Raw genomic sequence first — 52,921 nt, 5'->3', positions numbered from 1 at the left:
GAAGTAAAGGTTTATGTTTTGCATTGGCCTCAGAGGGATCGTAATTTCCCTCGAGTTCGCCTTGTTCAGGATCAGTAAATTGCCCGGGATCCATGACATAAAACTTTAATTCCTTTACTAAAAATTCAGGATCTAGGTTTCCATACAATGTATCAAAATCCTCATTTTTTTCTTTTTCTTTTTCTAAGTTTTTCTTCAAAATTGTGAGGATTTCATTTTCAACAAAAAGGATACTGTCTTTTGTTTTATCACCTTCTGTTTCATCTTCTTCATTGGCGGGTAAATCTTTTTCTTCATCTTTATTTTTTTTGTTATCTTCCTTTTTTTTATAGTGAGAAAAACGCATATGATTAGGATTGAGATGTCCTGTTATCGGTGAAATATTTAAAGTGATTTTTCCATTCACCATCAAAATCTCATTAAAATCTCCTAAAGCTGTTTTCATTATTTCATTAGTCACAACACTATCATCAATTGGAAATTGAAAGGGATTATAGAGAATTTTTTCAATGTCTTCAGCTTTGACAAAAGACTTTATGGACTCATTTTCTTCAAGTAGATTTCTGGCCTGTTGATAGAGAGTTAACATACTCATCGCAAAGTGTAGACCTGATCTGGCATTTAGTCTTGCTTGAGTTTTGTGTATGATGTTGTCAGCTTTAATGAAATTAAGTTCAGCGAAAAAAGTAAAGTTGACCAACAAAAATGTTAAAATAGTGATTGAAGATAAGACGATGGGAATTGCAACACCTTTTTTGCTCACTGAAAACCTCCCTCAGAATCAAAAGAGGAATCTTTATTTGAGTTTGTTTGGTTTTTCTTTTTTGCTTTTTCAAGTTTTGATTCTCTTTCTTTTTGATCTTTTTGAGCATCAAATAATGGCCAGTTCGTCATGAATATTCGTTCAGTTTTTGTTTCAAAATTGTCTAGACTCACAGTGGACATTTCAAGTCTTATAGCTCTTAACATTTTATTTTTTCGGGTTATTTGTTTAAGATTATCAACAAACTTTCTTCTTTTTTCATCCCAAAAAGTGATCTTGAAATCCCTAATATGTCTTAACATTACATTTTGCTTTACTTCTTCCCATTGGAGTTCTTCGCGATAAGGGTTATCGGCCACGTATTGTCTTACCAGTTCAAAAGGAGCGTCTTCTCGTGGTTTGTAGCGTGGAAGTAAATCATCAATATTTCCTTCAGGTTTATATTCTCTGAGAGAATACTTAACCCATGCGAAATGTGATTGTTTTTGATCGGCAACTTTTCTTTTATTTCCGGACATAAAAAAAGAAATCTCTTGAGGATTTTCTGAATAAATTTCAGGAACTAACCCTCCTGTCGTCGTTAACTGTGGAAAAGTATCTGTTGGCACATAATCTTTAACATTATCTGAGTCATCTTCATCTTCATCACTTTTTCTTTTCTTTATAACAGGCACGGAATAGTAGAGGGGAGTGTAAATTTGTGAAAAATCTAATCGTATTCTTTCCATGGCCGCTTCTATTGAGAGAAAATCTTCATCTTCAATGATAAATGTATCAGCATTTTTTGTACTTGCATCTACGACAATATAGACACTAATAAGTAGGCCCGACATGATAAGTAGAGCAATCAGTACTTCTATTAAAGAAGTACCATGATTAAATTTTGAGTTTAACTTGTGCCTTTTCATCATAAACCCAGGTTGTAAGATCTTGAAAGTATCCTGTATTTTTATTTGTCACTGTTATTTTTAATTGCCAAAGTTGCTTTTTTAAGTTTTCTACAATTGGCTTTTCTAATCTTTGTAGTGCTTGCTTTGTGGCATTTTCTTCTGCACTTTCTTTTTCTTCAGCTCCAAGCAACATGGAAATAACTGGTTTTACATCGAACTCTTTCCATTCAATGACATATTCATAATCAGGAAAATCATCGAAAACTTTAGCGGCCTCGGGGGCGAGTGTTATAGATGTTGAAAATTTGGGGGGATCAAGCATTGTTTCGTTAAGTGCTTTTAGACATAACTCTTTAAGTATCAGGTCTTCACGAATAGTATTAGAGGAAAGTACGTTTGCACTATGGCGTGAACTAAATGCGGCAATAAAAAAAGCAAAGATAGCAGTCGCTACGAGAACTTCGAGTAAGGTGAAACCTTTATTGCTTAATTTGATTGCCATTTTTTCACCAAATCGATGGCCATACTTTCATGGATTTCATATATCTCACGAGCATCTACATCTTCCTCACTAATTGTTTTATATTCCCTTTTAAAATCATTTGTAAAAGCGGGTATCTCTAGTGAAATCACCTCATCCTCTGAACCAAAGATAACTATTGCGCCGTCTTTTTCACCATTGGGATAAATATAGATCGCAGGATCGAAGTCAGTAACAAATTCATCTTGAATTGATGTTCCAACCCCTATGATTCTTAAAGTTTCAGGGATTTCAAAATTTTCTTTTTGAAATTCAACCAGGGGGCGAAACTTTGAGTTCACTTCCTTTTGTCTTTTGTTTTCTATTTCTTTTCGATCTTCATCACTTAGATCATAGAGACTTTTAAGTTGAATTGATTTTACTGGAATGACAAAATTATCATCTGGGCCAAACTCAAGGGCAAATTGTTGAGGCTGTGTATTTAAATAAAAGTGTAATCTTACAATTACATTCCTGAGGGCCGCTTGATCTTGCGCGTACCGAATGGCACGCTCAACAGTTCTTAAGGTATCTTCTGCATGTTCTCTGGAAAAATTTAAACTTGAAATTGTTAAGGCCGTTATAAGCGAAACAATTGTTACAACGACCAAAATTTCTAAAAGCGAAAAACCTTTATGCCCCGATGAAATATGTTTTTTCGAAAAAATCATACTACTCACCAAGGCCAATCACTTATTTTTTTGTTTCTTTGAGATATATATCAGCGTCCTTGTCTTCTCCACCTTCGGTTTGATCTTGCCCATAACTATAGATGTTGAAAGTCTTGCCATCAGATTCGTACTGATACTCACCACCCCATGGATCTTCTGGAATAGACTCAACTTCTAGATATCCACCTGGTTTATATTTTTTACAATCTCTTCCTACTGAAGGTTTAGAAATAAGTGCATCTAAACCTTGTTCGGTAGATGGATAAAAATAACAATTTCTATAAAATTCTTTCAGTCGATCAGAGAGATTATTCATCTGAATTTTTGCGGCCTTTGCCTGTCCTTCATAGAGATAGTCTAATACTCTACCACCAACAAAAGTACCAATAATTGCAATTAAGGTAATAACAATGAGGATTTCAATGAGTGAAAAGCCTTTTGCACTACTGGCGGCCTTTGGAAAAATTCGGTTAAAGTTTCGCATATTTACTCCTGTCTTATTAACTACAATCACTAATGTATATCATATTGGCAATTTCGTCACGTCTGGTAAATGTAAAATGGGTGCAATTTTGTTGTTATTTAATTTTACCCTATTCTAATGAAAACCTATCGCATATTGTTTAGTTCCATAATAGGCATAACGACAGATAAAACAATAAAACCAACTGCTGCACCTAAACCAATCATCATGATTGGTTCGATTATAGATGTCAGCCCATCTAGTTTATTATTTACCTGATCATTGTAGTTTTCAGCAATGATTGTTAACATTTCTTCAACTTCACCAGACTGTTCACCAAGTTTCATCATATGAGTGACCATTGTTGGAAACAACTGGCCTTCTGCCAGAGCAGTACTCATCAAACCACCTTGAGAAACATTGTCTCTGGCACTATCAACAAGTTCTTGCATATGAATATTGCCCACCAAGTTTTTTACAATCCTTAAGGCGGCCATAATGGGAACGCCCGAGTTAAGTAGGGTTGAAAGAGTCGAACAGAATCTGCTGATATTAATCATGATGGTTAAGTCTTTTACGATTGGCATAATAAGCAGTACATGATGCCAATTTCTCTTTCCCTTCTGTGAATTGATGTACTTTCTAAATAAGAAGATACTTGAAAGGATGGCCAGTATGATCAATAACCAATATTGTCTCAGCACATCAGAAATCCAAATACAAACTTCAGTCATCCACGGAAGATTTATTTTGCGACTCGTAAATAGTTTTGTAATTTGGGGCATGATAAAAAGAAATATTCCAAGCATGATAATTCCTGTAAAACTAAAAATGATGATAGGGTAGGTCATAGCTCCTTTGATCTTATTTTTAAGTTTCACTTGGGACTCTGTAAATTCAGCAAGTCTAATGAGAACAATATCAAGTGTCCCTGAAGATTCACCGGCCTCAACCATGTTGACAAAGACGTGGTCAAATACTTTAGGATAATCGGCCATCGCTTTTGCAAGAGAACTACCTTCGTTAACTTTCTTCTTGATATCTGAAAGTGCCAAACGCAAATGTGGATTTTCTGTTTGGTCCACTAGGGCCTGGAGAGATTCAACAATCTGAATTCTGGCCTTGATAAGTGTGGCCAACTGTCTTGTCATCATCGAGAGATCAGCAACTGAAACGCCACTACCAAATGAAAAAGTTGACTTCTCTTTCATTCGGTCACTTTTTTGCTCTTTAATGTTTAAGAGCATAAATCCTTGGGCCTTAAGGATTAATTTTGCTTGTGCTGTAGAATCAGCATTAATGTTTGCGACAACTTCTTTACCTAATTTATTGATTGCAGTGTATTTATATATTGCCATAGTTGTTCCTAGTGATTTAATTCCTCTTCATCGTTAATAGCACGAACAACTTCTTCAATACTTGTCACTCCTTGAAGTATTTTTTCCAATGCATTCTGCCTAAGAGTTTTCATACCACTTCGTTGAGCTGTTTTTTTAATAAGGTTGGAGTCAGCTTTTTTCAATATTAGAGGACGAATTTCATCTGTGATCATGAGAAGTTCAGCGACATTTGTTCTGCCTGCATAACCTCTAAAGTTACATTTTGAGCAGCCTTTAGCTTTATAAATCACTTTATCTTTTGGCAGGGTAGAAATTTCTAAAAGTGCCAGTTCTTCCTTCGTAGGGTGATAGGGCTCTTTGCAATCATTGCAAAGTGTCTGAATAAGCCTTTGTGCTAAAACTCCTATGAGTGATGAGGCTATAAGAAAAGGTTGAACTCCCATATCAATAAGTCTGTTGGGAGCAGAGGCCGAGTCATTGGTGTGTAATGTCGAAAGAACAAAATGACCAGTTAACGACGCTTGAATGGCCATCTCTGCAGTTTCAAAGTCTCTCGTTTCCCCAACCATAATAATGTCGGGGTTCTGCCTCAAAATTGACCTTAGTGCTTTGGCAAAGGTTAGATCAATTTTGTGATTGACTTGAATTTGTGAAATCCCCGGGATTTCATATTCAACAGGGTCTTCAACTGTGATGATCATTTTATCTGGAGTATTCACTCGATCTAGCATTGCAAAAAGTGTTGTTGTTTTACCATGCCCTGTTGGCCCAGTTACGTAAACCACACCGTGCTTTCTTTTTGATAAATCGTCTAGATTGTCTAGTACATCTCCCTGAAAACCGAGCTTTTCTAACTGGAGAATTGTATTACTTTTTTCGAGAATACGCATAACGATTCTCTCACCATTTTGAATCGGGACAGTAGAGAGACGTATGTCGATATCTTTTCCAGCAATTTTGAGTTTTATTCTACCATCTTGAGGTAAGCGCTTTTCTGCAATATCAAGTTTGGCCATAACTTTAACTCTTGAACTAACTGCTGCATGGGTTTTTAGGGGTTGTCTTAAAACTTCCTGCATAACACCGTTAATTCTGAATCGATAAACAGTTTCTTTCTCATAGGGTTCAATGTGAATATCTGAGGCCTTCTCTTTGACGGCCCTGAAGATAATAGAGTTTACAAATCTAATAACCGGAGCTTCATCTGCTCCAGAATCAAGGATGTCAATTGTTGTGTCAAGGTCCATTCCCTCATCAAATTCATCTTCTAAGGAGTGAACAATATCTTTGTTGGCCTTTTCGTAAACTTTGTTTATGGCCGCGTTTATTTTTTCCAAGGGAGAAGTGATGATTTTTATTTCTTTACGAAATAATTCTCCCATATCATTGATAACATTAAAATTAAACGGATCAGTGAGGGCAATAGTTACATCAAAATCAGTTTCAATGATTGGGATTACTTCTTGAGAACGAGCATAATTTATTGGAATTTCCATAATAATATTTGGATCAATATTATCAATATCAAAGTCATCAATATAGGGGATATTCATCTGTATACAGACAACTCTCGTTATATCAGAGGCCTTTATGTATTCTTTCCCTAAGAGAATTTCACCGACAAGTCCACCTTGCTCTTTTTGTGTTTCAAGTGCTTCGTTAAGTTGCTTTTCTGTTAAATTGGTGTGCTTTATAAGTAATTCACCAATTTTAATCTTCTTTTTTACTGGTCTTGTATCTAAAGCATCACTCACACTATTTACTCCGTTTAGGGGCTGCCTTTTTCTCTGGTACATCTTGTACTATTTCTTTTTTATTTTCTACCTCAACTGAAGTAGGATCAATCGATTCATCTTGATAATCTTGGACATCATCTTTGTCATAAAGTGGTCCCTCACTTTGTTTTTGAACTTTTTCATATATTCCTTTAATTGTTGTTCCAAAAGGATCATTCTCACCATGAACTTGTTCTAGATGTCCTGCTCTTCTAAGGAGGACATCTTTCACATTCTCGGACATATTTTTTTGGTAGTTTGAAAGTATAGTAGGGGTGAGGAAAAAGATCATATTTACCTTTTCAACATCTTTTTTCTTATTTTTAAATAACCAACCAAGAATTGGGATATCTCCAAGCAGCGGAACCTTTGCAACTGTTTCATTTATTCTATCTCGCATTAGTCCACCCATCGCAATTGTATCTTTATCTCTAACGTTTACTGTGGTTACAGTTTTTCTTGTTTTAATTGCAACCCCACTATTTTGAAGTGACTGCGGTAGCTCAACGTTAGAAAAGTCTCGAATATCTTGGTCGATTTTCATTTTGATATATCTCGAGGCCTTATTGATTTGAGGTGTAATTTTCAATGTTAATTTTACATCTTGAGTATCTGTTGAAACTTGTGTTTGGTTATTAGCAATTGTCGTTTTCGGAATTGGAATTTCATCCCCAACAGAAAACGTAGCTTCCTCATTATCAATGGCCATGATTTGTGGAGTGGCCAATACGTTTGTATTTGAGTTTGAAGCAATCGCTTTAATCAGTCCGTTTACAGAATTAACGCTTACATCCGTATTCCCAAGCTTTAAAGTTCGTGTTTTGCCAGCACCTAATCCCACGAAGAACTGTCCTAAAGAAAGTGAACTTTGCGTAAGTAATCCTATGATATCCCCCTGACTATCTCCAACTCCCCAGAATTTAGCTCCTGATCCATAGGCACCAAGTAGACTCACTCCAAATGAGTTTGTGTTTCTAACAGTGGTTTCCATAATAATGGCCTCGACATATACCTGATCTCTTGGAACATCGAGTTTGTGGATAACTGATTTAATGGTTAAATAATCAGTTGGCGCAGCAGTAATAACTAATGCATTGTTTTTCTCATCAGCAGTGATTTTAACCTGATTGTTAAAAAGAGCAGTTTCATCTTCATCAGCAGATCTTTTAGCAAATCGTGATGTTGTTTTTTTCTTCACTTGCCCAGTGACAAGCTTATTCAGAGTTTCTGCCAACGTTTTAGCATCACCATGATTTAAATAATATACATGTATTTGACCTGAAGTAGAGGATGCTTGTTTTGTATCAAGTTTTTGGATAAGTTCTCTTAATCTTTTAGCTCCATCTGCGTTGGCCATTGCAATAATGGAGTTCGTACGAGGTTCAGCAATAATTTTTGAAATATCTTCTGATTCAGATGATGATCTTTTTGATCGAGTTCTTCTACTACGCGATGAATTTCCACTTTGAAGAATTTTATCTAGAAGAGTGGCGATTTCTTGGGCCGAAGAATGTTTTACCTTGATAATTTGCAATGTTTCTTCGTAACCAGGAACGTCAACAAAGCGGATCAGTCTCATAAGTCTATTAATATTATGTCCTGTATCTTGAATGATGATTGTATTTGTTTGTTTAATTTCCAAAACTCGACCTTGTCTAGACATAAAGGGTCTAAAGGCCCTTGTCACTTGTGTCGCATCAACGTTTTTTAGAGGAATAACTCTCATGACGTAATTGTCAGTATTGGGAACGTAGGGCCCTGTATACATTTTAGTTGTAGTGTATCTAACATCTCTGTCAGAAATAATTTTATAAAAGGCACCTGTTTTAACAATAGAATAGTTTTTCATGTTAAGAGCAGTTAGGTAGGCCTTCCAAGCATCTCCAACTGTAATGGGAGCAGGGGCCATGATGGAAACTTTTCCTTTCAAATCTGTATCGAGGATAAGGTTAAGTCCTGTCAGTTTTTGCATATCTTTTGTTAAATCCATGAGAGAGACGTCAGTGTATTCAAATTTTTCAATCATCTCAGGGCCAAAAGCTGTCTCTGGATTGAGGTTAACTAGGCGATTATCTTTTTTTGCCTTAGGAAGTTTGATATCTCCTAATCCTGAATCATGTCCGAAGGGATCATCGTTTGTAACTGAATCTTCGGCTTCAGATTCAACTTCTACTTCAGCTTTTGAATGAGAAGAATTATTAGCTAGTTTTGTCTTCGAGCGAAACTGTTTAAATTGTGCTAGCGCCGGTAACTGACAGAATAGGGCCAGAGCTAAAACTACCTGCAACTTGAAAATGGTTTGTTTGTTTACCATGGTTATTTCCTTATTCAAAAACATACTCTAATTGACTTGAGTTTCCGTCTCTTTCAATTGTAAGTTGTAACTGTTGTAAATCAGCAAATTGTCCGAAGAGCGTCATAATTTCGTTCATATTTTTAATGGGTCTACCATCAATATGAGTAATCTTGTCATCATCTTGAATATTTAATTGTGCGAACACTCCATCAGGAACGACATCAACAATTTTAAATTCCATGGTTCCATCAGCTTTAGGTATTGGAATTGCTCTGGCCTGGGTTAGAATTTCTTGCATATTAGAAAAGGCAGTTCTTTTCAGAGAGCTAGGTATAATAAGCTTGTTCCCTTCGCTTCGAATTCCTTGTTTCTTTAGATTATTAAGAATTTTATTTCCTTCGCTTTTACTAATTATGTCGCCAATTTCACCCGCTGAACGACTTTTTTTGAACATATCTTTTTGAGAGCTGCTAATATACTCACACTTTCCAGTTTGTAAATTGTTGAAAATGATTTTTTCTGGAGTGATTAATCCAACTTTTGCCATATTTTGTATCTTGTCACCTTGACGAATTCTTAACAATTCTTTTCCACTTTTAACTGAAACAGCTGCAATAGATTTTACTGAGTCTTGTAAGACAATTGCAGATTCAAATTTGATTTGAAGTGATGTTTTCTCATTCGATTGATGACAAATTTTATTTTCATCAATCACAACTTTAGGTTTATCTGTTTTTGGTCGGATAACTTCAACTTTGGCCTTAAATGGATTTGTGTTGCTTACTTGTTGGATTTGTTTTTGATCAAGACCTGAAGCACTATTCATCGATACCATTGAGTTAATTGGAGCTTCAGGAGTATAGTGGATAAATGCACCTATAATATTTCCCAAAGTAATAGAGGAGAAGATGATAATTGAGCCCTTAAATATTTTATGAAATTTTGGTCTATTTTCAGTTGCAAATATCTCATCAATATAACCTTCCCACTTTATTTTTTTTATTTTTTGAATGAAGGAGTTTGAGTTTAATTTACTAAGATCAATGCTTTTAAACTGACTAGTGGATATTTTTTTATTTTTTAAATTCTTTAGTTGATTTAAAAGACGAGTCATAAAACTTGTCTTAATTGAAGGTGGAACACCAGGGATTTCAAAGTCTTCCAAAAGCTCAGTTTCGTCTTCTGAGCTATGATGAATGATGTGAGTCTCATCATCATCAATAGTGAAGACATCTGAACTGTCAGCATCGATTTCACTTTGAAGGTCATCAAACTCGTTTTTCTTCGTAGATTTTCTTTTAAAGAGTTTGCTTAAAAATTTTTTCATGCCAGGGCCAGATCCTTTTTTTAGGGTATCCTAAACTAGCTTTTTCAATGTTTTTGCAAAAACTTGCAAGAGTTTTGTAAACTTTCTCGCAATATGCCTATTATAGTTTAAGTATACATTAATGGGACGGCGCAAACAAAAGAGGAATAGTCTTCTTACCTCTATTTTTTGTTAACTTGAACAATTTGTTGTATTAAAATGATCGAATATATTTTTTATAAAAAAGGATGGAGTATGTCACAACAGGAAGGTAAACAATTAAACTCGGTAGTCGGTAGTTTCTTTTATGGTGAGATAGAAGAAGCAGCAACATTTCCTTTTCCGTCTTTTACACAGGATCAAAAGGAGATGGCCAAGGAAATGGTGAGTGCGATTGCAAAGTTTTCTGAGGATCAGATCGATAGTGAAAAGATGGATCATGAGTCGCAGATTCCTGTTGAGATCATTCAAGGTCTAGCAGAGCTTGGGCTTTGTGGGTTGGCCGTTCCGGAACAATATAATGGAATGGAATTAGATTATTCCCTCTACTCGAGAGTCTTTGCAGAAGTCGCTAGAGCAGATGCTTCTGTTGCCACAACTCTAGGAGCTCATCAGTCAATTGGATATCGGGCCCTGTTAAATGAAGGAAATGAAGAGCAAAAAGCGAAGTGGTTACCTCTTCTTGCTACGGGAGAAAAAATTGCAGCTTTTTGCTTAACGGAACCAAGTTCAGGCTCAGATGCCTACTCAATTAAAACCAAAGCTGTGGATAATGGAGATGGAACCTTCACCATAACTGGCCAGAAGCTTTGGATCACAAATGGTGGAATGGCAGATTTTTATTCTGTATTTTGTAAGACAGACCACGAAATAGAGGGAAAGAGTGTCGAAAAAATTTCTTGTTTTATCGTCGAAAAAGAAATGGAAGGTGTTTCTTTTGGTGAAAAAGAAGTCAAAATGGGAATTAAGGCCTCTGAAACCAGAGCTGTTTATTTTGATAAAGTAAAAGTTCCTGCTGGAAATATGATCGGAGGCCCTGGTAAGGGATTTAAAATCGCTATGAACGTTTTAAATAGCGGCAGGCTATCATTAGGAGCAGGTTGTGTTTCAGGTATGCAAGAAATTCTAAAACTGGCCACTGGCCAAGCTGAAGAAAGAAAACAATTTGGAAAATCTATTAATCAGTTTGGTCTTATCCAAGACAAACTGGCACAGATGGCCTTTAAAACTTATGCAACTGAATGTGTCGTCTATATGACTACTGGAAACATGTGTAAGGGTCTCAATGATTATTATCTGGAAACAGCGGTTTGCAAAATTTATGGTTCTGAAAATTTATGGGACGTTGTAGACATGGGAATGCAAATCGCCGCTGGAATTGGTTATATGTGTGAATATCCCTACGAGCGAATGATGAGGGATGCAAGAATACAGCTCATTTTCGAAGGGACAAATGAAATTCTAAGATGCTTTTTAGCTCTTTCTGGAGTGAGAGGACCATCTGAGAGACTAAAAGAGCTTGGTAAAATTTCTGATGTTTCAAACGCTCTAAAAGATCCTATCAAATCTTTAGGTGTTCTAACTGATTTTGCAAAGGGTAGACTTTCTAAAATGTTTGCTAATAAAGTTCTCTCTCAATACCACCCAGATTTGGAAGAGTATGCTGATCAGTTTTCATCGATGCTCAGTGGCTTTGCTATTCAAGTGGAAAACACACTTATCAAATATGGTAAGAAAATTATAGATCATGAACTCCCTCAAGGAAGGATGGCCAATATGGCCATCGAACTCTATGTGATGATTTCAGTGATCTCTCGGACCACTACAATTCTTAACAGTGATAGTATTGAGAAAGAGAGAAAAGACTATGTGCTTAATCTCGCTAAACTGGCCCTAGATGATTCAAAGAAAAAATTTATTGGAGAGCTTAAAGGCATGACAAATAATAAAGATAAAACCATAATTAAAGTTACTGAACAGCTGACTAAAAATGGTGGCTATGGACTGGATATTATCGATTATTAGTTTAGTTACAAGGAGAGGAAATATTTTTTTCCTCTTCTTTCTCTTGTCGTGTTCTTCAAAGTTAGTTGTTGAAAATGTTGATCAAAATAGTCAAAAAGAAGAAACTAAAAATACACAAAAAATAAATTTCGAACCAGGGCCAACTTCTAAAAAGGACATATTCTTTGAAGATGTTACTGAAAAGATGGGGTTAGCAAATATTACTGGTCACAGATTTAATATTATAGATTTCAATGGCGATGGATATAATGACATCGTACTTATTAGTTCACATTATTCAATTCCAGAATTTTATGAGTACTGGCCATTATTAAAAAAATTTAAAAAATCAAATCTTTCTAGATTACCCACAAACGAAAGAGCAAATTCATTACTCTTTTTTGACTACAATAATGACAATATTCTAGATTTGTTGCTCATTACTCTAAATCAGAAAAATGTATGGGAAGATCTCCCTTTGAGGTTATTCAAAGGTATATTAAAGGGCAAACAACTTTTTTTTGAAAAAAGTGATGTTGCGTTTCCTAAACTCGATGTACCTGTGGCCAGTGTTGCCGTTGTTGACTATGACTTAGATGGAGACTTGGATCTCTACTTGGCCAATTGGTATAATTATAAAAGACAATTTCCCATTCCTGTTCCTGATAAATTTCTTGTCAATGAAAATGGCAAATTTGTAGACAAACCGGCCTTGCTTGTTGGAGAGCCACAAAAACTTGAGTTCGAAAACTATCTCGATATAACGCCCTCTTTTGGTGTAAGTACTTGCGATTTTAATAATGATGGCCATGCAGATATTCTCGTTTCATCAAGCAGTGGACATGCAAATAAATTATGGATGAATACAACAGGAGATGCTCTTGAAAGACATTTTCTCAATGTCGCGAGTGAGTCCAAAATAGATCAAGATCAAAATGGAATATTTGACACTCGAGGCGGGGGGAATACTTTCTATATGAATTGTTATGATTATAATAATGATGGTATTTTTGATATTTCTGTTGGAGAAGTTTCTCATTCATATGAGAGTGAATCAAGGGATCGTTCCTCTATTCTAACTGGAATTGAAAGTTCCAATGTACCTAAGTTTCTTAGAAGTGAGTACTTTGATGACAAAGGTAAGTTGAATTGGACTCAGTCTGACAAACGATCTGTCTGGACTGATTTAAATGCAGATTCAAAGGGAGATTTAATTGTTGATAATACTAGTTTCCCTCCAGATACAAGACTAGTTACGTTTATACAAGAAACTTCAAGCTCCTTTGAAGATAAATCAGAAGAATTTGGGATAAATATCGTCAACCCAAGTGGTACAGTTGTATTTGATTTTAATGGTGATGGGATGCTTGATATTCTTACAGGACAAACTAATATTCGCGATGACTCCATAAAGGAGAGGATATACCTTTTTGAAAATAAATTGCCCAAAAACTTTAAACAGGTCTTCAGTATCGAGCTTACTTCTCCTCGAATTGGAGCAAAAATTATCTTTCAAACCACGAAGGGAAAAAGAACTCGCTGGATACAACCTCATGCCGGAAACTTTGTCTCTCAGTCGCAAATGCAAGAAATATTCTACTTACATGATGATGAAAAACTAATACATATTGAAGTAGCTTGGCCTATTTTGAAGAATGGAAAAAAATCTCAACTTGTTAATAAATATGTCCCGAAAAAAAATAAGAAAAAAATCAGAAATTTAAAACTTTTTCCTTCAGGAAAGCTAGTCGAAATAAAAAAATAATATTGATAATTTCAACTCTGCGGATCGATTATTCTTTTCGTCAAGTCTCTTGTCTCTAAAAGAAATATAAATCGCTAGGTCGTTTATTCCTGTGAATACACCAGTCTAGAACACATGAGTGATAGAGGTTTAAGGTTAATATTTAGTTTGTATTCTTTAAATAATGAAGAAATTTCCTGAACCAATTCCTCTTTGACTATTTTGAAATTATTCTTTTGAACCAGGAAAATTTCTGGATGAGAAAGAAGTGAGAGAATCATTGCTCTGTATTGCATTGCAAATTTTTTATCACTGTGATCGGTCTTTTCACTACGTTGAATTTTTTTAAGTCCCTCAATGACCTCTGAAATGTCAGAAAATTCAATTATCCGTGATGAAAGAAGATCTAATGAATCTATAAAATTATGCCTAAGCTTTTTAGAAGTTTTGAGTGCATTCGATGCGACCAGGGGGGTAAATACTTCAATTAATAATTTAGTATATGGATTTTTTTCTAAGGAGATTAGATTTTCATCCTCTGTGATTGAGAATTTGTAGGAAAGGCCAACCAAAATTCTTGTAATATCAACTTCAGAAAGTTTTTGTTCAGTTTTAAGTTTCATCAACTCAAGGACGTAATCATCCAAAATTTCAGGAATAGAACCATACTCTTTATCAGTCTCTTGTAAAATGAACTTTCTATTTAAAGTAGAAATATTTGAATAGAATAATAAAGAAGTTAAATACGAAACTTTGCCGGATAACCTTGAGATTTTCTCGAATGGTGAAAAAAGAAGATTTGATTTATATAAATCCATAAAATAAAACTGATCAATTTCTAATTTTACGGGAATAGATTTTTGTTTTCTATATATTTTTCCTTCCTGGATGATTTTTTCAGAAATAATATTTGCTAGAGTAAGATCAACTTGCGTTTTATTTATTACTTCAAATTTTACTCGAATCGATGGAGGAAGTTCTGAGTTCCTAGATTTTAAGTAAGTCAAAATGGGATCAGCATTTGATTCTAAATGTGTATTTATATATTTTAAGGCATTTGATTCATTAATTTTTAAAGGGTGCATTTTTTGAAAAATTGACACAAACTCTTTATACATTCTTCTGGAACTTTTTATTTCACACAGCGCTATTTTGGGATCCATTTGTCCAAAAGATGAGGATATCAAAAATAGATAAATTGCTAGAATTTTGAATAATCTACTCACGTCTTCCATGTCCGTTACTATAATACAAAGTAGTCATTAGAACCTAAAAAATGTAAAAAGGAAGGCCCCCACTGAAAAATGACGAATTTATTTACATTCTCTTTTTAACTATTTGAAATCACTTCAAATCTTAGAACATCCGATTTGAAGCATGAGCTTTTGAGTAAAGACCTTAGAAGAGCAAAATAAATGATAAAGTGGAGAATTCCTCTCTAGTCCATAGATGATTTCTTCACTCATATGATCTTCCAAATCTGTTTTGCTCAATTGAATGAGAAAAACTAAATACCTAGATGCTGAATCTAAATAATAGGCCAAACTTTTATTTTTTGTATTTAGGTACCCCTGTCTTACAGCTAAAAGGTTGTATAAGGGACTTAGTAAACCCATTGTTTCATTTTTGCCCATATCTCTTAATGCGGTTGATTTCATATAGATTATTGTGTCAAAAGCTTGTGGTCCCAATATTTCAATGAAATTTGGCAAACTTGAAATACTTTTTGTAATGATTTCATTACGTTCACTTTCCTTTAAAATTTTTAAATAATTGTACATCTGAAAAGTATTGTTGAATTCTCCAACCTTAGGGTCAATTCCAATAAAGTTTAAAAACTCACTCAGTTTTCTTTTCTTATTCCAAATTATAAGTTGCTCTGAAACATATTTCCATCGAATCCGTTCCAATTTTCTATTTTCCATAGATAAAAGGGAAGGGTCTCTTTTTATTTCATTAATATAAATACTGGCCAGACGCTTTTGATATTCTACATATTCAGGATAAAGTAAATCCTGGATCATATGATTGATTTGATGAAAAGGAATGCTTTGTAATCCGACCGTTTCGACAACTTTTTTGATAGGTTTTGTGTCTTCTCCAATCCAATGAGGAGCTGTTAAATACGAGTTACCTTCACTTATTAATTTTAATGATTCCAAAAGGGGAGGACTATTATTTTTAAAATTTTTACTAAAAAATTCATCATCACTTTCAAAGACAGTGCGATAATATTTTTTTCTTTGTTCGATAGAGATTTTATTTTTTGCCTGTATTTGTATATGATTAATGAGCAATTCTGAATATTGAGGCAATTCCTCTGGTGTAAAATATCTCTCTCTAAAGTCTTCAAAATTTATTCCAAGTGCCCTGTACAATGAGAGTCGCTCTTGTGAAAAAAGACCACCTTTTAAACTATATAAAAACTCACTTTTGTTAAGATTAAAATGATGGGCCAAATGAACATTAAGGGGAATTTTTATTCCCTTCTTCGCTTGAAGACGATGAGATTTAAGCAATAATTTTTTGCATTTATTAAAATCGTTACTATAAGCATTCTGAAAAATTAATGCAGTAACAATGAAGAGTAAAAAATTCATTTGATATCCATTTATTAAATTGTTTTCATTGGTGGTAATTTAGACTGATCTTTTAACCAGAACTTTCCGTGAAACTCAGGGCCTTTTTCATTGGTTATAATGAAACCCTCTTCATCGTTAGGAGGGTCTTGGTAGAATTCAATTTTTGCACCTTGAAGATAATAAGCACAAAAAGGTGAAAAATGAATATTTATATTCACTTTTTCTCCAAGTTCTGATGTAGGATTGACTATAAAATCATCTTCCATCTCAAAGTGTGGGCCTATAAAATATTCAAATCCTTCACAACCTTTACCACTAATCTCTATCCTGAGTATCTTACTTTGCAATTGCAGATCATTTTCAATAAGAAGATTTAACTCGCTTAAAGCTTCATCGGAGATGACAATTTGTGGTGTTTTAATTTTTGATCTATCTATATTCATAGTTTAGTATACCTTTTGGGATTATTTTTTTTATCAATATCAAGGACAATCATGAAACTCAACTTGAAATACGATCTCATTATAGATTCACCGTGGACTCACCGTGTAAAGGTCAAAATTCATGGACAAAAACCTGAAAATATTAATAATTTAACTTTTTTTATGCCTTCATGGTCACCTGGATCTTATCTTATGAGGGAGTATTCCCGCCATGTTGCAAGACCTATTTTCACAAGCGATAACGGAGAATTTCTCTATTTTGAACAAGTCGAAAAAGGTAAATGGTTACTTGATTTTGAACGGTCTCTTTTAAACAAAAAATGTGAGAATTTTACATTTGAATACGAAGTTTACTGCAATGAACTGAGTGTGAGAACATCTCATGTCAACATTGAACATGCTTTTATTCAGGGGCCAAGCGTCTTTATGGGAGTTGAAAATGCTTATATTGAATCTCCAAAAATTGAGATACACTTTCCTGAAATCTGGTCGAAAATATCCACAGGCCTTAAGGACGTTTCAGATCAAAGGGATAGATTTATCTATGAGGCCAAAGATTATGATCAACTTATAGATAGTCCGATTGAAATTGGCTGCCAAGAAACCGATGGATTTAGATTTCTTGATAAAGATTTTGAATTGGCCTATTGGGGACAGATTCTCAAACACAATAGAGATATCAAAAGTGATATTAATACGATCGTGAAAACTGTCTCTCATATGTTTAATAACGAATTACCTTTTGAAAAATATACCTTCATATGCCATTTTGTCCCGGATAATGCAGGAGGTTTAGAACATCAAAATTCCACGAGTTTAATCTTCGACTCATTGAGTTTTGATGATGATAGTCGTTACCAACGTTGGCTATCGCTTGTGGCCCATGAATATTTTCATACTTGGAATGTAAAATGTATCAGACCAAAAGAGTTGGGCCCATTTAACTATACCAATGAGAATTATACATCAATGCTTTGGTTGGTCGAAGGACTCACAAGTTTTATAGATGATTTATGTGTATTGAGAAGTGGGCTGTGTGATCTTGAATCATACTTAGCTGAATTGAAAAATACTTTGAATCGCTATTTTTCTATTCCTGGTAGATATTTAGAATCCCTTGAAGGAAGTTCCTTTAACGCATGGATAAAACTTTATCGAAATGATGAAAATACCAACAATTCTACTATCAGTTACTATCTTAAAGGCTCGATTGTTTTTTTTATCGCTAATATTTTTCTTCATCGCTTTAAAAGAGATATTAGAGACCTAACCTTGGCACTATGGGAGGATTATAAAAAGCATCCAGAAAGGGGAATCCTCAAAGTGGAGTTTTTTGAAATTTTTGAATCCCTAACAAGCAAAAATGAAAGAGATGAATTTGAGATGATGGTTTCAACAACTCAGGATATAGATATTGAGAGCTACTTATCAGAAATTGATCTTGAAGTAGAATATATTCAAGATGATCATTCATGGTTAGGTATAACTACAGAGACCAAAGGAAATAATATTCATGTAAGTTCTGTTGTTTTAGATGGGCCTGCATATAAATCAGGTTTAAATGCAGGAGATGAAATCATTGCCATTGATTCTATGAGGGTAACTGATCAGAATTTCAAAAAAATATCGAAGCAATTACAAGTAGATAAATCATATCAAATTAGTGTTTCACGAATCGGATGTATGAAGGTGTTGGATGTAACAATTGGAAGATCTCCAAGAAAAATCAACTCCATTAGGCCAAGAGAAAATGCAAAGGCCCTTAAGGTTCTCATGGCCCAATAGTTTTTATGAAAGACTTGGCGACAACGATTTTATGTTGGCCTATAACTTCTTCACTAAGAGTAAAATGTCCTAGGACTTGATCTACAAGACCGAATTGAAAGTTATTGACCCAAATTTTAGAAAGAGTAATCTCTCCCTCAAAACTGTCAAAGTGGGGAGAGATGGCCTTAAAGCATGCTTCCTTGGCCACCCAAAGCTGTAAATGATTTAGGGATAGATCATCTTTTTTATGTGAATAAAACTTTAAAGCACCTTCTTTTACTTTGCGAGTTTTTAACTCTATATCTATACCAACAGATTGATACTCGTTTCTTGAAGCGCAAAGCGCTGCCCCTATATTTTGAGTATGAGATAAAGAAACAACGATATTTGGGTACTGTTTTAGATAGTGATGGTTTATGATTTCTAATTTATCAAAATGATGCTCTATTTTTTTATTTAAATGGTCTTCAATACTAAATAAAAGAGCTTTTCGAGATGCGTAAAATTGAAGCGATCGATTTAAAGAGGAATATACAGGATGGCAATAGTCGGGTAAATCATGCATTTGTACAAAAAAACTTGAATTCATAGCACAAACTTATTGCCTAATTGTAAGCTTTTTGCAATAAATAAAGGGCATTTTTATAGAGGTATAACTATGTTTCCTGGTGATATGCAGGCCATTATGGCAAAAATATTGTTTTTCATTTTTGCATTTATTATGCTCTGCTTTTCACGTGCTCATTCAGCTCAAGCACAATATTCTACAGTACAAGTTCAGCAGCAACAGGTTCAAACTGTGCAACAGCTCCAGTAGGAGCTAGTTAAAACACAACCACATATTTTTTATACAGTCTATTCATTACAAGTTTTAAAGGGAGAAACTTATGAAGGCCACAAATCCAAGAAATGTAGCTAAGGTAATAGCAAATGGTAGAAAGCCAAAAAGAATTGAAAGACCAGTTGATGGTGAAGGCCATTACTTGCCTGTAAGCTCTTATTTTGGTGAAAATTTGTTTGATTTCAGGACAGCACCATCTATTCCTGAATCAGTAAGAAAAGAAATTTTATCTGTTTCTAAATCAGGTAATAAAAAAATTTCACGCGAACATGCAGAAATTGTTGCCTCGGCCGTTACTGATTGGGCCGTTTCAAGAGGGGCAACCCACTTCTGCCATTGGTTTCAACCATTGACAGGATCAACTGCTGAAAAACATGATGCCTTCCTCTCTTTTGCTCCTGATGGAAGACCAATTGAAAAACTAAGTGCCTCACAACTTTTACAAGGTGAACCTGATGCAAGTTCATTTCCAAATGGAGGCTCTCGTACAACATTTGAGGCCAGAGGATATACATCATGGGATATTACTTCTCCCATATTTCTTAAAAAATCCCTTAATGCTGTAACTCTGTGTATACCGACAGCTTTTGTGTCTTATTATGGTGATGCACTTGATATTAAAACTCCTCTTTTAAGGAGTATTACAAAGTTGGATAAAGCTGCCACTGAGTATATGAATTTAACGGGGCATGATACAAAATTTGTAGACGTAACTTGTGGATGTGAACAGGAATATTTTCTCATTGATAAGGCCTTCTTCGCTTCTCGATCTGATCTTGTCATGACCGGACGAACATTATTTGGACAACTTACTTCTAAAAACCAACAACTCTCAGATCATTATTTTGGTGCCATTCCTGAGAGAGTACTTGCATTTATGTGTGAATTAGAATTAGAAATGCACAGACTTGGAATTCCGGCCAAAACAAGACATAACGAAGTTGCTCCCGGACAATTTGAAATTGCTCCAATATTCACAGATGCAAACCGAGCTGCTGATCAGAATATGATCACAATGGCCCTCATTAAAGAGACGGCTGAAAAACATAATTTTCATGCTCTACTTCATGAGAAACCATTTGCAGGAATTAATGGTTCAGGTAAACATATAAACTGGTCAATGGGAACAGATGATGGACTTAATTTACTGGAACCTTCAAAGGAACCACATCAAAATCCTCGTTTCTTAACCACTGTTTCAATTATCATTGAGGCCGTAAAAAGGCATGCCAAAGCAATTAGAATGTCTATTGCTTCACAAGGAAATGATCATAGACTTGGCGCAAATGAAGCACCTCCGAGCATCATTTCAGTCTTTTTAGGTGAAACTCTAGATAAAATCTATCGTTCTATCTTAGAAGGTGCTACCTATGTACACAACACTCAAAATACTCTAGATCTTGGTGCTACACAACTTGCTCATCTCCTTAAAGATAATACTGATAGAAATAGAACTTCTCCCTTTGCTTTCACTGGTAACAAATTTGAAGTGAGGGCCTGTGGATCTTCAGCTGCTACAGGATTTCCAATGTCCGTGTTAAATGCAGCTGTCGCAGAAGTCTTTGAAGAATCAAATGAGATAATTAAATCGGAAATTTCTGCAGGTAAAAGCATCGATGAGGCCCTTACATCAGTTACTAAAAAGTGGCTTAAAAATTCATACGATGTAGTATTTAATGGAGATGGATATTCAAAAGATTGGCTAGTCGAGGCAGAAAAAAGAGGTTTACCAAATTTAAGAACCACTCCTGATGCCTTAAAAATTCTCTCAGACATAAATGAAACAAAATTTCTGACAGAAAGTGGAATCTTCAACCAAACAGAACTCACAACTCGTCACAATGTTTTGGTTGAAAACTACAATATGCTTAGATGTATTGAGTTTGAAACACTTCTAAATCTCATAAGACAACATATTGTGCCTTCAACCATTCATTATAAAACTGAATTAGCTACGGCCATAAAGGGACATAAAGAAGTTGGAATAGATAGCGCTATTGAGTTTGAGATGATTAAGAAATTGAATTTTACCTTGAATTCACTCATGACTTGTGTAAATAGTATGGAAAATGGTTTGAAGGGGCTAACTGAAAATGAAGAAGAAAATTCTTTTAAAATTGCAAATGAACTCATGCCTGTGAGTGAAGAGTTAGCTAAATTTTGTAATCAACTTGAAGAAATTTTACCAAACCATCTTTGGAATCTGCCAAAATACTACGATATGCTCTTTATTAGATAAATCTTATGGCCTCTCATTTGAGAGGCCTTTTTTTATGCTGCGCTTTTTTCTTTTGTATATGTAAAGTATCTTTGCAACGCTTTTTTTAATTCTTCTTTAGTTAATGGCTTCGTTAAACTTGCATTCATTTGCAAATCTTTACATTCTTCATCAAAACCATTTTTCCAATTGGCCGATAACCCAATAATGTATGTATGAGCGATCTTTTTATCTTGGTGAGTACGAATTTTTTTAGTAGTCGCAGGCCCATCAAGAACAGGCATGAACTTATCCATCAAAATAATATCAAACTCATTTTTTTCCAGATTTTCAATGGCCTCTAAACCATTATTTACAATTTTTGGACTTATAGAGAGATTCTCTAGATATTGACGTATGACTTTGCAATTAATTGGATTATCTTCAACAACTAAAACTTTTAACATTTTTAAGTCATCTAATGAAAGTTCAATATTCACATCATCTTGCAAATTATTTTGCGAACTAGAGATACTCACTGGAATACTAAAACTAAAACAAGCTCCACCTTCTTCATTATTTTTTACTTCCATTTGACCATTCATTAGTTCGATTATTTGTTTTGAAATGGCCAGACCTAAACCTGTTCCACCATAATTATTAATGATGGAATTATCTTCTTGTACATATGGTTTAAAAAGTGTTTTGATTTTAGATTCATCTATCCCTTTCCCTGAATCCTTGATTTCAAAATAAAGACGATCTCCTTCTTCAGAAAATTCATGCTTAAAATTAATAATTACTTTACCAATTGTAGTGAATTTGATTGCATTACTAATCAAATTATTAAGAACTTGGGTTAATCTAGTGTAATCAATGTTTACCCAAAATTCTTCATTGAGATCACTAATTAATTCGAACTTTAGATTTTTATTGTCGGCCAGAATTTTTTGATTCAAATAAATATTTTGAATTAAATTTCTAAGCTCTATTCGATTTATACTGAGCTCAATCTTATTTTTTTGAAGCTTTGAAAAATCTAAAATGTCATTCACAATATCAAGTAAAATGTTTGAAGAGAAATCAATCAGTTCTAAATGATCTTTTTGAATTTCATCAAGGTAAGTATCTTTTAAAAAACTAACTCCTCCAATAATTGCATTCAGTGGAGTTCTTAGTTCATGAGTAAGATTAGCAAAAAACAAATCTTTGCTTTTTTGTAATTCAACAATTTCAGTAGTTTTTGCAGCAACCTCTTCTTGAAGCTTTTTATTAAAAAGCATCACTAAGAGAAATAGAATCAATAGAATAAAGGCCAATATTCCTATGATTTTAAATCGATTTAAAAAAGAGGCATTTTTATTAATCAAATACTGATCAAACAGAATATTTTGAACATTTTTGTGTTTCAATTTATATTTATGAACATATATATTTGAAATTTTCTCAAGTCTTCCTGGATGAGTATATCCAATAGGGGTAATATCCTGTCTTATAACTTTTGCTGTTTCTTTTGCTTCAAAAAGTAATTGCTCTATATCCAAGTTTTGATCATATTTCTCTTTTATTAACTTACATATCTCCTCAGGGTTACTAAGCGCGTAATACCATCCTTTTATTGAAGCTCTTCTAAAGGCCTCTGCTCTTTGAGGATGTTGTTCAATTTCTCTAGTTGTTGTAAACAATGTGTCTCCATACAAATCAATTCCGTAATTTGACGGACTAATCATATAAATTGGGAAATTTATTTTATTAAAATAAAAAGGCTGTGCAGTTGTATAAATACTAATTGCATCTACAGTTTTATTGATTAAATCTTCATTTTTATAAGAATGAGATACATGATAGAAGTCATTATCATGCAGACCAACAGAATCAAACATTGCATGTAATACAGCGTCGTCAACATCTTTTTGATACATTATTCTCTTTCCTTTGAGCTCCAAAGGCCCAAAGATTTTATCTTCATATCTTGTCGCTAGAACGAGTGGTGAATGCTGAAATATGGAACTTAATATAATGACTGGCCTGTCTTTCAGATAATCAAGAACAATACTCGAATCACTTATTCCATATTTACCCGTACCTTCAAGAGTTTTTTCTACAGTTGTCCATTCCATATTTTTCTCATGAAATGTAACATCTAATCCTTCGCTTTTAAAAAAACCTTTTTCAAGTGCGGCGTAATATCCCGCAAATTGAAAGGAATGCTTCCATTTTAAATAAAGATCGACTTTTTCTATCGAAAAAATTTCTTTCACAGAAAAAAGAAAAACTAAAAACAATATTGGTCTCATCATTTGTCTTTTCGACAGTTTATGAAATTTTTTTAATCTAAAAAGTGATCAAATTTTTTACACTTTGGCACAATTTGCCACAGCTCTTTTTTTAAAAACAAAAGATGAATTAAAAAGTATTGGGGCCGAAAGGGAGCATAGAGGTAAACATGAGTTTTATATACAAATCATTTCTTTTTATTAGTTTTATTCGACATTTGAAAACCCCTGGATTGAAAATTCTACTGGGCGGAAAAACTCCAAATCTTTTGTTATTTCAAGAATTAGCTAGAATAGGTGGGGTGAGAGCTCTCAAAATGTCTAGACTTGGGCCTGTTTATAAAGGACAAAGAATTCAGAATTTTGAAAAAAGTGATTATACATTGATGAGAAAATCTCTTACACTGTTTGGCCCAAAAGAAAGCTATATGATCATAGGTGAGGGACAGGACTTCCACTGCCAATCAGATATTTACATAGGTCAAAAAAGATATGCTGCAAATATCAATCAATTGCGTTCCATTGTCCTTGATTTACAAGATCAAGCTGAGTCATTAGGTAAGCAAATAAAAAGAATTATAGTAAAACACGTACATCCTTCTTTAGAAATTATCGGAAAAACAGGCGTTGTCTTACATCCACTAACAAATGCAGATATAGATTTGAAAGAAAGGCTTGAACTGATTGTAGGAAAACCTGTTGAAGTTCAGGCCCTTACTCCTTCTTTAATAAAGTATTCACGCTAGAATCAAAAATATAACGAATTGATTCAAGATCAGTACTCATTTCACTTGAAAGAAGCATACTAAATGTGTCAAGAATGACAATTGCATTTTGTCCTGCATCTTTTCTCTCTACTTTACGAATTCTCTCAATAATTCCACGGTTAACCGTATTTATTTCTTGATATCGCTTACTCAGCTGGTCTAAGTTAATCGAGTCTATTTCTCCATTAATATATTTCTCAAGAAAATAAAATCCAAGGATTCTTACAATGGTTTCTTCCTCATTTGAAAAAGGAAGATGAAACATGGCCATTGGTGAGAGAAACTCTAAATGTGGACATCCGGAAGATGCCATTAATAATCCAAAAATTGACTGCAAACCAACTTGAACATCTGTTTTTGCTGTATATGCCCGTTGTGGAGTGTCACAAACAATAAAACATTTATCGTGTGAGATTTTATTTTTGAACTTTCTTTCAACGAGAAAAAGATTCTTCGCAATTGGACATTCAGGAGTTTGGGTTTTATTTAATGGACAGTTGCTACATTTGCAAAAATCAAGTTCAGTATATTGTTTTAAATCTTCTGGAGTATCTGAGAGATTAACAATTTTACGTTTTATTTTATCAATTTCAAAAACATGGTTAATTTGAGAATTGTCCGGGAAGACAAAACTGTATTTAATCGTAGTAATACTCATAAAAAATATCCTAGAAATGAGTTAACTTCTTAATTCTAAGTTATTTTCAGATAAATTTGTATACTTTTTGAAAGTTAAGAAAATAACTGACAAAGAGAAGACGAGTAAAAAAATGGAGATGGCCGACAAATTTATTTCTTCTTTTAAGAGTAGAATAGAAAATATGAGGGCCGAGGGAATTTTTAAGTTATTGGCAATTGCTAAAAACGTGTGACTTACTTTTACTGCACCCTTATTCCAGAAATAAAAACCAAGTCCAGTTGGAACAATACCAAGATATATCAAATAAATAACTTGAGTACTGCTCAAATCCATATTGAGTAATATTTTAGATTTCATCAATAAAAAGGGAAGAGTTGCTATTGCAGAAATAAAATAAATGACACTATAAACCTGATGCTGTTTTACACCTTTTGGAATTTTTTTAGACAATTTGTATTTGTAATAAGTTTGACCAAAAGCAAAGCAAATATTTGACAACTGTATTAGTATAATTCCCTTTAACTTGCCAGGCACTCTAATATCTATAAGAATTGAGGAACTGAGGATGTTTAGAGCAACAATCATCAAAAGAAATACAGAGAATTTTTTCTCAAAGAATTCTCCTAGGACATAGACAAATAGTGGTGTGAAGATTGTCATGAGTGCCAATTGGGATACTTGCAAATATTGGAAAGAGTTAATATAAAAAATATACATCAATCCATATTGTATAACTCCAATAAAAATGATTTCTCTTGATAAATATTTGAAGAATTTTATTTTAAAAAATGGTAAAAAAACTAAACTTCCAATGAACAGTCTAACAAAAGCAAGAAAAAAAGGATCAAGACCTGTTAATTTCCCTTTAATGATGACAAAAGAAAAACCCCAAATTATTGAAACCAAAAAAAGTTCAAACATTTTTAATCCCCTTGAAATACTCAAATAGATTTGGAAAATTTAAACAAGGGCCTGGATTTTGAGATAAAATTTTCTTTGATGGATTAGGATGATTTTCAGAAGTTTTTAACTTAGGAAGATGATAAAATCTTCTAAGACCATTGTAAAATTCATCTTTAGTCATGTTATCCTCTGATACTAAATTTTTAATCGATTTAGAGCTTGCATAGTTTTTTATTAAATATTCGATATATATAATGATATCTTGGGTATGAATTAAATTTATCAAGAAATTTGAATTTGTGATTTCAGAAGTATTTTTAAAAAAATGTATTGGATTTCTTAATTCATCAACTATTCCTGAGGGCCTGATTATTTTTAAATATTGAAAATGATTTTTTAATTTTCCTTCACATATCAAAAGCTCCTGACCATTTTTTGATGTTGGATAAGGAATAGTTGCTTCATTGCATAGTCCCTGCTTGTCCCCATAAACTGAGGTCGAGGAAAAAAAGATCAATTTTTGTGTGGCCGGAAAATACTTTATAAGTGAATCAATAATGGCCCTGTAACTTTTAGTTGAAGGAGGTATGAGAAAAATTAAAACTCCATCACTTAATATTTTTTTTAAATGAATAATATCTTTTGGCAATCGACAACTCTCTATTGGGTAAGATCCGTTGTCTTTTAGTATCTCTGTTTTGGTAGCAAATATTTTATATCCGGCCCCATGGAGATGTTGTCCCAGCAACGATCCGACATGTCCATGTCCAATAATTCCTATGTTATACATAATTTGTTTACCTCTTTTCAGGACGGCCAAGACTATCTAAATAGACTGAACTTGGCATCCAATTTGAGCAATTATTGGTAAGAATCTAAAAAAAATGTAAAATGTATGAGTGGTGTTTACGTTGAAATCAAATTTGTATAGTATTACGTGTCAAAAATAAGGAGTGACTAGATAATGTTTCGGGCCATTTTGGTGATTTCACTATTCATTGGTTGTCTTCCAATTTATTTAGAAATTGATAATGTGTTCAGTTTAAGCAAATTAGATAAAGGCTTTATCACCTATACTCTAGACAAAGATGCTCAGGCCAAATATCACTTTACTAAAACTCAACCCAAGAGTTGGGTTTCACTCAATGAAATTTCTCCAAACGCCTATTATGCAATTCAGATTAATGAAGACTGGAACTTTTTTGAGCATCATGGAGTAGATCTAACTCAAGTTGGTTCTGCATTATACGACTACTTTCAAGGTGCAAAATTGCGTGGAGCAAGTACAATTTCTCAACAATTTATTAAAAACTATCTCCTTACTTCAAAAAGAAATATTTTACGAAAAATAAGAGAATTTTATCTCACACTTATTATGGAACAAAATCTCTCTAAAGAAAGAATATTGGAACTATACTTGAATACAATTGAATATGGGCCAGGATTATATGGGATTTTAAATGCGTCAAAATTTTATTTCAAAAAATTACCAAAAGATCTTTTACCTGAAGAAGGTGCCTTTTTAGCTCTGATTCTTCCAAATCCTGCAGTGTTTAGTAGATCATTCTATGAAAAAAAAATAAGTCAAGGTGCCAAAAAAGAAATTCAAAATGTACTCCACAAGATGGCCATCATGAAGTATATCACAAAACAAGAGAAATTTCTTGCAAGCACTAGACAACTGTCATTTGAAGATCAAGAGGATGCAGATCATATTACTGAATCTCTCTCTTCTCCTGTTCGCGGTACAACAAAAGCTCAAGAAATTGAATTTTATAATAATGATGATGACTACATTGTGGAAACTATAGATGACTAAGAAGAAAGATTTAATTGTTGGCCAGCTCGATATTATTGAACGTGTTTTTACAGAGGCCAAGTCTTATGAATCCCTTGATGACCTTGAGAAAATTGTTGAAAAGGGAATGACTTTTTCAAATCTTCCAGTTCAACCTCTTTATATGACTATTAAATCAAATACTCCTGAAATTGTGAGCAAAGTGTTAAGTAAACTTTCCAGTGACCAAAGAAAGGTCTTTTTAGATTTGGATTTATGGAAAAAAGATGAAGTTGATGTAAATTCTTTTCAGTATTGGCTTCAAACTTATTCCCTTGTCGATGATGAAGATGTGCGTTCTGAATTTGTTAAAAGTGAAGAATTTTTTCTCTTTCTTAAATCTCGTTTCAATATTTGGACTTTTGATACTGAGGACCCCCAATATCCAGACCATGACTATTATTTTCTAACAGATGACACTCAGCTTCTATTTGAATATGATGAAGAGTTTGACTTTGTTGATGAAGTAAAAATGTTCCTGCGCCAACTCTATTCGGACTTGGGAGTTGAAAATGCTTATGCTCTGATATTTAAGTATGTGAATGAACCATATCTATCATTGCAAGAAGAAGCTTACGTACATAAAAAAGAATTTTTAAGAGATTATGGGCTTGTTGATTATTTTGATTCCTTAGAAGTTGAGGCCACCTACCAAAATGAATCACTGATTAAGCATTTTATTACTAAAAAAGAAAATGCCAAGATCAACCTAAATAGACTTTCACTTGGACAATCTCTTCCTCGCTCGACAATTATTCCTTACCAACAAGAACTTGGAAGTGTTCGAGCAGAACTTGCAAAAATTCAAGATGAAAATCGACTAGACTATTTGCATTTCAATTTTATTAGATTAGTCAACTCAACTCTATCATCAAACGATGCTCTTAAAGATGGTGCCGTTGCAGCAAACAGAATCGGTAAAATAACATGTAGTTTTTTAACTCTTGGGCTTGATTATATCCTTTCAAACCATAGCGATAAAGATTTTTTAGTCTTTAATAAATTTGATTTCACCGAAGTCTATAAAATTGGAAAATCACTAATTCAACTTGTACTTAAAGATATTAAAAAAGAATTAAATAAGACAAAATTTGAAACTAAATTTGAGTCTTTTTTAGGAAAAAACTGGTGTGAATATTTAGATTTTTCTTTTGATAAACCTCCTAAACTCTCTCTCGGAGATGAGTCAAAAGAACAAACAAAAGCGATTGATCATCTGGTTATTTACCATAAGTGGGTTTCTAAAAAAGATACATTTTGCCAAATGCTTCCATTTATACAAAAATTTTTTGAAACATATGAAGAACTCATCAATTCAGGAAGAATACAAGACGAATATTACCTCAATTACAACCTACAAGACATTGATTTTGAAGCACTCATTTTAAGTTCATTTGCAAACTACACATTGGGTACTTCAGTTGTAAATAATGAACCCAAACTGGCCGTCACAATTGAAGAATTTAAAAAGTTTGCAAGCATTTTCGTAGATATTGAGGGAAGAGTGAAAAAGAATGAAGTACTTCTCGAAAAAATATCTTCTTTTGTGGCCTCTTATGGACTTGAAAATATTTCAGGGATTGAAAAATATATCCGCATGATTTTGATTGAACATCTTGAAGGTTATGACTTTAATAATCTCTCTCTTGAAGACTATGCACATGTCGGAGGGCCAATTATTTTAAATACCCATTAGTTAAAACTAGAATCAAAAAGGTGGGAGAGCCTTCGAATAAAACTTCCATCTTTTTCGAGCAATTTTTCAATCAGTTCAAATTTTGAGATGTCTTTTTTATCATTCTGTTCTTGAATGAGAAATTTTAAGTTAGAATTTTCATTAAGATTATGTATTTTATTTGAGAAAAAACAATCCAGAGCAACTAATCTTTCAAGTTCGTTTTCTAGGAAATTAAAATATTCAAAGTCCCTTATTTCTTGATTTTTTCCTTTATTTTTTAATTCTCGCATTCTTCTTTTCTTGTATTCAACATCAGAAGATACTAAGTCTAAAACTGATTCAAATCCCCTTAGATTTTTTCGGATTCCCGTAATGTCTCGTCCATTTTTTTTCATATGTTCAACTTTTGTTGTTCTTTGATTTTAAGTAAAATATTGTGATAGAAATATTCTTCTTTTGATGTATCAGACAATTTTGTTTGCTCTCTTTGAATTTCTTTCAATTGTTCTATTTTTTCGTAAAAATTAATATTTATTAGACGTCGTTGCAAAATCTGAATTTTATTTTGTAACATACTTTCCCTAGGTGTTAATCTTTTTGCTGTCTGAAGAAAATGAGTTGGAAGATCATTTTCAGACGCCACTATCGGAAATGTTTCATGATTTTCAATGAGTTTTGTTATTATATAAAAAGGATAGGGGAACTTAGGGTGTAGATTAAGATATTTAAATACTGTCGCCAAATTGTTAATCAACTCCATAAGTTGTTCAAGATTAATAGATGAAGCATCAACATAGCATGGCCTTTGTGAAACATTCACAGAAGAAAGATTTTCTTCTATAGCAATAATATCTAAGGATTCAAATTTTACCTTTAAATAGTGGAAAGTATTCATCCTTATTAACCTCATGAGTTTAAAAAGTACCATATTAACGTCTTGATAACCACAAGAAGCAAGATATAATAATGGTAGCTTTAGTTTAATCAGGAGAAGATTATTCAATATCCGAGCATTATACTCCCAAAAGAACTATCTTACTTATTAGGATTGAATATTAACAATCTCCCCAATATTAATAATTTTATTACAGAATATCTTTATTACAACCCGGGATTTAGTGGACTATTCTTACGGGTTACAAAAGATATTGACAGTCATCCTAATATTGAAAAAATTATTAAATCAATTGGTTTTAGTGGGCTTAGGGAAAGAATGATGGCCTGTTATCTTACTTATGCCAGTAATAATAAATATCCCGACCATACAAATTTATCAATTGTTCGAGGAATAGAAAAAAATCTTGAAAAATTTCAGAATTTCTCAGTAGATGGCCACCATCGTGATTATCTACTTCTTTTTTATTTTGAAATGGCCAGGTATAAAAGTGAAAAAAACCATATATACAGTGGAATATTACCAGAAGTGATAGATATTTTAAAATTAATGAAAGTGAGAACTCCCTACATTGATTGGATATATATAATAATTGATCATTTCGTAGAATATTATGGATTTAATAAATTAAAAGATAAAATTAATGACGGGATAAAATTTAATGAATTGTGGGGAGATCTTACAGATCGAAATAGAGATGAAATTATTCGAAATCTCCTCTCATATGGTTTTTCTATATCTGATACTGACTTTTTTTGTTCTTTGGAGATTTAAATGGAAATCGATGTTAAAAATCCTATATGGGAACTTCTCAATAATTTGGCGGATAAGAAGGGAATTACGGAAATAATTATAAATGGCCCACGTTATATTTTCGTGGAAAGAAACGGTAAGTTCACAAGGTTAGAAACAAGTATTAATTCAAAAGCAATTGATGAGTTTTCACAGTCCGTGGCCCATCTAAATCAAAAAGTTTTAAATGCAGATTATCCCTTGTTAGATGGTTTTCTACCAGATGGTAGTCGAATAAATATTGTTCTAGGATCCCTTACAAGAGGAATAACGGCCATCACGATAAGAAAACATATTAGTGTGTTAAGAAGTTTTGATGATAATCCTCAAGTATTTGAACTAGGGCCAAAATGGGTAACATTTATCAAGTCACTAATTAGCTCAAAAATGAATATTATGATATCTGGAGGGACAAGTTCGGGAAAGACTACCTTTCTAAACTTGATTCTGAGAGAAGTATCTCAACATGAACGAATTGTTTGTATTGAAGATACTTTTGAATTAACTCTCAACTACCCCAACTGCGTAAAAATGGAAACCAAAGGTGCCAATATTAATTCCTCTCAGAGTGTTTCAATGAGAGATTTAGTTAAAAACTCATTAAGGATGAGACCTGATCGTATTGTAATAGGGGAAACACGAGGGCCAGAACTGTTTGATCTTTTTCAAGCAATGAATACTGGACATGAAGGATGTTTAAGTACCATCCATGCAAATTCAACTGCAGATTGTTTCACACGAATTGAAACTCTTTTAATGATGGCCGGTCTCAACATTCCAATCGTGGCCATTAGAAGACAAATCGCATCGGCACTTGATTTTATCATTCATTTAAAAAGTGAAAAAGGAACAGGACGAGTTCTTGCAGAAATTAGAGAAATAACTGGTGTTCAAGGAGATGTCATTACTTCACAGTTGATTTGTGAAAGAGGTGATGAGAAATTATTTCACACGGGTGTGATCCCTCAAAGAATGCCAAAAATATGTGAGAATTCGGATCTAGAATTAGATTTTTTTAACACCCCCTTGAGAGAGGTTTCTTGAAAGAGAAATTTTCCATATTTATATCATACCTTACTTCCTACTAAATATTTGAGCAGTATTATCTAACGTATTGAAAATATAGCATTTTTTTATCATGGGCAGATGTCTTCTTTCAAGACACTATTGGTAAAATATACAATTCAAATTTCGTGAAAAGAATTTAAGAATATGATTAGCTTAAGGATTTTATTATGCGAAAATATTTATGTATTTTATTAACTCTCTTGAAGATTATATTGAATTTCTTATAAAGAAAAAATGGCCTATTTAAAAAGAAATAACCTCTTTAAATCGTGGAATGCATCTCATAGATCAAATGCTATCAAATTCAGGTATGAACTTAAAAGTTTCAGAAGTTGTTACAGATATGGCAAAAAAATTACTTTTATATGAAAGTAAGAAATTATTTCGAGAGCTTGAGATCCCCAAAAGAGGAATGATTAAGTTAACTCCTTTTTCTTCAAAAGAGGTAATTAATATTGCACAGAGGGAACTTATAAGGTCATGTCAAAAATATTTTAGAAAATCAAAGGATTTGAATTTAACTCCAGTTAGTTTATTAAAGTAAGAGGATTATTTTCAGTAAAATAAATTCAATCAGATACATTATTCTCAGGTCGTTACAAAATTATCTCAAAAGCGCCAACTACAGGACACAGTTCTTTGTAAAACTGAAATTTCGCTTCAGTAATAACTATCTAATTTTTAATAGATTTTAAATTTGTTTATCTTGGAAACTGATCAATTCATTAGAATGTATGAATTGGGGAATTCGGGGTAAAAACAAGATTAAATTACTCAGTATATAGCGTTTTTATTCCGAAGAAATAGAGGGCCAATTATATTAGAGGGGTCGTGTGTGAAACTACTAACTTGGGCAATATTGATTGTAGTTCTTACTTCTTGTGTACCACAAAGTGGTGGTTCTAAGAAATCTCAAATTCAAGACAAAACTCAACAAAACTATGCCGGAAATAAGCTATTAGACACTGAACAGGATGTTTTCGATAATTTCAAGGATCAAAATAACGGACAGATGAGCTTAAATCGTTGGGTCGATACAGAACAAATCGATGCTTCAAAGGTTCTTTTTGATCTATACCCTCAATCAGGAATGTCTTGTCGTGAATGGCTTGAGAGTCAACCAGAGGTCAATGAACTAAAATCAGCTAAAGTTAAAATAAGCATTTCGGGCAATTCAACAGAGTATGTCTTGAATAACTCTTGTCCATACAAAATTGATTTTATGGGTAAGGAATCTTGCCAGGATCTTCCTATTGATTTTAAAAACCCTGTTGCGACACCGGTCGCAAATTGTGTTGATCAAGAATATTCAGCTTTCAAACTAGAATTTGAAATTAAAGAAGTCAATGATCAATCTGTTGAACAAAAAAATGCGACTGTTGTTCCTGATTGGATTTTAGCGTACTTTAAAAATATTACCAGTAAATATGCGAGTTTAGGTATTAATGTGGATGATTATGCTTATCGCCTAGCACAGGGATATGGGGACAATGAAGGTTATAAAGAATCTCACTTCCTTCAAGAAATGCAGAGTTTGCAGGGCGATGAGCAGAAAAATATAGATGTAGGTTCCACAAGTCAGTTATTTCAAACTCAAAATGTGAATAGCAATTCAACTACTCAATTAGAGCAAAGAGTAATCGTGTGGGGACATTGTTCAGGATCAATACCAGATAATACACTGATTCAAAGAGGCGATGATGGTGTGCTTGACAGCACAGCTGTGCCCAATACAGTTGACTGGCAGTTTTCACAAGATAACACATCTAGAAAGTGTGAGTACAAGTGTAAATCTGGTTATGTTTATCAATCAATGAGTAAAACATGTACTGTCTATGTTGAACCACCTGCTCCTCAAAAAAATATTGAACCACTTAAAGAAATCCAAAATGAGTTAAGCAATGAAATGAAATCAGTTGCCATGTTTTCAGTAAATGCGGCATGTATTAATCCTCCCTCTGGCGAAAGAGGGGCCAATAATTGGGACTCCCATGATTCAACAGATGAACTTGATTTATCCCAGGATACGAATTGGCAACACTTCAGCGTTGATGCGGCCGATAATAAATGTGAGTTTCACTGTGGTATGAACAGAGGATGGGACGTAGCAACCTCTTCTTGTGAAATATGTTCGAATGGAAAAAATGAGCAGAGCGATATTTGTAATGTAGACAACTCAAATCTAGAAATTTCAGATACCACATTGGGACTAGTCTCTAATAAACTTTATACGAATAGTGGTTATGAATGTGTTGAAAACACAAGATCAACCAAAATTGATTGGTACTGTACAAAAATTATTACAGATCAGACATCAGACTTCTCTGTCAATGATATATCGATAACTCAAAACTGGTATGATGGTAAGGGATATTGGTATGAAGGAGAAAAACCAATTATCACAATCGATTTTCCAGAAGATAAATTAGGTTTCATTGATCCAGATGGAGATCGTGTTGAAGGTAGATGTTATATTCCTGGAGGATATAAGTTTGTTCAATTGGTTCCAGGAGAACAGAAAATATTAGATAATCTCGCAAAATCATTTGAAATACAATGTAATGAATATCTTCCAGGTAAAGCGCATGCTGTCTATATTTATTCGGATGGTTCGACCAGTGATTGGTACAATGAAGCAAATTATTTGATTGTTCACAATAAAACAATTGATTTTAGCTACAGAAAAATAGATCAGGTTGAGGGAAATATTGAATTTTCTACTGATACAGCAATAAATGGTGGTGATTCTGTGGATTACAAATACACCGCTAAAAATGTGAGTGTATGTTGGATAGATGTCCACTTTCCTTGTCAAAAAGAGGCCTCAGATAATGATGGTTTTTATTCAGCTTGTGAAACCTATAACAGTTCTCCAGTTGGTTCTACTCAGTATAATGAGTATTATGGAGAGAGTTACGGAATCGGCAGTACCAATTATCCACGTTTTGTAGAGGGATTTGGAAAAGCACCAGGTCCTCTCAACTCAAGTATCAGTAAAAGTGGATCAATTAAGATAAAATCTCCTTTTGGAGTAAATGCCTCTATGCAGTTAAAATGCTTAGGTGAAGGACACACGGGAGGGGTAAGTATCTCTAATGAAAACGGTAGCACTGAAACTTATCCTAAAAAGGATTCAGCAGGGAAATTTATTGAGGATATAAACCAAAATGATATTCAGAAATATTATTCTTTCAGAAATAATGGAGGAATAAGAGGAATGGAAGCAAGTTATTCAGATGGAAAACATCCTTTTTATCAAGGTGGCAGTACTTTTAATACTAAAAGAATTGGTAAACCTGAACTTGTGGAATTCTCAGCATCATTTGGGGCGAATGGAGAAGAAGGTCTACAAATAAACGTAAAAGATAATAAAGTCGATTCTGTAAATGTTAATTTGGTCGGTTTTTATCAGGTTAAGCATTCAAAAAGTTGTAAGCTAGAGGCCATTTATCAAAATAATTCTGGCCAAGATATAACTGTTGTATTGAAAAATTTCGAAAATAATCAAGATAACAATAAGGCAGAGGACAAATCTGATTACAGAAAATTGTTTCAACAAAACTTAAACTTTACGCAGGGATTTTCTATACCATCAAGTTATAATTTAACCCAAACATACTTCGAAGAAAACTTTAGAGTTAGTTTAAAATGTCGTAATGAAGTTTATGACTTCCAAGAGTTAAAAGTGCTTACTCATAATGGGGCGTCAACAATAGCATATTCGACTTATGAAAATCCACCAGAAACAACAATTGAAAACGAACCTGATCCAGTTAGTTTTCCGCAATCCCAACCCCAAGATACACCAGATGGTGAAACTGAAGATGTTGAAGAAGTCGTTCAAAATACTATGATTAAATGCACTAAATATAATATTAGTGGACAATTTAATACAACAAACGTCCAAGATATTTCATTCACGATTACTGAGGCGGCAACAAATAGTCCAGGAAGTGGGGCCAGTGATGCAATTGATAAGTGTATTAAGGCCATATCAAATGTCACTTGTGTGAGTGGTTATGAATACAAGAATGTAAATTGTCTCACTCCCGTTGATTCGTCAGCTCCAACGATTCCTGAACCAATAAGTATTTCCAAAGGAGAAAAATTATCAGATTTGTCTCTAAATGCAACAGACGGTACTTATTGTAAGACAAAAATTGGTAAAGATAATGGGATACTTTTATTACAATACAGAAGAGGGAGCAATGGGCAAGTCAAAACGTTAAGAGCTTTAACCCCTACAACAGGTTCAAGTGCAACGACGTCTTGGACTTTAGATAATAATGGATATATAAAGGCCAGAACGAATGGAGTTGAAACATATTCTGAAGGTATATTTGATTCAGGATCCCTTGAAATTGCAAGTGATCTGACATGTCATTTGAAATTCAAAAAGGGAGAAGAGACATTACTAGATAAAGTCCAACAATAGTTTACTTTGTGTATGCTGTTTGAACGCGAGTTTTGCGCAATCTCAGATGCTTTAGCCCTGAGTCAAGCAAAACGCCCTTCGGTGAGAATTTACGACTTCATTGATTTAGATTTTTTTGCGTGTTTTTCTTCTACTGGTATTCTTTGATTTTCTATATATTTTCTAACAATATCAATAGGCGCTCCACCAACAGAAACAACACAATAACTTGGACTCCAAAAATGATCTCCCCATAATTTATTTTTTACAGAAGACCAAAATTCTTTCCTCATAAAATAAGATGTTTTTCCCTTAATTTTTCCAACAAAATTGGATATTGCCCATTTGGGATGGATATTGACCATTACGTGGATATGGTCATCTTCGCCATTAAATTCGATTAGTTCACAACTCATCTGTTCGCAAGTCTCTTTTATTAATTCTTCGCACCTGTTTAACATATCATTATTAAAAATCTTTTTTCTATATTTTGGAATTAAGACTAGATGAACATAATTCTTAAAAACACATTTTCTTCCAGTTCTCCATGGGTAATCGCTCATTTTAACCTCTATTTTATAAGTTAGATTAGACATTTATAATACATTGTGATATATCATATCAAGTAGAAAAATTGGGAGAATGTATTGTTAAGCGGTATTAAATTTCACATACAACCCACAAAGGTACAAAAAGACATTTTGTGTTCTTGGATGGGGGGCGCAAAATTTGTTTGGAATGCAAAATGCGATGAGGACCGCTACCTTAGGAAATTTGCGAGAAAACATCTCTCAATTGGTACCTATCCAAAACCTGATCAACAATATTCACAGTACAAAGACGATGTTTTATCACCTTTTTTAAAAGATGTTCCCTCACAGATACTTAGAAACTCAGTTTCAAATTGGTATGCTTCATATCAACAGTTTTTTAAAATCCCCGAAAGAGGAAGACCTAAGCGAAAAAAACATGGTAGAGGAATGACGATTCACTTAACTCGTGAACTATTTAGAGTTGATAACACATCAGAGGGGCTAAAATTATTTATCGGAACTCAGAGGAATAACATAGGTTATTTGGCGGTGAATTGGCACGATAAAAAGTGGCTCCAGTACGGCCTTCCAAATTCCCTTAGAATTAAAAAACTTCCATCAGGAGAATTTACAGTTTCCTTTTGTTATGGAAAAGAAGAAAAGAAAAACGCTGAGAAGTCAGATAGAAAAGAGTGGCTTGAGTATATCCAAAAAAATAAAACACAAGACGAGTTAGAGTCTGAAATTGTTGGGATAGATCGTGGTGTTAAAATCGCCGTTGCTACGGACGAAAAGGACCTTCATTTTAAAGACCATGCTCTTAGTGGTTTAAAAAGATATCAAAATCGAATTAAACGTCAGCAAGAAATGTTTGCAAGACAAAAACAAAAAGATTCAAAGCGTCGTCAAAAGAGAAAATTAAAAATAGCAAAACTTCATAAAAAAGTGGCGAACATTCGAGAAAACTCAATTCATCACATCACAAGAGAACTTGTGGATTTGGAGGATAAAAAAATTTATATTCTCGAAGCACTTCTGACTAAAAATCAAACCAAAAGTGCAAAAGGTACAAAAAAGAAACCAGGAAAGAGGGTTAAGCAAAAATCAGGTTTAAATCGAGAAATTTTAAACGTTGCCTGGCATAAAATCGAAACCCAGTTAAAATACAAGGGCCGAAGAAAAGGAAAAGTTGTTTTCAAAATAAATCCAGCATATACATCACAAGAGTGTGCCAACTGCGGCCACACTCACTCGGACAACAGATTGTCCCAGAGCGAATTCAAGTGTGTATCGTGCGGTCATATGGATAACGCTGACAGAAATGCAGCAAAAGTCATCAAAAAAAGAGCAGTAAAATTGTTACTTAACTCTGGAACGGAGTTGTCTGACAAAGGTGTTTTGCGCCCAAAATCAGATAGTGGACGAGGAGCCAAAATAAGACCGGATGCGGGGAAACCTAAAAGGGCACAGGTGTCGAGTCGTCAAAAAAGAAAACGAGTTGCGGCTTAGGTCGCTAACGAGTTGGAAGCTCGCTTGCTTTAGCTGCGAGTAGTTCACTTGATATTTCTGATTGCTATTGTCTATGAATTCGTAAGGGAGAATGATTCATCTTCTACAAGAGAGATAAAGCTTTCTTAAGCAGGAGACGCTCTGATTGAGTTTTTGTGATATTGCAGCTTAATTTTTCAAATAATTTACTTTTATTGTATTCTTCTTCGTTTCGAGAGTGAGTTCTTTCAATTGGCCAGTTATCATGTTCAAGCATGGACAAATATTTTGGGTAGGCCCTTGTATTTTGAATGAGTACATCTTTTGTGTGTCCAATGGCCGAAGGCCCAAGAGGAATCAGAATCTCTGAGCGATTTGGGTAATGTCCCATATAGGTTCTTGATAACTGTTGATTTAAATAAAGTTGATATCTTTTTGAATGTTTATGCACATAATGGCCAAAGCTAATGAGCTCATAGCTAAGCTCTCTCAACGTATTGTGACAGGCCAGTTGCATTTCTACTAATTGCTCAGCTGGAAATTCTTTACCCTCACCAAATGCGTTTTTCCCCTTAGTCTGCCAGGGTACATTGAAAAAAGGGTAGAGTGTGACGCTGTCTGGTTTCAGTTCCCAGTTTCGGCCCATTGTGTGGATGAGTGACTCTGGAGTTTGATAGGGGAGACCATATATAAAATCTAGATTGATATGTTTGACATTATGTTCTCTAAGTAGATCTAGGGCCTCTTTTATTTGCTGAAATTTTTGAGGACGATTAACGTTTGTAAGCACTAATTGATTAAAATCTTGCACTCCCATGGACACATTCTGAACATTGTAGTCCATTAGAAAATGAGAAAGATCATGATCAATAAAGCGAGGATCTAGTTCCATGTGGATTTGGGTATCCTGATACAATCCTAATTTAATCAATGAATTCATGAGTATCTTAAGTTCAGTTGGATTTAGAAAATTTGGAGTCCCTCCTCCTAAAAAAAGATTCTTAAGCTGAGGTCTACCCAAATTTGAATAAAAAAGAGTTTCACGCTCAATAGAAGATAAAAAATGTTCAACCAAAAGATGATCTTTGGTTACATTAATATTACAGCCACAAAAAGTACAAAGTGTCTCGCAAAATGGAATGTGAAGATAGAGATCAAACTCATTTTCAAGTTTAATCTCATTTTCTATTGATTTTAACCACAGATGTGAATCAGCTTGATTATTCCACTGACTCACAAGGGGGTAATTCGAAAATCTTCCGACGATAGAGAGTGACTCTATAAGCTCTTTTTTTATATCCATGTCTTAATAATGAAAGTTATTATGTATATACTCAACAGCTTTTTTTACATTTTCTTTTGGAGTATGTTGAAGAACTCCATGTCCTAAACCACAAATCCACTTTGAAAAATTCACGTTTTCTTTCTGAAGTTGATTCCAGGTATCATCTAGTTTTTTCTGAATATGTATCCAATCTCTGTGAAGAGTCACAGGATCAATATTTCCCTGTATATAATAGCGATCACCAAGTTCATTCAACGCTTGAGAGAGATTTACTCGCCAATCAATTCCTAGTACATCAATGTTCTTATCTTCAATAGCATTTAAGTAGTCTAAATGAGTATGCTTAGAATAATAAACTATTTTCTTGTCAGGATGGAGTTTTTTGAATTGTTGAGATACATTTTTTATTGTTGGAAGAGCAAACTCTTTAAATTGTGATAAATCTAGTTCTCCTACAGCTGTATCAAATAAACAGATTGCATCTGCCCCGCCTTGTGCTTGTAAAGACATTTCCTGAACGAGTTCAGGGATGAGAACTTCCATGAAAGACTGAAATCTTCCATCGTCAAATCCTATTTTTGAACTCACAAGGTTTCCTGAATGTGACCCTTCAACAGCGTAAGTATAAAGGGTAAAGGGAGCACCCACAAAACCAAGCAGTGTTTTATTTTGTGGGAGTCTATTTCTCAATAACTCACAAGCTGTTTTTTGAAATTTATAAAATATTCCTGAATTTTCAGTAACTTCAATTTTTTTCAAATCTTCCATTGTTTGAAGATGCGTTGACAGCCTTGGTGGGCCTTGTAAATAGTTGAGACCTAGATTTAATTGTTCTAATGGAAAGAGTAAATCTGAAAACAAAATGGCAGCATCAAAATCGAACTCATCAATTGGGCCCATTGTCACTTCACAAGCAAGTTCTGGATTTTTACACATCGTCATAAAATCTGAATTTTTTTTAATGTTCTGGTAGTGATCATGATAGCGTCCGGCCTGTCTCATAAACCACACAGGTATTTGAGTTTTTCCATTTGCATTTTTTAATCTCTCTTCAAATAATCCCATTACTCATCCTCTTTTATAATTAATTTATATCCAATACTTCTTACACTTTGAATTTCAAGATTTTTATGTTCATCTGTCTCACACCATTTTCGCAATTTAACAATATAATTATCAACTGTACGATTTGATGGATAACTATCGTTAATAGACCAAATGTTTTCGATGATTTCTTCACGAGACAAGACATTTCCTTTTTCTTTATAAAGTAGTTGTAAAATAGCACACTCTTTTTGTGAAAGAGGTATAATTTCACCATGGGCATCTTGAACTTCATATTTCTTGAACCAAATTTTTAAGGGCCCAAAAATGAGCTCTTTTGGCAATTCATAGGCCTGAGCTTGCTGGCCTAAAATTTTATTGAGCCTAAGTACTAACTCTTTTAAGGCAAAAGGTTTCGTAATGTAATCTTCAGCTCCAATTTCAAGCCCTTCAACTTTAGTTTGAGGATCATTAAGTGCTGATAAAAATAATAACGCAAAATCCTTTCTTTGATTTCTGAATTCTCTTGCAAGATCTAATCCATTCCCATCGGGCAGTCCGATGTCCATCAATACAATATTTGGATCCTCACTTTTAAATAATTCTTTGGCATTTGAAACAGTATCGGCCCAAAAGGTATCGTACTCGAGTGTCTTCAAGTACTCTTTTAATGTTGCTCCTAGATTTGTTTCATCCTCTACAATGAGAACTTTGGTCATCATCATAAACTGGCCCCTGTGGACTTTGGAAAAATGAGTTCAACACAAAAGGGAGAATAATTTTTAATCTTCATATCACCATGCATTTTTGACATGAGTTTATCTATAAGATAGAGCCCAATTCCTGAACCTTTTTTTGAATTATGTTTGTAAAAAAGAGTGCCAATTTGATCTTTTTCACCTTTAAAATCACCACTATCTGTGTAGAAAATTCTGTTGAAGTTATTGTCTGTTTTTAATTCTATTTTACATTTCTTTTCCTGAGAATAGCGTTTAGTATTTTCGAAAAGGTTTCTAAAAATAAGCTCTAATGCAAATTCATCTACATTAAGAAGTAAATTCTTATTGTCTGAATGCACCATTTGAACGTTAATTTCAGGGGCCCATCTTTTATGAAATAATTCAATTAGACTATTAACTTCAACTTTTACAAGGTTGAAATTTCCATCAAGTTCTAATCGTGAGAGTTGTAAGACTTTATCGAGCTGAGTTTCTAAATTTTTAGTATCATCTATCAGACGATTGATAAGCTTTTTAGTTTGCTCCTGGTCTTTTGTATCCTCCAAAACCTCGGCCTGTAGCCTCACACTTGCCAGAGGTGTTTTAAGCTCATGGGTCATGGCCGCAAAAAACTTCTGGATAGACTTATTACGCATTCGGTCCTGTTGAATCAGATAAAAAAGAGCAATCGATATGATTAGGATGGCCGCGAAAAAAACCCCCCCTTCCCATTTTATCATCCAGGTAAAACGATCGTAATTGAAAGTTGATGAGTCGATTTCTGCTAAACGTTTAAGTGCATCTCCCAAAGAAAAGAGTAAATATATCCACCATCCACCCAGGAGGAAGAGAAAAAATGACCAAGCAATGGCCAGAAGTTGAATAGTATCAATTTTTTGCTTGTTTAGCTCCATAATCTCTTTCTGAGATCATCTAAAACCAAATCATTATGAGAGGCACTCATAAATCCAACTTCATATGCGTTAGGAGATAGATAAATTCCCCGAGTTAAGAGTTCTTCAAATAGAGGTGCAAATAACTCCGTGAGGTTAGAGGGAATGTCACTTACTTTTCTAATATTATTTTTTGGCACAATCCAAAACAGAGAACTTTTACTGATGAACTCAAAATGAGAGAACACACCATTTTTATAGTTCTGAAGCCAATCTAAGAATATTTCTTTGAGACGTTGGGTTTTTTCTTCTAAATTCTTGTAAAATTCATCATCAAGTTTTTCAAGAGTCGCAAGCCCCCCAACCATCGCAAGAGGGTTTGCACTTAGAGTTCCGGCCTGGTAAACGGTTCCAATTGGAGCTAGATGAGACATGATCTCTTTTTTCGCAGCGACTGCACCCACTGGAAGTCCTCCTCCAATTACTTTCCCATAAGTAACGATATCTGGTGTTATTCCCGTTGTTTGGGCCATCCCTCCAAAACCTAGTCTGAATCCTGAAATGACTTCATCAAAGATCAACAATGATTTATTTGCTATAGTTATCTCTCTGAGAAATTCTAAAAACTCTACATCTTGAATAAGTAGTCCATTATTGGCCGGAAGTGGCTCAATGATAATGGCGGCAATATCATTGCCGTTTCGTTCGAAACATTCTCTGACACCATCTACATCTCCAAGTTCCAAAATGAGTGTATCTTTCGCAATACTCTCAGGAATTCCAGCAGAGGAGGCCTCTGCACTACCGGCCAATCCTGAGCCTGCCTTAATTAACATCGAGTCAACATGTCCATGATAACAGCCGTTGAATTTTAATATTTTTGATTTATTTGTAACACCTCTAGCGAGTCTAAGGGCCGTCATAACTGCTTCAGTTCCAGAATTAACAAAACGAATTTGATCAATAAAAGGAATTTTTTCAACGATGAGTCCTGCGAGCTTTAATGAATAGGGTTCACACGCTCCATAACTCCATCCGTTTTTTAGAGCATCAACAAGTTTTTCTTCAACTGTTTCGTCTTTATGTCCTAGAATTAAGGGCCCAAAAGACATACAAAAATCGATATAGGAGTTACCTTCAGTATCGAAAATGTAAGCGCCTTGGGCCTTTTCAATAAATCGTGGAGTTGTATGTAAACCTTTAAAGGATCGAACTGGTGAATGAACTCCACCTGGTACAATCATTTTAGAAAGTTCAAATAATTCATTTTGGTCACTTGGTATTTTGTTCATGATTTCTCCAAAGTTTTCAAGATATTGCTTGATCAAACCAATTTTTAAAATGTTCAATACTAGATATGGGTGTCACTTTTTGATTGTGTTTTTTAAAAGTTTCAAAGGTTTTACCTAATCCACAGAAGTGAAGATATTCTTTGATTTCAGGAAACTTATCTGTGTAAATTTCAAACTGTGGGTAACTCGTCCAATAAAAAGCTCGGCATTTTTTTAAATGATTATTATAGTCTTCATCGGTTTCAAGAATTTTTCTTTCATAAACTTCAACAGTCTGTCCAAGATCAGAAATTGATTCAGAATTAGTAAGAACAGACCAGCCGGTATTATCATCAGATCGAGTGAGGATCTGTATAGTTTGTGAATTTGCTAGATTTTTAAGTTCTTCACTTCCAAGACCATCTGCACATCCGTTTGTCCAAAAACCTTTTTTTGCTAAAGATTTCATTGTTTTTGTTCCTGCTCCCCAGATTGATTTATATGGAAAATCTTCTTTGAGTGAATTTATTCCATGTGCAGTCGTTAAAAAAACATGATGATCCTTATTAGTGAATTCAGTAGCAATAGAATCCTTTTTAATCATTTCATCAAAAAGAAAATGGTGAGTAGTGCACAAATCAATTTCTCTTTTTGCAGGCATACCTATGAAGGCCATAGAATTTTTTGGTAGATCATTTTTTTCAAATCTATTTTCGAGATAATTTTCAGATATATTTTGTTTTATTCCATCTCTTTCAATTTCACCCTTCGCAATATGAAGAAATTCACCGCTAATTTTTCTCACATTTATACCTACGGCCAGATGGCAACCACCCCCATAGCTATTAAACAATTTTCTCTCTCTCGAAACACATTCTTCTGTTTCTGTATGGTGAATAAGTTTAAGCTTATTTAAAAGTTCTCCATTATCTTCTCTGGTTGAGAGAATTTCTATCCCTAGGGCCCCTTGTGAAGCAGCAGATGGAAAAGTTGATTGGGGAAGCACCATAAAATTTAGACCATCGAGTAATGGAATAAGTTGTTGTCTTGATTCTTTAGTAATTGCAAGTCTTTCAATTCCGGCCAAGGCCAATACGATAGCATCAAATTCTCCATCTCTGAGTTTTTGAATTCGTGTATTTACGTTTCCTCGAAGCATTTTTGTTTTTATTTTAAGTTTTTCTCCAGCAGGAATATATTCACCAAAAGAGGATTCAATATTTGTAATACGTCTTGGAGAACTTGTTCCGACTATAAATGTCTCTTTGTCTGCAAGTTTATTTATTGCTGACTGAGAAACTAACATAATATCATGAGCATAGCTTCTTTTTGTTACTGCTGCTAATTTTATACCTTCGGGCCGCTCACTTCCTAAGTCCTTATAGGAATGTACAACTAAATCAACTTCTCCGTTTAATAGGGCCATGTCTAATTCTTTTGTAAAAAAGTCTTTTCCGTCTAATTGCCACAATGGTTTTGATGTGTCTTCATCGCCTTGGGTTTTAATGACTTTTAACTCAAACTGCTCACCTGTTAAACGCTCAAGTGCAACTTTAACTTGCCCACACTGAGTGAGTGCGAGCAGACTTCCCCTAGTTCCTATAATATATTTTTTAGACAAGATGCAAATCCTCCCAACCAAACGGATAATGAACCGAGAAACTGTTCAGTCGTTTTGAAACCAGTTTTTCAATTTCTTGTTTGGCCATTCCTATTTTTACTTCCTTCTTTGAATCCAATTGGTTTCCAAATTTAAACACATCTTCAAGCAGATGGACCCCTTGTTCTGGGCCCCGTAGAGTTTCAATGATTGAAGGTGACCCAAGATCAATAAAGGCCTTATTTGGATTCGTAATAATATCCCATCCATCAAAAAACTCATCATAAAAAACTATCTCATCTGCACCAATAGTATTCACAATATAAGGAAAAGATTGATATCGTTCAATATCTCGCCAGTCAACAAATTCAATAGAAAATAGATTGCAAAGTTCTCTTACTTTGATTTCATTCCTTGCACTTAAGTAGATGTGATTTCTTTTTGAAAGTGAAGTTAGAACATCTTTGGCCAATTTACCAGATCCCAGGATAAGAATCGGGCCATTGTAATTTTGCGAGTCAATGATTTTTTTTGTTATTCCTGCATATGATTGCTGACCTATTTCAACAAGATGCTTGGTTCGAATCTCTTTGGCATCTTTGAGAAGTTTTTCAATAATGCTCATTATATGGGTATTTTTTTTGGGTAACTTTTTATAATTGTCATAGGCCTCTTTAACCTGGGAAACAATTTCATTCTCTCCTGTGAGTCGACTTTGAAGGCCACAAATTATTTCTAAAAGGTACTGATATCCTGATTGTCCATTAAATACCTGCATTTCATTACAGATTGTTTTTAGTCCATAAAGAGGCATATTATTTAGTCCAAGAACAACCGTCCTTTGACAAGTTGATAAAGTAAAAACTTCTCCTTCATTTTTCCCCGTATCTAGTCCTGAAGGCAGATTAATGACTTGCAATTTAGTTAACATAAACATCCCTTAGCATTTATATATCAGAACTAGTTCGAAAGATTGTCATAGAAATGTAGATGAGGCAAATTGCGCGTCGAGTTGTTTGTTTTCATTATTTGCGAAAGTAGACATGTAGCAGGAAGTTATGATAGTAGTAAACCACATGGGAAAATTAATCTGTTTGAAAAATCAAAATATTTATACACAGTGCATTTTGGGTGTTTGGAACTTTATAAAGTCTCTTTGCTTAAGAATTGATCATAAAGTAGATGGAGGAATGGGTTTCTTTATTAAGCATTGTGGCAAGACAAAGTTCATGGTTTCGATGTCAAAAAAAGCACAAGTTTTGGGACTTGAGAAATTGTGGGAAAAAGGTCCCAAGGCCTTTTTCTATTTTTTCGTTTTCTATCTTATAAGAGATACAATAATTTATATCGTGATTCCAATTATTTTTGCGCAAGCAACATCAAGTTAATTTCAATGAATGAAGTTGGAATAATTAATTTAATTATCGCTTTCGGTGCACTTGGGCTGCTCCATTATGGTATTGCGCAACTCTCATTTGCCTCTCAATATATTTTTGATCATTTTTTCAAAAAATTAGCGATTAAAATTTCCCACAAACCTCTGTATTCTATGGCCGCTGGGCTGTTAATAACTGCGATGGTTCAAAGCAGTACGACAACAACCTTAATGGCCGTATTTCTACTTAATGCAGGATTGATATCCTTTAGAAGTGGAATGGGAGTTGTGCTTGGTGCAAATATCGGTGGCGCTTTTCTACCATGGATTTTCACTTTTCATACCGATACTTTTAGCTTTTTCTTTATAGCATTGGGTGCATTTCCTTCTTTGATTTCAAGAAATAATCAGCTTAAACAGTTTGGACGACTTTTACTCTCTTTAGGTCTTATTTTTTATGGACTCGGTGTATTAGTAGAAGTCTTGAATATTATTCTAAAAAATTACAACATTAACGACTATTCTTTCTTTTCAGGCAATTTTTTACCTCAACTGATTATTATAATCGTAGGAATTACATTTTCATGTATTCTAAGATCATCATCTACAATGATGGCCATTATCATTACTTTGGCCGAGTTAAAAATATCTGTTCCATTGCATGTTTTGTTTGCATTAATCATAGGAACAAATTTAGGTGGGGGAATAATCACCATATTGAGTTCACATCGAGGAAATTTTAATGCTAGACATCTGGCCTTTGGCCATGGGTTATTCAATCTTGTCGGAGGAATATGGTCGTTTGCCTTATTATATATTTTCCATGATAAGGTTATAGATTTATTTGCAAATTTAGGTATTACAGATAGAGGAGTTATTTCTGCTCTTGCTTACACTATTTTTAATTCTGTAACCGTCATTGTATGTCTTCCTGGCCTAAAACAAATTGAAGGATTATTAAATTATTTGTTTCCTAAAGAAGAAAAGGACTTTTATGACAGTGAAGCTCATCTGGATATGATGGGCAATCCTGAAAAGATGCTCCCTGGAGTGGCCTTAGTTGTTTCAGCAAAAGAAATCATTCGATATCAGTATTTAATGGAACGTTTTTTTAAACTTACTTATGATTATCTTTGTACGAGTGATAAAGATGCAAAAATTTTAGCAAAAATTAAAAACTTCGAGAATATCGCAGACCGAAGACAACGTGAAATGTCCCAATTTGTTTCTGCTTTGATGGAAAAAGAATTATCCTCTTCACAATCTTACGAGGGGCAAGAAGTTATTAAAATCACAACTGAATTAGAGGCCATTTCTGACATTCTTGATAAAATGGCCATTATCAGAACAAAATTGGGTACAAATTTTAATTCTCACCTCTATCCTGAATCAAAAGTAATTTCCCTATTTTTGAAGACTCATATCTTCTATCAAGACAGCCTTGAATTTATAAAGGATAAAGCAATTCAAAGTAATGGGAGAACATATCAGAATCCTAAAAATAGAGAAGATCTTAACAAGTTTTTTGAACGTTCTAAAGGACTCAAAGAAACCGTAGCTAAATTGAAACTAAATGTTATTGAAACAGAAAGACTCTCAAATGAGTCTAAAGTAATGATCATTGATTTATTGGCCGAAATCAGAGGAATTCGAGGTCGATCTATTCAAATACTTTTGGCCTTTAAGTAATCGCTGCTTTTTTGACTATGGATCATCATTTTAGTATGATCGTCCGGTTTTGGAGGTTTTTATGCAATTGATGTTTGATGCTACGGGAATTCTCGAGCGTTCCAGAGGACTTACTTTTGATGATGTTTTATTGGTACCCAGATATTCAGAAATTTCTTCAAGAAAACATCCTGACTTAAAGACCAATATTACAAAAAATTTCTCCATTGATATTCCAATAATCACGGCAAATATGGACACGATTACAGAATCCGAAATGGTATGTTCGATGGCCAAGCTAGGTGGTTTAGGTAGTCTTCACCGTTTTATGTCCGTTGAAGATCAAGTTTCAATGGTTGAAGTCATAAAGGAATTTCAAAAAAAACATAATCTTACCAGTCCTATTGCTGCGTCCATTGGGGTTAAGGAAGAAGGACTCAAAAGGGCCTACGCACTTGTTGAGGCAGGTGTACAGATTATTACACTTGATATTGCTCATGGTGATTCTATTATGATGATTGAAACTTTAGATCAACTAAAGAAAAGTTTTAAATCAATAGACATCATTGCAGGTAATGTCGCAACAGTTGAGGCAGTGAGTCGTTTAATTGACCATGGTGCAGATGCCATTAAAGTTGGAATTGGTCCTGGATCTATGTGTACAACTAGAATCATTACTGGACATGGAGTACCTCAACTTACGGCCATAGCTATGTGTGCTCAAGAGGCCAAAAAATCAGGCATTCCTGTAATCGCAGATGGTGGAATAAAAACATCAGGCGACATTGTCAAAGCTCTTTGCGCTGGAGCAGATAGTGTGATGATAGGTTCGATGATATCAGGAACACTAGAAACTCCTGGTGAAATAAAAGGTGGAATGAAACAATACCGAGGTATGGCATCAAAAGCAGCTCAAGTTTCATGGAGAGGTGAATTACCACAGGGAATGGCACCCGAAGGAGAATCCACTATGATAGCTTGTAAGGGTAGTGTGCAGAATGTCATCCATGAGATCTTGGGTGGTATTCGCTCAGGTATGAGCTATTTAGGTGTCCAAAAGATTAGTGATATGAATAAGGCCGGATTGTTCATTGAGATGTCTGCTTCGGGGATGCATGAGTCTCGTCCTCATGGAGTGAATTAACTTATTTCAAAACTTGGCGCATCAACCAAGTCGTTGCTATAATTTTTAAATAATTGTATTGATTAAAACCAGGATGTCTCGCGTGGAAACAACATCAAGCCAATCTGATATTATAACCACAAAAGGAAAGGCAATGGCCGCAAAATTACCTTTATTTGAAACTGTTCTCTCTTACCCAAAATTAAAAGAGAGAGTTGCTGGTAGAAAAGAGGAAGAAAATAAAGTTAGAAAAATTTTAAAGGAATTGGCCGCTGATTTCCATGAAGGTACTTATAAGAAAGTAATACGAAGTATCGAAATTTCAATGGGATTACTTTATGATGATGTTGATATGGAATCCCCTGAAGGAATTGATTTAAAAAAACTTTCGGAAGAAGCAAATTTTGTAATCGTTCCGAACCACCAGTCTCATGCTGATTATATTGCTCTAAATTTTATTAACTATAGGAAAAATAATTTTGCTTTTCATATCGCAGGGGGAATAAATCTTAATATATTTCCAATTGGAAAAATCTTTCGTCAATCTGGATGTTTTTTCATTCGAAGGAGTTTTGCAAGTGATGTTCTCTATAAAATGACTTTCGAGGCCTACATCTATTATCTACTAAAAGTTGGGTATCCCATTCAGTTTTTCTTTGAAGGAGGCAGAACTCGATCTGGAAAACTGATGGCCCCTAGATATGGCCTATACCAAATGCTTATCACTGCACATGAACAATTAGTAGAAGAAGGACATACGAAAGAGCTTCTTTTTATTCCTGCTTCCATTGCTCATGAATATGTTCCTGAGCAAAAATCCTTATCTAAGGAACTATCTGGAGGAGCAAAAACTAAAGAAAGTACAAGGCAATTATTTAAACTCTATCGTTTATTGTCTTTAAAACTTGGAAGTATACATATAAAAGTTGGCAATCCTATTGGTGTCCCACAGAAAGGCTCCTTGAAAGATAAACTTAGAAAAGTTGCCTTTGATTGTTTCCTCGCAGTAGGGGACAATATGAAAGTCACTCCTACATCCTTAATTTCTCTCATCCTATTAGATGAACCTACTGGTGCATTGCAAATGGTTGATATTAACAAACGAGCTCGAGAAATTTTGGAATACTGTAAAGAATTTAATGTACCCATTTCTAAGACCCTCGTTGAAGATAAATATGAAGGTGCTTTAGAAAGGGCCATCGATCTATTTATATCAAATAAAAAACTCAACGTAATCGGTCACCCAAGTTTAGGACATGTCTTTTATTCTTTTAAAGAAGAATGCAGGTTTGAAACTTTATTTTTTAAAAACACAATCCTTCATCACTTTATTGTTCCCTGGGTAATAAATAATGCATGGTTAAATGTCACCAACGGGAATATAAAAGACACCAATGATATCAGGAAATTTTTTATTCAACAACGTGACCAACTTAGACATGAATTTTATCTACCAAGCATGAAAGACTACTACATTAAGGCCATGAAGATTATTTCTCATTGTGTTGGTAGAAAAATCGAAGACCTAGATAGTTGTATGGGACTTACTACCGAAGAAATGCATAGAGTTAAACAAAAAATTGGAGTATTTGGACGTAGCTTAAGCTACATCATTGAAGGATATTATCTACTCGCCCTCGCAATAAAAAAACTTGAAAAAGAATCTTCCAAAGGCAATTTCAAAGTCGATGAATTGAGACGCTCTATAGAAGATATTTTTGAAATAGAAAAGAAAACAGGGAAATTCGTACGTTTTATTGAAAGTAAAACCCCTCCACTTCTTACTAGTAGTTTAAAATATTATGTCGATGAAGATATTTTAGAGAAAGAACCAGGTCATTATCGTTTAAAAAATGAAAAACTTCTCAATGAAAAAATTGAACTTTTGGCCAATGATCTAGAGGGACAACTAGGTTAATGTCACAAACTGTTTCAAACGCATTATTTAGACGTGAAAAAGAAATCAAAAGAGTACTCATTATCACTCTTTTTTTAAATCTCTTTGTTGCAGGAATTAAACTTCTTATAGGACATTGGTATGGTCTATTATCCCTAAGTTCTTCAGGATTAGAATCTGTATTTGATGGTTCTTCAAATGTTCTTGCTTTAATAAGTATATATCTCGCTCACAGACCTGCTGATGAAGGACACAACTATGGCCACTATAAAATTGAAACTCTTGGGGCAATTCTAATTGCTTTAATACTTTTTTTATCTGGTGTTCAGATGTCAATTGAAGTTTACGAACGCTTTCACGTGAAAAAAGTAACAACAGATATTGGTATCGCTCCATTCATCACCATTTTAGTTTCAATGGCAACAAGTGGATTTGTGAGTTGGTATGAAAAAATGAAGGCAAAAAAATTAAACTCATCAATTCTTGCAGCAGATTCTGAGCATACATTTGGTGATTTTGTCATAAGTTTTGGTGTGCTTATTAGTATTGCTTTTCATTACTATGGTTATTTTTGGCCAGACATATTCGTTGGTGCGATTATTTCTCTTTATATGATTTATCTAGGAATTAAAATAGTCTCTTCTAACCTTCCTGAATTATTAGATGCATCCCCCGAAATTTCAATTGAATTGCAAAAATTAGTACAACAAAATAAAAAGATTTTAGACGTTCATAAGTTTCGTGTACGTGGGACTTCTTACTTTTTATATATAGATTTCCATCTACTACTCGAAGAGACTCTCTCTCTAAAGGATGCTCACAGTCTGGCACATGAGACAGAAGATAAACTTAAAGAACACCTCTTGAAGCAGTCAATAAAATCAGATATAACCATCCATATCGAACCGTTTGAAGAAGAGCATATAGATTAAGATGTTTGAAACAATTTTCACTCCTCACGCAAGACTACTTTACTATATTTCCAGACAGCAAGGAAAAGACTGGTCTGTATGCGAAGATAAAATTCAAGAGCTTATTTCTAATCATTCGTGGCAATTACAAGATAATTTAATTACTTGTTTTTACTTGACCAAACCTAATTCAGACGATTTTTTAGAAACACCAACTTGGATTGGAAGACATGTTATCGGAA

45 protein-coding genes (1 of these 45 running past the window's edge) are annotated in these 52,921 nt (G+C 34.0%); 18 read left to right on the top strand and 27 right to left on the bottom strand.

All coding sequences use genetic code 11. The features are described 5' to 3' along the window. From H6622_10110 to H6622_10070, 9 genes are all read right to left on the bottom strand, one after another. Positions 1-763, bottom strand: a 763-nt coding sequence (locus H6622_10110; protein ID MCB9061865.1) for a hypothetical protein, incomplete at its 3' end; no start/stop codon positions are given. Then, a complete protein-coding gene (locus tag H6622_10105) occupies positions 760-1,671 on the bottom strand; it encodes a hypothetical protein (GenBank protein ID MCB9061864.1) in 912 nt (303 codons plus the stop codon). The genes H6622_10110 and H6622_10105, both read right to left, overlap by 4 nt. After that, positions 1,640-2,155 carry a prepilin-type N-terminal cleavage/methylation domain-containing protein gene (locus H6622_10100; protein ID MCB9061863.1) on the bottom strand — a complete coding sequence of 172 codons (516 nt, stop codon included), beginning with the start codon at positions 2,153-2,155 and terminating at the stop codon, positions 1,640-1,642. The genes H6622_10105 and H6622_10100 overlap by 32 nt, the downstream gene beginning before the upstream one ends. Further along, the gene (locus tag H6622_10095) at positions 2,140-2,844 is read right to left on the bottom strand and encodes a type II secretion system protein (protein MCB9061862.1); all 705 of its coding nucleotides are present in this window, start codon (positions 2,842-2,844) and stop codon (positions 2,140-2,142) included. The genes H6622_10100 and H6622_10095 overlap by 16 nt, the downstream gene beginning before the upstream one ends. 22 nt (positions 2,845-2,866) lie before the next feature. Beyond that, the gene (gene gspG, locus H6622_10090) at positions 2,867-3,328 is read right to left on the bottom strand and encodes a type II secretion system major pseudopilin GspG (protein MCB9061861.1); all 462 of its coding nucleotides are present in this window, start codon (positions 3,326-3,328) and stop codon (positions 2,867-2,869) included. Between the two features lie 125 nt (positions 3,329-3,453). Further along, entirely contained in the window at positions 3,454-4,665 is a 1,212-nt protein-coding gene (locus H6622_10085; protein ID MCB9061860.1) for a type II secretion system F family protein, read from the bottom strand. 8 nt (positions 4,666-4,673) lie between these two features. Next, the gene (gene gspE / locus H6622_10080; protein MCB9061859.1) at positions 4,674-6,401 is read right to left on the bottom strand and encodes a type II secretion system ATPase GspE; all 1,728 of its coding nucleotides are present in this window, start codon (positions 6,399-6,401) and stop codon (positions 4,674-4,676) included. A 1-nt stretch (position 6,402) separates the two neighbouring features. Further along, positions 6,403-8,736, bottom strand: coding sequence for a type II secretion system secretin GspD (gene gspD / locus H6622_10075; GenBank protein ID MCB9061858.1), 2,334 nt, complete (start codon positions 8,734-8,736; stop codon positions 6,403-6,405). A gap of 10 nt (positions 8,737-8,746) precedes the next feature. Further along, a complete protein-coding gene (locus tag H6622_10070) occupies positions 8,747-10,045 on the bottom strand; it encodes a PDZ domain-containing protein (protein ID MCB9061857.1) in 1,299 nt (432 codons plus the stop codon). 234 nt (positions 10,046-10,279) lie between these two features. On the opposite strand from H6622_10070, the gene H6622_10065 reads away from it, so the two are divergent. Both H6622_10065 and H6622_10060 read left to right on the top strand, forming a co-directional pair. Next, entirely contained in the window at positions 10,280-12,049 is a 1,770-nt protein-coding gene (locus tag H6622_10065) for an acyl-CoA dehydrogenase family protein (GenBank protein ID MCB9061856.1), read from the top strand. Continuing rightward, complete coding sequence (locus H6622_10060; protein ID MCB9061855.1) at positions 12,024-13,793, top strand: CRTAC1 family protein; 1,770 nt, start codon at positions 12,024-12,026, stop codon at positions 13,791-13,793. Before H6622_10065 ends, H6622_10060 begins: the two co-directional genes overlap by 26 nt. An 83-nt stretch (positions 13,794-13,876) precedes the next feature. Here H6622_10060 and H6622_10055 read toward each other — a convergent pair whose 3' ends face one another. The 3 genes from H6622_10055 to H6622_10045 all read right to left on the bottom strand — a co-directional run bounded on the left by H6622_10055 (position 13,877) and on the right by H6622_10045 (position 16,797). Beyond that, a complete protein-coding gene (locus H6622_10055; GenBank protein MCB9061854.1) occupies positions 13,877-15,007 on the bottom strand; it encodes a hypothetical protein in 1,131 nt (376 codons plus the stop codon). 114 nt (positions 15,008-15,121) lie between these two features. Continuing rightward, positions 15,122-16,372 (bottom strand): hypothetical protein, encoded by a 1,251-nt coding sequence (locus H6622_10050; protein ID MCB9061853.1) that lies wholly within the window; start codon positions 16,370-16,372, stop codon positions 15,122-15,124. 14 nt (positions 16,373-16,386) lie between these two features. Then, positions 16,387-16,797 carry a hypothetical protein gene (locus tag H6622_10045; protein MCB9061852.1) on the bottom strand — a complete coding sequence of 137 codons (411 nt, stop codon included), beginning with the start codon at positions 16,795-16,797 and terminating at the stop codon, positions 16,387-16,389. Between the two features lie 51 nt (positions 16,798-16,848). Between H6622_10045 and H6622_10040 the strand changes: the two genes are divergently transcribed. Next, entirely contained in the window at positions 16,849-18,582 is a 1,734-nt protein-coding gene (locus H6622_10040; GenBank protein ID MCB9061851.1) for a M61 family metallopeptidase, read from the top strand. Here the strand turns inward: H6622_10040 and H6622_10035 are convergent. Next, positions 18,569-19,153 carry a hypothetical protein gene (locus H6622_10035; GenBank protein MCB9061850.1) on the bottom strand — a complete coding sequence of 195 codons (585 nt, stop codon included), beginning with the start codon at positions 19,151-19,153 and terminating at the stop codon, positions 18,569-18,571. The genes H6622_10040 and H6622_10035 overlap by 14 nt on opposite strands. A gap of 298 nt (positions 19,154-19,451) precedes the next feature. Between H6622_10035 and H6622_10030 the strand changes: the two genes are divergently transcribed. Next, entirely contained in the window at positions 19,452-21,644 is a 2,193-nt protein-coding gene (locus H6622_10030; protein MCB9061849.1) for a glutamine synthetase III, read from the top strand. Positions 21,645-21,676: 32 nt separating this feature from the next. On the opposite strand, the gene H6622_10025 is transcribed toward H6622_10030, so the two are convergent. After that, positions 21,677-23,899, bottom strand: coding sequence for an ABC transporter substrate-binding protein (locus tag H6622_10025; protein ID MCB9061848.1), 2,223 nt, complete (start codon positions 23,897-23,899; stop codon positions 21,677-21,679). Between the two features lie 149 nt (positions 23,900-24,048). Here H6622_10025 and H6622_10020 point away from each other — a divergent pair, with 149 nt between their 5' ends. Next, positions 24,049-24,624, top strand: a complete 576-nt coding sequence (locus tag H6622_10020; GenBank protein ID MCB9061847.1) for a hypothetical protein — start codon at positions 24,049-24,051, stop codon at positions 24,622-24,624. On the opposite strand, the gene H6622_10015 is transcribed toward H6622_10020, so the two are convergent. Genes H6622_10015 through H6622_10005 form a run of 3 tightly spaced genes read right to left on the bottom strand, consistent with a single transcriptional unit; the run spans position 24,593 to position 26,978 of the window. Further along, positions 24,593-25,303, bottom strand: a complete 711-nt coding sequence (locus H6622_10015; protein MCB9061846.1) for a hypothetical protein — start codon at positions 25,301-25,303, stop codon at positions 24,593-24,595. The genes H6622_10020 and H6622_10015 overlap by 32 nt on opposite strands. A gap of 21 nt (positions 25,304-25,324) precedes the next feature. Beyond that, entirely contained in the window at positions 25,325-26,206 is an 882-nt protein-coding gene (locus tag H6622_10010) for an EamA family transporter (GenBank protein MCB9061845.1), read from the bottom strand. Continuing rightward, positions 26,199-26,978 (bottom strand): hypothetical protein, encoded by a 780-nt coding sequence (locus tag H6622_10005; protein MCB9061844.1) that lies wholly within the window; start codon positions 26,976-26,978, stop codon positions 26,199-26,201. Before H6622_10005 ends, H6622_10010 begins: the two co-directional genes overlap by 8 nt. A 174-nt stretch (positions 26,979-27,152) precedes the next feature. Here H6622_10005 and H6622_10000 point away from each other — a divergent pair, with 174 nt between their 5' ends. Beyond that, entirely contained in the window at positions 27,153-28,007 is an 855-nt protein-coding gene (locus H6622_10000; protein MCB9061843.1) for a transglycosylase domain-containing protein, read from the top strand. Next, positions 28,000-29,721, top strand: a complete 1,722-nt coding sequence (locus tag H6622_09995; protein MCB9061842.1) for a hypothetical protein — start codon at positions 28,000-28,002, stop codon at positions 29,719-29,721. The genes H6622_10000 and H6622_09995 overlap by 8 nt, the downstream gene beginning before the upstream one ends. On the opposite strand, the gene H6622_09990 is transcribed toward H6622_09995, so the two are convergent. Beyond that, positions 29,718-30,098, bottom strand: a complete 381-nt coding sequence (locus tag H6622_09990; GenBank protein ID MCB9061841.1) for a hypothetical protein — start codon at positions 30,096-30,098, stop codon at positions 29,718-29,720. The two genes, H6622_09995 and H6622_09990, sit on opposite strands and share 4 nt — an antisense overlap. Further along, positions 30,095-30,598 (bottom strand): hypothetical protein, encoded by a 504-nt coding sequence (locus H6622_09985; GenBank protein MCB9061840.1) that lies wholly within the window; start codon positions 30,596-30,598, stop codon positions 30,095-30,097. The genes H6622_09990 and H6622_09985 overlap by 4 nt, the downstream gene beginning before the upstream one ends. Before the next feature lie 153 nt (positions 30,599-30,751). Here H6622_09985 and H6622_09980 point away from each other — a divergent pair, with 153 nt between their 5' ends. From H6622_09980 to H6622_09965, 4 genes are all read left to right on the top strand, one after another. Then, positions 30,752-31,372 carry a hypothetical protein gene (locus H6622_09980; GenBank protein MCB9061839.1) on the top strand — a complete coding sequence of 207 codons (621 nt, stop codon included), beginning with the start codon at positions 30,752-30,754 and terminating at the stop codon, positions 31,370-31,372. Beyond that, positions 31,373-32,434 carry a CpaF family protein gene (locus tag H6622_09975; protein ID MCB9061838.1) on the top strand — a complete coding sequence of 354 codons (1,062 nt, stop codon included), beginning with the start codon at positions 31,373-31,375 and terminating at the stop codon, positions 32,432-32,434. Between the two features lie 334 nt (positions 32,435-32,768). Next, positions 32,769-33,002 carry a hypothetical protein gene (locus tag H6622_09970; protein ID MCB9061837.1) on the top strand — a complete coding sequence of 78 codons (234 nt, stop codon included), beginning with the start codon at positions 32,769-32,771 and terminating at the stop codon, positions 33,000-33,002. 291 nt (positions 33,003-33,293) lie between these two features. After that, entirely contained in the window at positions 33,294-36,893 is a 3,600-nt protein-coding gene (locus H6622_09965) for a hypothetical protein (GenBank protein ID MCB9061836.1), read from the top strand. A gap of 89 nt (positions 36,894-36,982) precedes the next feature. Here the strand turns inward: H6622_09965 and tnpA are convergent, their stop codons facing one another. Next, complete coding sequence (gene tnpA, locus H6622_09960) at positions 36,983-37,435, bottom strand: IS200/IS605 family transposase (protein ID MCB9061835.1); 453 nt, start codon at positions 37,433-37,435, stop codon at positions 36,983-36,985. A 150-nt stretch (positions 37,436-37,585) separates the two neighbouring features. On the opposite strand from tnpA, the gene H6622_09955 reads away from it, so the two are divergent. After that, entirely contained in the window at positions 37,586-38,914 is a 1,329-nt protein-coding gene (locus tag H6622_09955) for a transposase (protein ID MCB9061834.1), read from the top strand. Positions 38,915-39,017: 103 nt separating this feature from the next. Here the strand turns inward: H6622_09955 and H6622_09950 are convergent, their stop codons facing one another. Genes H6622_09950 through H6622_09920 form a run of 7 tightly spaced genes read right to left on the bottom strand, consistent with a single transcriptional unit; the run spans position 39,018 to position 46,636 of the window. Further along, positions 39,018-40,196 carry a radical SAM protein gene (locus tag H6622_09950; GenBank protein MCB9061833.1) on the bottom strand — a complete coding sequence of 393 codons (1,179 nt, stop codon included), beginning with the start codon at positions 40,194-40,196 and terminating at the stop codon, positions 39,018-39,020. 3 nt (positions 40,197-40,199) lie between these two features. Next, the gene (locus H6622_09945) at positions 40,200-41,243 is read right to left on the bottom strand and encodes a uroporphyrinogen decarboxylase (GenBank protein ID MCB9061832.1); all 1,044 of its coding nucleotides are present in this window, start codon (positions 41,241-41,243) and stop codon (positions 40,200-40,202) included. Continuing rightward, positions 41,243-41,947 (bottom strand): response regulator transcription factor, encoded by a 705-nt coding sequence (locus tag H6622_09940; GenBank protein ID MCB9061831.1) that lies wholly within the window; start codon positions 41,945-41,947, stop codon positions 41,243-41,245. Before H6622_09940 ends, H6622_09945 begins: the two co-directional genes overlap by 1 nt. Further along, positions 41,944-42,855 carry a HAMP domain-containing histidine kinase gene (locus tag H6622_09935; GenBank protein ID MCB9061830.1) on the bottom strand — a complete coding sequence of 304 codons (912 nt, stop codon included), beginning with the start codon at positions 42,853-42,855 and terminating at the stop codon, positions 41,944-41,946. Before H6622_09935 ends, H6622_09940 begins: the two co-directional genes overlap by 4 nt. Next, a complete protein-coding gene (locus H6622_09930) occupies positions 42,846-44,126 on the bottom strand; it encodes a glutamate-1-semialdehyde 2,1-aminomutase (GenBank protein ID MCB9061829.1) in 1,281 nt (426 codons plus the stop codon). Before H6622_09930 ends, H6622_09935 begins: the two co-directional genes overlap by 10 nt. Before the next feature lie 16 nt (positions 44,127-44,142). Then, complete coding sequence (gene hemC, locus H6622_09925) at positions 44,143-45,726, bottom strand: hydroxymethylbilane synthase (protein MCB9061828.1); 1,584 nt, start codon at positions 45,724-45,726, stop codon at positions 44,143-44,145. Continuing rightward, positions 45,719-46,636, bottom strand: a complete 918-nt coding sequence (locus H6622_09920) for a hypothetical protein (protein ID MCB9061827.1) — start codon at positions 46,634-46,636, stop codon at positions 45,719-45,721. The genes hemC and H6622_09920 overlap by 8 nt, the downstream gene beginning before the upstream one ends. A gap of 145 nt (positions 46,637-46,781) precedes the next feature. Between H6622_09920 and H6622_09915 the strand changes: the two genes are divergently transcribed. The 6 genes from H6622_09915 to H6622_09890 form a co-directional block, all read left to right on the top strand. Next, positions 46,782-47,093 (top strand): hypothetical protein, encoded by a 312-nt coding sequence (locus H6622_09915; protein ID MCB9061826.1) that lies wholly within the window; start codon positions 46,782-46,784, stop codon positions 47,091-47,093. A 5-nt stretch (positions 47,094-47,098) separates the two neighbouring features. Further along, a complete protein-coding gene (locus tag H6622_09910) occupies positions 47,099-48,769 on the top strand; it encodes a Na/Pi cotransporter family protein (GenBank protein MCB9061825.1) in 1,671 nt (556 codons plus the stop codon). Positions 48,770-48,839: 70 nt separating this feature from the next. Continuing rightward, entirely contained in the window at positions 48,840-49,892 is a 1,053-nt protein-coding gene (locus H6622_09905; protein ID MCB9061824.1) for an IMP dehydrogenase, read from the top strand. Positions 49,893-49,974: 82 nt separating this feature from the next. Then, the gene (locus tag H6622_09900) at positions 49,975-51,789 is read left to right on the top strand and encodes a 1-acyl-sn-glycerol-3-phosphate acyltransferase (GenBank protein MCB9061823.1); all 1,815 of its coding nucleotides are present in this window, start codon (positions 49,975-49,977) and stop codon (positions 51,787-51,789) included. Then, positions 51,789-52,700 (top strand): cation transporter, encoded by a 912-nt coding sequence (locus tag H6622_09895; GenBank protein ID MCB9061822.1) that lies wholly within the window; start codon positions 51,789-51,791, stop codon positions 52,698-52,700. Before H6622_09900 ends, H6622_09895 begins: the two co-directional genes overlap by 1 nt. Position 52,701: 1 nt before the next feature. Then, on the top strand, positions 52,702-52,921 hold the 5' portion of the coding sequence (locus tag H6622_09890) for a hypothetical protein (protein MCB9061821.1). Its footprint extends 242 nt past the window's final position; 220 of the gene's 462 nt are visible here — the first part of the coding sequence; the start codon lies at positions 52,702-52,704; the stop codon falls past the right edge of the window.

Source organism: Halobacteriovoraceae bacterium (genome assembly GCA_020635115.1).
Lineage (GTDB): Bacteria > Bdellovibrionota > Bacteriovoracia > Bacteriovoracales > Bacteriovoracaceae > JACKAK01.
Note: the sequence above shows the minus strand (reverse complement) of the source record. Positions and strands in the feature narration are given on the sequence as shown.

Excerpts from the sequence above, each read along its gene's own strand:
- H6622_10095 (MCB9061862.1), bottom strand. The coding sequence starts at position 2,844 with ATGATTTTTTCGAAAAAACATATTTCATCGGGGCATAAAGGTTTTTCG.
- H6622_10065 (MCB9061856.1), top strand. The coding sequence starts at position 10,280 with ATGTCACAACAGGAAGGTAAACAATTAAACTCGGTAGTCGGTAGTTTC.
- H6622_09990 (MCB9061841.1), bottom strand. The coding sequence starts at position 30,098 with ATGAAAAAAAATGGACGAGACATTACGGGAATCCGAAAAAATCTAAGG.
- H6622_10000 (MCB9061843.1), top strand. The coding sequence starts at position 27,153 with ATGTTTCGGGCCATTTTGGTGATTTCACTATTCATTGGTTGTCTTCCA.
- gspG (MCB9061861.1), bottom strand. The coding sequence starts at position 3,328 with ATGCGAAACTTTAACCGAATTTTTCCAAAGGCCGCCAGTAGTGCAAAA.
- H6622_10005 (MCB9061844.1), bottom strand. The coding sequence starts at position 26,978 with ATGTATAACATAGGAATTATTGGACATGGACATGTCGGATCGTTGCTG.
- H6622_10035 (MCB9061850.1), bottom strand. The coding sequence starts at position 19,153 with ATGAATTCAAGTTTTTTTGTACAAATGCATGATTTACCCGACTATTGC.
- H6622_09955 (MCB9061834.1), top strand. The coding sequence starts at position 37,586 with ATGGGGGGCGCAAAATTTGTTTGGAATGCAAAATGCGATGAGGACCGC.
- H6622_09930 (MCB9061829.1), bottom strand. The coding sequence starts at position 44,126 with ATGAACAAAATACCAAGTGACCAAAATGAATTATTTGAACTTTCTAAA.
- H6622_10100 (MCB9061863.1), bottom strand. The coding sequence starts at position 2,155 with ATGGCAATCAAATTAAGCAATAAAGGTTTCACCTTACTCGAAGTTCTC.
- tnpA (MCB9061835.1), bottom strand. The coding sequence starts at position 37,435 with ATGAGCGATTACCCATGGAGAACTGGAAGAAAATGTGTTTTTAAGAAT.
- H6622_09970 (MCB9061837.1), top strand. The coding sequence starts at position 32,769 with ATGAACTTAAAAGTTTCAGAAGTTGTTACAGATATGGCAAAAAAATTA.
- H6622_09920 (MCB9061827.1), bottom strand. The coding sequence starts at position 46,636 with ATGTTAACTAAATTGCAAGTCATTAATCTGCCTTCAGGACTAGATACG.
- H6622_09935 (MCB9061830.1), bottom strand. The coding sequence starts at position 42,855 with ATGGAGCTAAACAAGCAAAAAATTGATACTATTCAACTTCTGGCCATT.
- H6622_10010 (MCB9061845.1), bottom strand. The coding sequence starts at position 26,206 with ATGTTTGAACTTTTTTTGGTTTCAATAATTTGGGGTTTTTCTTTTGTC.
- H6622_10015 (MCB9061846.1), bottom strand. The coding sequence starts at position 25,303 with ATGAGTATTACTACGATTAAATACAGTTTTGTCTTCCCGGACAATTCT.
- H6622_10025 (MCB9061848.1), bottom strand. The coding sequence starts at position 23,899 with ATGAGACCAATATTGTTTTTAGTTTTTCTTTTTTCTGTGAAAGAAATT.
- H6622_09910 (MCB9061825.1), top strand. The coding sequence starts at position 47,099 with ATGAATGAAGTTGGAATAATTAATTTAATTATCGCTTTCGGTGCACTT.
- H6622_09945 (MCB9061832.1), bottom strand. The coding sequence starts at position 41,243 with ATGGGATTATTTGAAGAGAGATTAAAAAATGCAAATGGAAAAACTCAA.
- H6622_09895 (MCB9061822.1), top strand. The coding sequence starts at position 51,789 with ATGTCACAAACTGTTTCAAACGCATTATTTAGACGTGAAAAAGAAATC.
- H6622_10105 (MCB9061864.1), bottom strand. The coding sequence starts at position 1,671 with ATGAAAAGGCACAAGTTAAACTCAAAATTTAATCATGGTACTTCTTTA.
- H6622_10020 (MCB9061847.1), top strand. The coding sequence starts at position 24,049 with ATGAGTTTTATATACAAATCATTTCTTTTTATTAGTTTTATTCGACAT.
- H6622_09985 (MCB9061840.1), bottom strand. The coding sequence starts at position 30,598 with ATGAATACTTTCCACTATTTAAAGGTAAAATTTGAATCCTTAGATATT.
- H6622_10055 (MCB9061854.1), bottom strand. The coding sequence starts at position 15,007 with ATGGAAGACGTGAGTAGATTATTCAAAATTCTAGCAATTTATCTATTT.
- gspD (MCB9061858.1), bottom strand. The coding sequence starts at position 8,736 with ATGGTAAACAAACAAACCATTTTCAAGTTGCAGGTAGTTTTAGCTCTG.
- H6622_10045 (MCB9061852.1), bottom strand. The coding sequence starts at position 16,797 with ATGAATATAGATAGATCAAAAATTAAAACACCACAAATTGTCATCTCC.
- H6622_09995 (MCB9061842.1), top strand. The coding sequence starts at position 28,000 with ATGACTAAGAAGAAAGATTTAATTGTTGGCCAGCTCGATATTATTGAA.
- H6622_09950 (MCB9061833.1), bottom strand. The coding sequence starts at position 40,196 with ATGGATATAAAAAAAGAGCTTATAGAGTCACTCTCTATCGTCGGAAGA.
- H6622_10070 (MCB9061857.1), bottom strand. The coding sequence starts at position 10,045 with ATGAAAAAATTTTTAAGCAAACTCTTTAAAAGAAAATCTACGAAGAAA.
- H6622_10060 (MCB9061855.1), top strand. The coding sequence starts at position 12,024 with ATGGACTGGATATTATCGATTATTAGTTTAGTTACAAGGAGAGGAAAT.
- H6622_10030 (MCB9061849.1), top strand. The coding sequence starts at position 19,452 with ATGAAGGCCACAAATCCAAGAAATGTAGCTAAGGTAATAGCAAATGGT.
- H6622_10085 (MCB9061860.1), bottom strand. The coding sequence starts at position 4,665 with ATGGCAATATATAAATACACTGCAATCAATAAATTAGGTAAAGAAGTT.
- H6622_10050 (MCB9061853.1), bottom strand. The coding sequence starts at position 16,372 with ATGAATTTTTTACTCTTCATTGTTACTGCATTAATTTTTCAGAATGCT.
- H6622_10040 (MCB9061851.1), top strand. The coding sequence starts at position 16,849 with ATGAAACTCAACTTGAAATACGATCTCATTATAGATTCACCGTGGACT.
- H6622_09905 (MCB9061824.1), top strand. The coding sequence starts at position 48,840 with ATGTTTGATGCTACGGGAATTCTCGAGCGTTCCAGAGGACTTACTTTT.
- H6622_09915 (MCB9061826.1), top strand. The coding sequence starts at position 46,782 with ATGGGAAAATTAATCTGTTTGAAAAATCAAAATATTTATACACAGTGC.
- H6622_09940 (MCB9061831.1), bottom strand. The coding sequence starts at position 41,947 with ATGATGATGACCAAAGTTCTCATTGTAGAGGATGAAACAAATCTAGGA.
- H6622_09975 (MCB9061838.1), top strand. The coding sequence starts at position 31,373 with ATGGAAATCGATGTTAAAAATCCTATATGGGAACTTCTCAATAATTTG.